The organism is Amycolatopsis sp. cg9 (assembly GCF_041346945.1).
Lineage (GTDB): Bacteria > Actinomycetota > Actinomycetes > Mycobacteriales > Pseudonocardiaceae > Amycolatopsis.
On sequence record NZ_CP166850.1, the window covers coordinates 3,861,557 to 3,917,842 of the forward strand.

The 56,286-nt window shown below is 71.7% G+C and carries 53 protein-coding genes and 1 other RNA gene (2 of these 54 only partly in view); 32 read left to right on the plus strand and 22 right to left on the minus strand.

Translation table 11 applies throughout. The features are described 5' to 3' along the window. Both AB5J73_RS18660 and AB5J73_RS18665 read right to left on the minus strand, forming a co-directional pair. Window positions 1–798 carry the 5' portion of a sensor histidine kinase gene (locus AB5J73_RS18660; RefSeq protein ID WP_370970942.1) on the minus strand. 336 nt of this gene lie to the left of the window's left edge, so 798 of the gene's 1,134 nt are visible here — the first part of the coding sequence; its start codon is at window positions 796–798; the stop codon falls past the left edge of the window. Then, the gene (locus AB5J73_RS18665; protein ID WP_370970943.1) at window positions 795–1,469 is read right to left on the minus strand and encodes a sensor domain-containing protein; all 675 of its coding nucleotides are present in this window, start codon (window positions 1,467–1,469) and stop codon (window positions 795–797) included. Before AB5J73_RS18665 ends, AB5J73_RS18660 begins: the two co-directional genes overlap by 4 nt. A 150-nt stretch (window positions 1,470–1,619) precedes the next feature. Between AB5J73_RS18665 and ssrA the strand changes: the two genes are divergently transcribed. Next, window positions 1,620–1,987, plus strand: a transfer-messenger RNA (tmRNA) gene (gene ssrA / locus AB5J73_RS18670). Between the two features lie 298 nt (window positions 1,988–2,285). On the opposite strand, the gene AB5J73_RS18675 is transcribed toward ssrA, so the two are convergent. From AB5J73_RS18675 to AB5J73_RS18685, 3 genes are all read right to left on the minus strand, one after another. Then, on the minus strand, window positions 2,286–2,873 hold the full coding sequence (locus tag AB5J73_RS18675; RefSeq protein WP_370970944.1) for a hypothetical protein: 588 nt from the start codon (window positions 2,871–2,873) through the stop codon (window positions 2,286–2,288). A 527-nt stretch (window positions 2,874–3,400) separates the two neighbouring features. Further along, on the minus strand, window positions 3,401–4,624 hold the full coding sequence (locus AB5J73_RS18680; protein ID WP_370970945.1) for a diguanylate cyclase: 1,224 nt from the start codon (window positions 4,622–4,624) through the stop codon (window positions 3,401–3,403). Between the two features lie 139 nt (window positions 4,625–4,763). Further along, window positions 4,764–5,981, minus strand: coding sequence for an MFS transporter (locus AB5J73_RS18685; RefSeq protein WP_370970946.1), 1,218 nt, complete (start codon window positions 5,979–5,981; stop codon window positions 4,764–4,766). A gap of 158 nt (window positions 5,982–6,139) precedes the next feature. Here AB5J73_RS18685 and AB5J73_RS18690 point away from each other — a divergent pair, with 158 nt between their 5' ends. After that, window positions 6,140–7,201 (plus strand): type IV toxin-antitoxin system AbiEi family antitoxin, encoded by a 1,062-nt coding sequence (locus tag AB5J73_RS18690; RefSeq protein WP_370970947.1) that lies wholly within the window; start codon window positions 6,140–6,142, stop codon window positions 7,199–7,201. Further along, window positions 7,170–7,970 carry a nucleotidyl transferase AbiEii/AbiGii toxin family protein gene (locus AB5J73_RS18695; RefSeq protein WP_370970948.1) on the plus strand — a complete coding sequence of 267 codons (801 nt, stop codon included), beginning with the start codon at window positions 7,170–7,172 and terminating at the stop codon, window positions 7,968–7,970. Before AB5J73_RS18690 ends, AB5J73_RS18695 begins: the two co-directional genes overlap by 32 nt. Before the next feature lie 3 nt (window positions 7,971–7,973). Here AB5J73_RS18695 and AB5J73_RS18700 read toward each other — a convergent pair whose 3' ends face one another. Continuing rightward, on the minus strand, window positions 7,974–8,756 hold the full coding sequence (locus AB5J73_RS18700) for an IclR family transcriptional regulator (protein WP_370970949.1): 783 nt from the start codon (window positions 8,754–8,756) through the stop codon (window positions 7,974–7,976). A gap of 84 nt (window positions 8,757–8,840) precedes the next feature. Between AB5J73_RS18700 and hutH the strand changes: the two genes are divergently transcribed. The 6 genes from hutH to AB5J73_RS18730 all read left to right on the plus strand — a co-directional run bounded on the left by hutH (window position 8,841) and on the right by AB5J73_RS18730 (window position 16,890). Continuing rightward, window positions 8,841–10,367 carry a histidine ammonia-lyase gene (hutH, locus tag AB5J73_RS18705; protein WP_370970950.1) on the plus strand — a complete coding sequence of 509 codons (1,527 nt, stop codon included), beginning with the start codon at window positions 8,841–8,843 and terminating at the stop codon, window positions 10,365–10,367. After that, a complete protein-coding gene (gene hutU / locus AB5J73_RS18710; RefSeq protein WP_370970951.1) occupies window positions 10,367–12,019 on the plus strand; it encodes a urocanate hydratase in 1,653 nt (550 codons plus the stop codon). Before hutH ends, hutU begins: the two co-directional genes overlap by 1 nt. Beyond that, entirely contained in the window at window positions 12,016–13,212 is a 1,197-nt protein-coding gene (locus AB5J73_RS18715) for an allantoate amidohydrolase (protein WP_370970952.1), read from the plus strand. Before hutU ends, AB5J73_RS18715 begins: the two co-directional genes overlap by 4 nt. Continuing rightward, complete coding sequence (locus AB5J73_RS18720; RefSeq protein ID WP_370970953.1) at window positions 13,209–14,492, plus strand: formimidoylglutamate deiminase; 1,284 nt, start codon at window positions 13,209–13,211, stop codon at window positions 14,490–14,492. Before AB5J73_RS18715 ends, AB5J73_RS18720 begins: the two co-directional genes overlap by 4 nt. Next, window positions 14,480–15,625, plus strand: coding sequence for an imidazolonepropionase (gene hutI, locus AB5J73_RS18725; protein WP_370970954.1), 1,146 nt, complete (start codon window positions 14,480–14,482; stop codon window positions 15,623–15,625). The genes AB5J73_RS18720 and hutI overlap by 13 nt, the downstream gene beginning before the upstream one ends. A gap of 107 nt (window positions 15,626–15,732) precedes the next feature. Continuing rightward, on the plus strand, window positions 15,733–16,890 hold the full coding sequence (locus tag AB5J73_RS18730) for an FAD-dependent oxidoreductase (RefSeq protein WP_370970955.1): 1,158 nt from the start codon (window positions 15,733–15,735) through the stop codon (window positions 16,888–16,890). On the opposite strand, the gene AB5J73_RS18735 is transcribed toward AB5J73_RS18730, so the two are convergent. Then, complete coding sequence (locus tag AB5J73_RS18735; protein ID WP_370970956.1) at window positions 16,874–17,740, minus strand: esterase/lipase family protein; 867 nt, start codon at window positions 17,738–17,740, stop codon at window positions 16,874–16,876. The two genes, AB5J73_RS18730 and AB5J73_RS18735, sit on opposite strands and share 17 nt — an antisense overlap. A 182-nt stretch (window positions 17,741–17,922) precedes the next feature. Here AB5J73_RS18735 and AB5J73_RS18740 point away from each other — a divergent pair, with 182 nt between their 5' ends. After that, the gene (locus AB5J73_RS18740) at window positions 17,923–18,723 is read left to right on the plus strand and encodes an acetylxylan esterase (protein ID WP_370970957.1); all 801 of its coding nucleotides are present in this window, start codon (window positions 17,923–17,925) and stop codon (window positions 18,721–18,723) included. On the opposite strand, the gene AB5J73_RS18745 is transcribed toward AB5J73_RS18740, so the two are convergent. Continuing rightward, window positions 18,694–20,088 (minus strand): acyltransferase, encoded by a 1,395-nt coding sequence (locus tag AB5J73_RS18745; protein ID WP_370970958.1) that lies wholly within the window; start codon window positions 20,086–20,088, stop codon window positions 18,694–18,696. The genes AB5J73_RS18740 and AB5J73_RS18745 overlap by 30 nt on opposite strands. Before the next feature lie 194 nt (window positions 20,089–20,282). Between AB5J73_RS18745 and AB5J73_RS18750 the strand changes: the two genes are divergently transcribed. Together AB5J73_RS18750 and AB5J73_RS18755 are read left to right on the plus strand one after the other, a co-directional pair. Beyond that, the gene (locus AB5J73_RS18750; protein ID WP_370970959.1) at window positions 20,283–21,407 is read left to right on the plus strand and encodes an anion permease; all 1,125 of its coding nucleotides are present in this window, start codon (window positions 20,283–20,285) and stop codon (window positions 21,405–21,407) included. 11 nt (window positions 21,408–21,418) lie between these two features. Then, on the plus strand, window positions 21,419–21,640 hold the full coding sequence (locus AB5J73_RS18755; protein WP_370970960.1) for a hypothetical protein: 222 nt from the start codon (window positions 21,419–21,421) through the stop codon (window positions 21,638–21,640). On the opposite strand, the gene AB5J73_RS18760 is transcribed toward AB5J73_RS18755, so the two are convergent. Both AB5J73_RS18760 and AB5J73_RS18765 read right to left on the minus strand, forming a co-directional pair. Next, entirely contained in the window at window positions 21,622–22,368 is a 747-nt protein-coding gene (locus tag AB5J73_RS18760; RefSeq protein WP_370970961.1) for a hypothetical protein, read from the minus strand. The genes AB5J73_RS18755 and AB5J73_RS18760 overlap by 19 nt on opposite strands. Beyond that, complete coding sequence (locus AB5J73_RS18765) at window positions 22,365–22,574, minus strand: hypothetical protein (protein ID WP_003082038.1); 210 nt, start codon at window positions 22,572–22,574, stop codon at window positions 22,365–22,367. The genes AB5J73_RS18760 and AB5J73_RS18765 overlap by 4 nt, the downstream gene beginning before the upstream one ends. A gap of 26 nt (window positions 22,575–22,600) precedes the next feature. On the opposite strand from AB5J73_RS18765, the gene AB5J73_RS18770 reads away from it, so the two are divergent. From AB5J73_RS18770 to AB5J73_RS18780, 3 genes are read left to right on the plus strand one after another with little or no spacing between them, the layout of a single operon-like run. Continuing rightward, entirely contained in the window at window positions 22,601–23,308 is a 708-nt protein-coding gene (locus AB5J73_RS18770) for a dienelactone hydrolase family protein (RefSeq protein WP_370970962.1), read from the plus strand. A 46-nt stretch (window positions 23,309–23,354) separates the two neighbouring features. Further along, on the plus strand, window positions 23,355–24,923 hold the full coding sequence (locus AB5J73_RS18775) for a sensor histidine kinase (protein WP_370970963.1): 1,569 nt from the start codon (window positions 23,355–23,357) through the stop codon (window positions 24,921–24,923). Continuing rightward, window positions 24,920–25,594, plus strand: coding sequence for a response regulator (locus AB5J73_RS18780; protein ID WP_370970964.1), 675 nt, complete (start codon window positions 24,920–24,922; stop codon window positions 25,592–25,594). The genes AB5J73_RS18775 and AB5J73_RS18780 overlap by 4 nt, the downstream gene beginning before the upstream one ends. Here the strand turns inward: AB5J73_RS18780 and AB5J73_RS18785 are convergent. After that, the gene (locus tag AB5J73_RS18785) at window positions 25,539–26,669 is read right to left on the minus strand and encodes an FAD-dependent monooxygenase (RefSeq protein WP_370970965.1); all 1,131 of its coding nucleotides are present in this window, start codon (window positions 26,667–26,669) and stop codon (window positions 25,539–25,541) included. The two genes, AB5J73_RS18780 and AB5J73_RS18785, sit on opposite strands and share 56 nt — an antisense overlap. A gap of 50 nt (window positions 26,670–26,719) precedes the next feature. On the opposite strand from AB5J73_RS18785, the gene AB5J73_RS18790 reads away from it, so the two are divergent. Further along, window positions 26,720–27,253: a TetR/AcrR family transcriptional regulator gene (locus tag AB5J73_RS18790; RefSeq protein WP_370970966.1), complete on the plus strand. Its 534-nt coding sequence runs from the start codon at window positions 26,720–26,722 to the stop codon at window positions 27,251–27,253. An 80-nt stretch (window positions 27,254–27,333) separates the two neighbouring features. Here the strand turns inward: AB5J73_RS18790 and AB5J73_RS18795 are convergent, their stop codons facing one another. From AB5J73_RS18795 to AB5J73_RS18810, 4 genes are all read right to left on the minus strand, one after another. Further along, a complete protein-coding gene (locus tag AB5J73_RS18795) occupies window positions 27,334–28,101 on the minus strand; it encodes an ABC transporter permease (protein ID WP_370970967.1) in 768 nt (255 codons plus the stop codon). Further along, window positions 28,098–29,012: an ATP-binding cassette domain-containing protein gene (locus AB5J73_RS18800; RefSeq protein ID WP_370970968.1), complete on the minus strand. Its 915-nt coding sequence runs from the start codon at window positions 29,010–29,012 to the stop codon at window positions 28,098–28,100. The genes AB5J73_RS18795 and AB5J73_RS18800 overlap by 4 nt, the downstream gene beginning before the upstream one ends. A gap of 101 nt (window positions 29,013–29,113) precedes the next feature. Beyond that, window positions 29,114–31,498, minus strand: a complete 2,385-nt coding sequence (gene hrpB / locus AB5J73_RS18805; protein WP_370970969.1) for an ATP-dependent helicase HrpB — start codon at window positions 31,496–31,498, stop codon at window positions 29,114–29,116. After that, entirely contained in the window at window positions 31,495–32,325 is an 831-nt protein-coding gene (locus tag AB5J73_RS18810; RefSeq protein WP_370970970.1) for a glutamate ABC transporter substrate-binding protein, read from the minus strand. Before AB5J73_RS18810 ends, hrpB begins: the two co-directional genes overlap by 4 nt. Before the next feature lie 88 nt (window positions 32,326–32,413). Between AB5J73_RS18810 and AB5J73_RS18815 the strand changes: the two genes are divergently transcribed. The 6 genes from AB5J73_RS18815 to AB5J73_RS18840 all read left to right on the plus strand — a co-directional run bounded on the left by AB5J73_RS18815 (window position 32,414) and on the right by AB5J73_RS18840 (window position 36,211). Continuing rightward, window positions 32,414–32,920: a MauE/DoxX family redox-associated membrane protein gene (locus tag AB5J73_RS18815; protein WP_370973227.1), complete on the plus strand. Its 507-nt coding sequence runs from the start codon at window positions 32,414–32,416 to the stop codon at window positions 32,918–32,920. Between the two features lie 72 nt (window positions 32,921–32,992). Beyond that, complete coding sequence (locus tag AB5J73_RS18820; protein WP_370970971.1) at window positions 32,993–33,736, plus strand: DsbA family protein; 744 nt, start codon at window positions 32,993–32,995, stop codon at window positions 33,734–33,736. A 110-nt stretch (window positions 33,737–33,846) separates the two neighbouring features. Then, window positions 33,847–34,197, plus strand: coding sequence for a hypothetical protein (locus AB5J73_RS18825; protein WP_086863949.1), 351 nt, complete (start codon window positions 33,847–33,849; stop codon window positions 34,195–34,197). Next, window positions 34,194–35,324: an NlpC/P60 family protein gene (locus AB5J73_RS18830; protein ID WP_370970972.1), complete on the plus strand. Its 1,131-nt coding sequence runs from the start codon at window positions 34,194–34,196 to the stop codon at window positions 35,322–35,324. The genes AB5J73_RS18825 and AB5J73_RS18830 overlap by 4 nt, the downstream gene beginning before the upstream one ends. Window positions 35,325–35,327: 3 nt before the next feature. Then, entirely contained in the window at window positions 35,328–35,708 is a 381-nt protein-coding gene (locus AB5J73_RS18835) for a YbaB/EbfC family DNA-binding protein (protein WP_370970973.1), read from the plus strand. A 5-nt stretch (window positions 35,709–35,713) separates the two neighbouring features. After that, window positions 35,714–36,211, plus strand: coding sequence for a YbaB/EbfC family nucleoid-associated protein (locus tag AB5J73_RS18840; protein WP_370970974.1), 498 nt, complete (start codon window positions 35,714–35,716; stop codon window positions 36,209–36,211). Here the strand turns inward: AB5J73_RS18840 and AB5J73_RS18845 are convergent. The 3 genes from AB5J73_RS18845 to AB5J73_RS18855 form a co-directional block, all read right to left on the minus strand. Next, entirely contained in the window at window positions 36,208–37,347 is a 1,140-nt protein-coding gene (locus AB5J73_RS18845; protein WP_370970975.1) for a 4-hydroxybenzoate 3-monooxygenase, read from the minus strand. The two genes, AB5J73_RS18840 and AB5J73_RS18845, sit on opposite strands and share 4 nt — an antisense overlap. 72 nt (window positions 37,348–37,419) lie before the next feature. Next, on the minus strand, window positions 37,420–38,217 hold the full coding sequence (locus tag AB5J73_RS18850; protein WP_370970976.1) for a helix-turn-helix domain-containing protein: 798 nt from the start codon (window positions 38,215–38,217) through the stop codon (window positions 37,420–37,422). Between the two features lie 25 nt (window positions 38,218–38,242). Next, window positions 38,243–38,734: a DUF664 domain-containing protein gene (locus tag AB5J73_RS18855; RefSeq protein ID WP_370970977.1), complete on the minus strand. Its 492-nt coding sequence runs from the start codon at window positions 38,732–38,734 to the stop codon at window positions 38,243–38,245. 153 nt (window positions 38,735–38,887) lie between these two features. Between AB5J73_RS18855 and AB5J73_RS18860 the strand changes: the two genes are divergently transcribed. The 8 genes from AB5J73_RS18860 (at window position 38,888) to AB5J73_RS18895 (ending at window position 47,939) form a co-directional block, all read left to right on the plus strand. Beyond that, window positions 38,888–40,717, plus strand: coding sequence for a glycoside hydrolase family 3 protein (locus tag AB5J73_RS18860; RefSeq protein WP_370970978.1), 1,830 nt, complete (start codon window positions 38,888–38,890; stop codon window positions 40,715–40,717). A 29-nt stretch (window positions 40,718–40,746) separates the two neighbouring features. Then, window positions 40,747–42,018 (plus strand): RICIN domain-containing protein, encoded by a 1,272-nt coding sequence (locus AB5J73_RS18865; protein ID WP_370970979.1) that lies wholly within the window; start codon window positions 40,747–40,749, stop codon window positions 42,016–42,018. Window positions 42,019–42,086: 68 nt separating this feature from the next. Continuing rightward, complete coding sequence (locus tag AB5J73_RS18870; RefSeq protein WP_370970980.1) at window positions 42,087–43,400, plus strand: glycoside hydrolase family 1 protein; 1,314 nt, start codon at window positions 42,087–42,089, stop codon at window positions 43,398–43,400. A 70-nt stretch (window positions 43,401–43,470) separates the two neighbouring features. After that, the gene (locus AB5J73_RS18875) at window positions 43,471–44,655 is read left to right on the plus strand and encodes a lipid-transfer protein (RefSeq protein WP_370970981.1); all 1,185 of its coding nucleotides are present in this window, start codon (window positions 43,471–43,473) and stop codon (window positions 44,653–44,655) included. Window positions 44,656–44,663: 8 nt separating this feature from the next. Then, the gene (locus AB5J73_RS18880; protein ID WP_370970982.1) at window positions 44,664–45,095 is read left to right on the plus strand and encodes an SRPBCC family protein; all 432 of its coding nucleotides are present in this window, start codon (window positions 44,664–44,666) and stop codon (window positions 45,093–45,095) included. Then, window positions 45,092–45,925, plus strand: a complete 834-nt coding sequence (locus AB5J73_RS18885) for a MaoC/PaaZ C-terminal domain-containing protein (protein ID WP_370970983.1) — start codon at window positions 45,092–45,094, stop codon at window positions 45,923–45,925. The genes AB5J73_RS18880 and AB5J73_RS18885 overlap by 4 nt, the downstream gene beginning before the upstream one ends. Then, window positions 45,925–46,761: an SDR family oxidoreductase gene (locus AB5J73_RS18890; protein WP_370970984.1), complete on the plus strand. Its 837-nt coding sequence runs from the start codon at window positions 45,925–45,927 to the stop codon at window positions 46,759–46,761. Before AB5J73_RS18885 ends, AB5J73_RS18890 begins: the two co-directional genes overlap by 1 nt. Continuing rightward, window positions 46,758–47,939 carry an acyl-CoA dehydrogenase family protein gene (locus AB5J73_RS18895; protein ID WP_370970985.1) on the plus strand — a complete coding sequence of 394 codons (1,182 nt, stop codon included), beginning with the start codon at window positions 46,758–46,760 and terminating at the stop codon, window positions 47,937–47,939. The genes AB5J73_RS18890 and AB5J73_RS18895 overlap by 4 nt, the downstream gene beginning before the upstream one ends. A gap of 51 nt (window positions 47,940–47,990) precedes the next feature. Here AB5J73_RS18895 and AB5J73_RS18900 read toward each other — a convergent pair whose 3' ends face one another. From AB5J73_RS18900 to AB5J73_RS18910, 3 genes are all read right to left on the minus strand, one after another. Beyond that, complete coding sequence (locus AB5J73_RS18900; RefSeq protein ID WP_370970986.1) at window positions 47,991–50,474, minus strand: DNA topoisomerase (ATP-hydrolyzing) subunit A; 2,484 nt, start codon at window positions 50,472–50,474, stop codon at window positions 47,991–47,993. A gap of 27 nt (window positions 50,475–50,501) precedes the next feature. Continuing rightward, window positions 50,502–52,553: a type IIA DNA topoisomerase subunit B gene (locus AB5J73_RS18905; RefSeq protein ID WP_370970987.1), complete on the minus strand. Its 2,052-nt coding sequence runs from the start codon at window positions 52,551–52,553 to the stop codon at window positions 50,502–50,504. Between the two features lie 134 nt (window positions 52,554–52,687). Further along, a complete protein-coding gene (locus tag AB5J73_RS18910) occupies window positions 52,688–54,112 on the minus strand; it encodes a hypothetical protein (RefSeq protein ID WP_370970988.1) in 1,425 nt (474 codons plus the stop codon). Window positions 54,113–54,219: 107 nt separating this feature from the next. On the opposite strand from AB5J73_RS18910, the gene AB5J73_RS18915 reads away from it, so the two are divergent. Further along, on the plus strand, window positions 54,220–55,308 hold the full coding sequence (locus AB5J73_RS18915) for an LLM class flavin-dependent oxidoreductase (protein WP_370970989.1): 1,089 nt from the start codon (window positions 54,220–54,222) through the stop codon (window positions 55,306–55,308). After that, a complete protein-coding gene (locus AB5J73_RS18920; RefSeq protein WP_370970990.1) occupies window positions 55,305–55,901 on the plus strand; it encodes an FMN reductase in 597 nt (198 codons plus the stop codon). The genes AB5J73_RS18915 and AB5J73_RS18920 overlap by 4 nt, the downstream gene beginning before the upstream one ends. Here AB5J73_RS18920 and AB5J73_RS18925 read toward each other — a convergent pair. Further along, window positions 55,889–56,286: the 3' portion of a dihydrofolate reductase family protein gene (locus AB5J73_RS18925; protein ID WP_370970991.1), read on the minus strand. 202 nt of this gene lie beyond the right edge of the window; the window shows 398 of its 600 coding nt (coding positions 203–600); the start codon falls outside the window, past its right edge; it ends in the stop codon at window positions 55,889–55,891. The two genes, AB5J73_RS18920 and AB5J73_RS18925, sit on opposite strands and share 13 nt — an antisense overlap.

A 56,286-nucleotide genomic window follows, 5' to 3' on the forward strand; every position in this document is an offset into this window, starting at 1 on the left:
CTGCGCCGACAGCGCCGCGTCCAGCCCGCGGTCGCCCAGCACGGCCGGGTAGATGCCACGCGCGAGGTCGCGCAGCTCGGACACGGCCAGCTTGGCGTCCGCGTGGGCCTCGTCGATCAGCTCCCGCACCGACTCCGGGTCCTGGTCGAACTTCGACTTCGCGCGCCCGAGGCTCATCGCGACCGCGACCAGCCGCTGCTGGGCCCCGTCGTGCAGGTCGCGCTCGATGCGCCGCCGCTCGGCTTCGGCCGCGTCGACACCGCGCGCACGCGACGCCTGCAACCGCTCGGCCTTCTGCTCCAGCCGCTTCGTGCGGTCCGGCCCCAGCAGCGCGAGCCCCAGCTCACCGTGCAGCCAGCCCAGCCACGGCGTCACCCAGATCGCCATCGGCAACAACACGATCGACGCCAGCGCGATCCCCAGCTCCACGCACGCCAGCGGGAACGCCGCCATCAAGTACGCCAGGTCACGCCACGTCGTCGGATCGCTCAGCCGCACCACCCAGCGGCGCAGCAGCGGCTGCCCCTCCTCGTACGGGCGCCGCTGCGCCGGCGGCAACGGCACCCGCAGCATCGCGCCCAGCCAGCTCCGCTCCCGATCACCCGACCAGCGGACGAAGCTCGTCGTCGCCAGCAGGATCGGGAACCCGATCCACACCACCGCCGTCGCGATCCCCACCGCCAGCCCCGTGACGACCAGCACGAACTGCAGGATCCGGAAGAAGAAGCTGACGATCATGTACACGATCGTGCGAGCCGGGTGCGGCCGCGGGTGCTCCACGGGCAATGCCTCGGTCATCCCGCCACCAGGTTCTTCTCTTCCGCGTCTTCCCACCAGCGCTCCATCCGACGGCGCTGCGCCACGGTCGGCCCCAGCAGCGCGTTCGCCACCCGGGCGTGCATCCCCGCCAGCGCCTTCGTCAGCGCCACCGACAACGCGATGAACAACACCCCCAGCGCCGCCCACGGTAGCGCTTCCACCGTCGAGTCCACGGTCAGCCACCGCACGTCCTCTGCCGGGAAGTAGTACGCGCCACCCGGCAGCCACCGGAAGTAGACCGGCAGCCCTGCCAGCGCCAGGCTCGTCGACCAGAAGACGGTCACCAGCACGAACTCGACCAGGCCGAGCGGGAAGAGGACGAAGAAGTACGTCAGGTCCCGCCACGTCGACGGATCCTTCAGCCGCGCCTTCCACCGGTCCTTCCGCCCCTCGGCGGGCAACGGCAGGTACGGCAGATCGACGTACCGGTCCAGCAACGCGTAGACCCGGGCCCGCTCCAGCCGCGCGGCCCCCCGGACCGCCAGGACCAGCAACGCGAGCAGACCCACACCCACCCACACCACCGCGGTCCCCACCCCGGCCGCCGTGAACGCCGTCAGCAACGCGAACGCCACCACCCCCAACGGCAGGTTCATCAGCAGGAACACCACCGAACCGCCGAACGGCGGATCCCGCCTCTCCCGCACCATGACCAGCTCCCTTCGTCGCCTCAAGGATCGCCTCCGGACCGGCCGGCCGACATGGTGCGCGCGGGCATCCCCGTGGTGGGGCTGGCCCTACCCACCTGGAACAAAAGAGGTGGCGACACGCGTTATGATGGACAGGTTGTGTCCCACCAAGGGGGTGAACGGTTTCGACTTTGGACGTTGATTCAGGAGAAGCGTGCCGGTGCAGGCGAGAGACCACCGTAAGCGTCATCGCAACCAAATAAGCGCCGACTCCAGTCAGCGCGAGTACGCCCTCGCCGCCTGAGCGAGTGCGTCTCTGTCGGCCCGGGTTCGCCTCCGGCCCGGGTACCGGCATCAGCTAGGAGGCTCAGCGGCAGTCCCGGCCACGGGGAACTGCCGTGAAGCAAACAGTGGCTGGGCTCGTCACCTCGGCTTGTTCGCGTGACCGAGGGGGCCAAGTAGAGACGTAGCGGACTGCGCACGGAGAAGCCCTGTTGATACGCCAGAGGACCCGGGTTCAATTCCCGGCACCTCCACTGCGAGAAGGCCCACGCCCCTTCGGGGCTGGGGCCTTCTCTCGTTCTCGGGTGTTTTTCCGGGGGTCGAACCCCCGGGCCCCCGCCAGGCGGGCTTCGCCCCCTGGACCCCTTCTGGGGCTGCCGCCCCTTGCCCCTGCTGCGGTGCGGGTTGGGTGGGGAGGTGCGGGTGGGGGTTAGGGGGTGGCTTTGATTTGTAGGACTTCTGGGGTGGGGCCTGTTGCCGCGTAGCTGCCGGTTATGTGGGTCAGGCCGGTTGTCGGGTCGAAGGTCTGCTTGGTGTTGGTGACGGGGTTGCCGTTCAAGGTCCAGGTGGCGTGGTTGCTGGGCTGGGTCGCCGGTGCTTGCGGCGGAGGTTGGTGACCGTGGGTTTGTCGTCGGTCCACGTTATTTCGGCTCGGTAGGGAGTTGCCTGAACCGTCAGGGTTTTCGAGGCTTCGTAGGGGACTGTGTATGTGACCGTCATCAGCGCGTAGCCGGCGACGTAGAAGCGGTCGTTGCTCCAGATCGGGCCGTAGGTTCCGTCGGTCGGATTGCCGTGGAGGGCCCAGTGGACGTCGTTGGCCTGGCCGGTGGGGTTGTCGATCTCCTGGGGGCAGTTCGCCGGCTGGAGGACCGGCGTCTGGGCGCACGAGGTGAGGCCGGCCTGGACTGCCGTCAGTACTGCCTCGTTGCTTGAACCTGCTGGTCGGGCTCCGCTTTCGGCGGGGATCGCGTCCGCGTCCTCGGGGCTCGGGAGCAAGGCTGCGCCGGCCAGGATCAGGGCGATGACTCCGACCACCTTGAGGACCTTGATCGGAGTCCACGGCGCCGCCGCCGGTTCTGCTTCGGGCGTTTCGGGTCTGGAGACGCCGTGGAAATGCAGATCGTGCGCGGCGCCGACCTGCACCGTGGTCCCGCTGTTGTCGCCGGAGTAGCTGTTCGCCGTGTACGGCCGGTCCCGGCTCGTCGTCGTACGGATTGCTGCTCATCTGCTGGCCCCTCCCCGCCTGACACCGGCCAGGATCAGACAGTCTTACTGGGTCCGGGTGGGGCGGACCACCTTCTTGGGCCGACCGGTGCGGGCCATTGGGCTGGTTGCTGTCGGTGATGGGGCGTGTGCTAATGGGTGTGATGGGGGCCACTTGTGGGTGAAATTTCTGTGAGTGTCATGCTGAGGGCCCGACCTTGGCTCCGCACCCGTGGGGCTGGAAGTAGGTGGCCAGATGACCTGGGCGCGGCACAGTGGCAGCTCGACTGCCCGTGACGAAGACAGTCGGATGGGGGTCCTGCGGGCCGAGGAGGCGGAACGGCTCGCCGCGGAGCACTGTCGGGCTCTCGTTACCGTTGCCGGGCACTCCTCCGATGCTCGGGAGTGCACCGAACTGCTGGACATGCTCGGGCTCGACGCCGGGTTGTGGCGGGGGCGGTAGGCGTTCACTTCAGGTCCGCTACGTGGACCACCTTGTTCCGCCCCGTCGCCTTCGCGTGGTACAGCGCGGTGTCCGCCGCGTCCAGGAGGCGCTGGAGTGACGTTCCCGCCTGCGGGTAGACCGCCGAGCCGATCGACACCGACTGGCCCGTGATCGACAACTGTCCCACCGGGACGGTCAGGGCGCTGATCGCGCGGCGGATGCGTTCGGCCACCGCGCCGATGTCGGGCTCGGTGATGCCCGGGAGCACGACCACGAACTCCTCGCCGCCGAATCGGCCCACCGCGTCTCCGCGGCCGCGGACCGCCGAGATGATCGCCTGGGCCACCGCGCGCAGTACCGCGTCGCCCGCCAGGTGGCCGTACGTGTCGTTCACCTGCTTGAAGTGGTCCAGGTCCAGCATCAGCAGGCCGAACGTCGAACGCTGGCGGGCCGCGGCCGCCAGGGTGCGCTCGGCCAGTGCGTGCCAGCCGCTCGTGTTGTACAGGCCCGTTTTCTCGTCGCGGTGGGCCGCCACCTCGAGCTGCTTCACCAAAACCGTGCGGTGCAGCAGCAACACCGGCGGCAGCGCCAGCAGGACCAGGCCCGGCAACGTCGCCAGCGCCAACGCGTTCAGCGCGCCCAGGCACAGCGTCGCCACTTCCAGGCCGTTGTCCGACCACGTGCCGAACAGAGCTTCCGGGGACCGGCCGACTTCGTGCCGGGCCGGCAGCACCAGCAGGGCGTTCACCACGAAGAACGTCGCGCCCGCCGCGGCCAGCGCGAACGTGCCGCCCCAGCCGCGGGGCAGCGCCGTCCGGATGTCGGGGACCACCGCCTGGGCCGCGTAGCACGACAGCAGGATGATGGCCGCGTTGCTGACCGTCCGCGACGCCGGCACCCGCTGCAGGCGGTACCAGCTGCGGATCGCCAGGTGCGCGTACAACCCGCCCACCAGCACCGCCACGAGGGGCGGGGGCAGGAGCAGGACACCCGCGAACGTCCAGACCGACGTCATGTTGATGTGCGGCGTTTCCGACACGCGACGGCGGATGCGCTCCACGCGCCGCCCAGCTTCCGACTGGAGGACGCCGAGCACCAGCAACGTCGTCAGGACGAGCAACGTCCGGCGGTCCACCGCGACCGGGTACGGGCGCAGCGTCAGGGCCACCGCGGCCGCCTCGGTCAGCAGGCAGTAGACGACCACGCGGGGGCGTTGGCGCCACAGCGCCCAGTGCCGCGGTGCCACGAGGACGTCACGAAAGCGTGGTCCGGAGCGCGGGATGCCACCGCCGGTCCGCATACTCATGGTGTCCGGCCGGTGACGGAGACGGTTCGGCCCGAGGTGGCGAAGGGAGGCGCGCCATGTGCGGACGCGACAACTGAGGTCATGGTCCCGCCAGCCCGGCCCGGCGCCACGCCCTCGCGATCGGCACGGCCACCGCGGCACCCGCCGCGCCGGCCACCGCGATGGTGTGCGCCGGGCTCAGCACTTCGGCCAGCGCGCCGGCCGCGGCGGCGCCGAGACCCTGCACCGTGATCAAGCCCGCGGAGTTCACGCCCGCGCACTGCGCGCGGTGCGCGTCCGGCACCCGGCGCATGAACGACACCGTGCCCTGGATGTTGTAGCCCGTCGCCAGCAGACCGGACGTCGCCAGCAGCAGCACCGACAGCACCAGCCCCGGCCGGAAGGCGAACAGCACCAGCGGCAGCCCGGCCGCGATCCCGAGCCGCCCGAGCAGCCGCGTCTGGACGTGCTCCGGGACCCACTTGCCGAACACGACGCCGCCGAGCACGCTGCCCGCCGGGTCCGCCGCCATGAGCAGCCCGACCAGCGTCGCGCCCGCGCCGATGCCCGCCGCGTACGGGGCGGCCAGCGCCTCCGGCACGATGTAGAACCCGGCCAGCCAGTTGAGCGCGACCAGCGTCCGCAGCGCCGGATCGCGCCGGATCAGCCGGATCCCGGCGCCGGTCGCCGACAGCCAGGCCGGGCGGGCCGCCGCCGCGGCCGCGGCCAGCCGCCGGACACCCGTGACCAGCAGCGCCGCCGAAAGCAGGAACGTCACCGCGTCCAGCGCCAGTGCCGTGGCCGGCGTCAGCGCCGCGATCAAGACCCCGCCGCCGGCGAACCCGGCCAGCTGCGCGCCCTGGATCGTGACGTTCCGCAGCGCCATCCCGACCAGGTACCGCTCGCCTTCGAGCACCGACGGCAGCAGCGCCTGCTGCGCCGCCTTGAACGGCCCGCCCAGCGCCGTCAGCACCGCGACCAGCGTGCACAGCACCCACAGCGGGACGCCGGGGACCGCGATGACGGCGACCAGCGCGGCCCGGGCCAGGTCCGCCGCGACCATCACGTCCCGGCGCGGCCAGCGGTCGCCCGCGCCGGCCAGCAGAACGCCGCCGAGCAGCGATGGCACGTACGTCAGGGCGTAGGTCAGGCCGGTCAGCGCCGCCGAGCCGGTGCGCTGGAAGACGAGGACCGCGAGCGCGACGCGGGCGAGCTGGTCGCCGCAGATGGACAGCAGCTCGGCGCTCCACATCGCGCGGAACTCGGCGACGGCGAGCACGGCGCCGAAGCCCACCTTCGTCACGCGTGCGTCGTCCATCGGTGGCGCCCCTCGAAACCCCTGTTCAGCCAAGGTAATCACCGAACGGAGTGGAATCGAGCCGTTCGGTGACAGTTACCCTGTTCGCAGCAGCGCGTCAGCCCGGGTGGCCGCCGATGCGGGTTGCGTGAAGAGCGGGTCTTGTTCAGAATGAGAGCATGTTCAATTCAAATGAACATGCTCTCTCGTTGAACGCGGAGAGCTTTCCGAGTCTGCTGCGCGACCTGCTGGGCGAGCTCGGGCTTCGCAGCGAGTTGCTCGCCGCGGATGACGCCGAGCGGGAGGGAAACGGGCGAGGAGACGCTGTGCTGCGTCTCGCGACGAGGGCCGGCGCTACCCGGACCTACCTCGTCGAGGTCAGACACCGGTTGACGCCCGAGCTGGCCACCAGTATCAGCGTGCCCGCACGACTCCCGGCGTTACTGGTCGCCAGCTATGTCAGCGAGCCGGTCGCCGAACGGCTGCGCGCCAGGGGGATCGACTACGTGGACACGGCGGGCAATGCCCACCTCGCGTGGGACGACGTTCTCGTCGACATCCGCGGGCGCCGCAAACCGGCCGTTCCACGGTCGAGAACGTCGCCAAGCGGGTCCGGCGCCTTCGGCCGGGCGGGTCTCCGCGTCCTGTTCGTCCTGCTCAGCTGGCCGGAAATGGCAGCCCGGCCCTATCGGGTCCTGGCCGAAGCGAGCGGGGTCTCGCTGGGCACCGTCAAGACGGTGATCGACGAGCTCACCGCAGCCGGCTACCTCTACCAGGGCGCGGAAGACCGCCGTCTCGCTCGCGGCGGCGAGTTGCTCGACCGCTGGTCGGAGGCGTACTCGATCACCCTGCACGGCTCGCTCGCCCTGGGCGAGTTCTCCGTCGACGACCTTTCGTGGTGGCCGGATTCGGAATCCGAGATGCGCTCGCTGGGGATCCAGGTGGGGGGCGAGGCCGGAGCCGGTCTCATCGACCCGCACCTGAGGCCTGCCTCGCTGACGCTCTACGCCGGACAGCTCCCCGCCCGGCTGATCGGCCGGCATCGCATGGCCCAGGTCGAAGGCAGGGGGAACGTCCACATCCGGAAACGGTTCTGGCACGTGCCCGGTGCCGAGTCCTGGCTGGTGCCCTCCCCGTTGATCTACGCTGACCTGCTGGCCTCGGGGGACCCCCGCCAGCGCGAACACGGAGATCGGATCAGGACGATTGATGATCGACTTGTCCGCCTCGGCGGATCCTGAAATCCTCCTCGCCGCCAGGACGCTCGCCCGAGTCGACGTGGCGGCGCGCACGGCCGGACTGGACTACCTGGTGGTCGGCGCGACAGCGCGCACGATCCTGTCGATCGGGCTCGTCGGACGGCCACCCGAGCGAGCCACCCGCGACGTCGACATCGCCGTCAGGGTGTGCACCTGGGGTGACTTCGAACGGCTCGTCGGCGAGCTCGACAGGCAGGGCACCAGCGTGCACTCGTTCCTCGTCGAGGGAGTCGAGGTGGACGTACTGCCCTACGGCGGCATCGAACGGGAAGACCGCACCATCCTCTGGCCCGACGACCATCGGATGAACGTCCGCGGCTTGAGCGAGGCGGTGGCATCGGCCGAGACCGTCCTGCTGCCCGGAGGGCTCGCCGTCCGAGTCCCTTCGGTGCCCGCGCTGGCTTTGCTCAAACTGCTGACCTGGTGGGATCGGCACGTGACCGACTCACGTGACGCGATCGACCTCGCCACGATGATCTCCTGGTACTCGACCGGGCCCTACCTGGATCGGCTGTACGAAGAGGAACTGGAACTGCTCGGCCGGTACGACTACGACCCGGCTCTCGCCGGTGCTTGGCTCCTGGGCTCGCAGGTGCCCGGGCTCCTCGACGACGAGGGGAAGGACGCGCTGCTCCGGATCGTCGAAGACGGTGACGCGCTGGCCAGGCTGGCCAACGACGCGCGGGCACCTCGGGCTCCGGAACTGATGCGGGCGTTGGGGGCCGGTATTCGCGACGCGGCCCGGTCCTGACCGTCAGCCCGGGTGGCCGCCGATGCGGGTGGTCAGCTCGGCCGCCGTGGCCGCCACTTCCGTGGCCAGGTCCGGCCACGTCTCCTCGCACGGGTCCGTCTCGCAGTGGTGGCGGACCGTCACGCTGATCGCCGCCAGTGGGCGGGCGCCGTGGTCGAAGACCGGGGTGGCCACCGAGGCGAAACCCGCTGTGACGTGGCCGTCTTCGACCGACCAGCCGAGGCGGCGCTCCGCGGTGAGCGTGCGGCGCAGGTCGGCCAGTGTGGCGGGGCCGCGGCCCGTGCGGAGGACGAACGCCGCCGCCGAGGGGAACAGCGCGCGGACGTGCGGGGCGGGGAGGTGGCGGAGGATCGCCCGGCCGGAGGCCGTCAGCTGGCCCGGCAGCCGGACGCCGACCTCCGTCACCAGCGTTTCCGGGCGGAGCGGGCGCTCCTTGATCAGGTACAGCGACTCATTGCCGTGCAGCACGCCCAGGTGCGCGGTGTGCCCGACGCGGTCGACGAGCTTGCGCAGCAACGGCCCGGCCAGGCGTTCGAGGGGGTCGTGACGCAGGTACGCCGAGCCGAGCTCGAAGGCCGCGATGCCCAGGCCGTACCGGCGTTCGGCGGGCAGGTGCACGACGAAACCGGCGGCTTCGAGCTCGTTGAGCAGGTGGTACGTCGTCGAGCGGGGGAGGCCCGCTTCGCGCGCGATCGCCGCCGCCGTCACCGGGCCGGGGCGCGTCGAGAGCAGGCGCAGCACCGCCAGCCCGCGGCGCAGCGCCGGGACCTCGCTGCTGTCGCCCACGGCCCGAGCCTAGCGTCTGGGATACCAGACACAACCACTCCGTGGGGCATCCCACCAGCGGGAAGGACGATGTCCAATGGGCCCATGCCGGAAACAGTGCTCCTGGGCCTCGAACCCCTCACCGCCGCCCAGGTCGTCGACGTCGTCCGCGGTCACGCGCCGGTCGGGCTCGGGGACGCGGCCGAGAAGACCCTCGCCGCGACCCGCCAGCACATCGAGAACCTCGCCCACGCCGTCACTCCCACCTACGGCGTTTCGACCGGCTTCGGCGCGCTCGCCACCCGGCACATCCCGGTGGAGAGCCGGACCGCGCTGCAGCGCAGCCTGATCCGCTCGCACGCCGCCGGCGCCGGGCCCGCCGTCGAGCCCGAGGTCGTCCGCGCGCTCATGCTGCTGCGGCTGCGGACCCTCGCCAGCGGCTACACCGGCGTCCGGCCAGGCACGGCGCAAACGCTTGCGGCGCTGCTCAACGCCGACATCACCCCGGTCGTCCACGAGTACGGCTCGCTCGGCTGCTCCGGTGACCTCGCGCCGCTGGCCGCCGTCGCGCTCGCGCTCATGGGCGAGGGCGAAGTGATCCACGCCGGGCAGCTGAAGCCCGCCGCGGAGGCATTGCAGCAGGCCGGGATCGAGCCGGTCGTGCTCGCCGAGAAGGAGGGGCTCGCCCTCACCAACGGCACCGACGGCATGCTCGGCATGCTCCTGCTCGCCGCCGCCGACCTGCACAAGCTCTTCGACATCGCCGACCTCACCGCCGCGATGAGCGTCGAGGCTCTGCTGGGCACTGATCGCGCCTTCGCCGCCGACCTCCAGGCGCTGCGCCCGCACCCCGGGCAAGCGAGGTCCGCCGCCCGGATGTGGCACGCGTTGCAGGGGTCGAAGATCGTCGAAAGCCACCGCGGCCCGGACTGCAACCGCGTCCAGGACGCCTATTCGCTGCGCTGCGCCCCGCAGGTGCACGGCGCCGCGCGCGACAGCCTCGCGCACGCCGAACTCGTCGGCGGACGCGAGCTCGTGTCCGCTGTGGACAACCCCGTCGTGCTCGCCGACGGCCGGGTCGAGTCCAACGGCAACTTCCACGGCGCGCCCGTCGCGTACGTGCTGGACTTCCTGGCCATCCCGATCGCGGACGTCGCCAGCATCGCCGAGCGCCGCACCGACCGGATGCTCGACAAGGCGCGTTCGCACGGCCTGCCGCCGTTCCTCGCGCACGACCCCGGCGTCGACTCCGGCCACATGATCGCCCAGTACACGCAGGCCGCGATCGTCAGCGAGCTCAAGCGCCTCGCGGTGCCCGCGTCCGTCGACTCGATCCCGAGCAGCGCCATGCAGGAGGACCACGTCTCCATGGGCTGGTCGGCCGCGCGGAAGCTGCGCAAGGCCGTGGACGGCCTGACCACCGTGCTGGCCATCGAGCTGCTGACCGCGGCCCGGGCCCTCGACTTCCGGGCACCGCTCGAGCCGTCGCCGGTCACCGGCCGCGTCCGGGATCTCCTGCGCACCAGGGTGAACGGCCCCGGTCCGGACCGCCACCTGGCGCCCGAGATCGCGGCCGCCGAAGAACTCGTCCGCTCCGGCGCCGTCCTCGACGCCGCCCGTTTGGAGGTCTGATGTCCCGCGTAGTCCGTGCCGCCCGCGGCACCCAGCTCACCGCCAAGTCGTGGCAGACCGAAGCCGCGCTGCGGATGTTCCACAACAACCTCGACCCCGACGTCGCCGAGCGGCCCGAGGACCTGGTCGTCTACGGCGGCACCGGCAAGGCCGCCCGCAACTGGGCCAGCTTCGACGCGATCACCCGCGAACTGACCACTTTGGACGTCGACGAGACGCTGCTCGTGCAGTCCGGCAAGCCGGTCGGCGTGTTCCGCACGCACGAGTGGGCACCGCGCGTGCTGATCGCCAACTCCAACCTCGTCGGGGACTGGGCGACCTGGCCCGAATTCCGCCGGCTCGAGGCGCAGGGCCTGACGATGTACGGGCAGATGACCGCGGGCTCGTGGATCTACATCGGCACCCAGGGCATCCTCCAGGGCACGTACGAAACGTTCGCCGCCGTCGCGAAGAAGAAGTTCGGCGGCTCGCTCCGCGGGACCTTGACGGTGACCGCCGGCCTCGGCGGCATGGGCGGCGCGCAGCCGCTCGCCGTCACCATGAACGACGGCGTCGCGCTCGTCATCGAGTGCGACCCGCAGCGCGCGCACCGCCGCGTAGAGACGCGCTACCTCGACGAGGTCGCCGACGACCTCGACGACGCGATCGCCCGCGTCACCAAGGCCAAGCGGGAGCAGCGGCCGCTGTCCGTCGGCGTCGTCGGGAACGCGGCCGAGGTGCTGCCGGAACTGCTGCGCCGCGACGTCGAGGTCGACATCGTCACCGACCAGACGTCCGCGCACGACCCGCTTTCCTACCTGCCCAAGGGGATCGGCGTCGAGGACTGGCACGACTACGCGGCCAAGAAGCCGGACGAGTTCACCGACCGCTCGCGCGAGTCGATGGCCGACCACGTCGACGCCATGCTCGGCTTCCTGGACCGCGGCGCGGAGGTCTTCGACTACGGCAACTCCCTGCGCGGCGAGGCCAAGCTCGGCGGTTGCGAGCGCGCGTTCGACTTCCCCGGGTTCGTGCCCGCCTACATCCGCCCGCTGTTCTGCGAGGGCAACGGCCCGTTCCGCTGGGCCGCGCTGTCCGGCGACCCCGAGGACATCGCCGCGACCGACCGCGCGATGCTGGACCTGTTCCCGGAGAACGAATCCCTCGCGCGCTGGATCCGGCTCGCCGGCGAGCGCGTGGCCTTCCAGGGGCTGCCGGCCCGCATCTGCTGGCTCGGCTACGGCGAGCGCCACCTGGCCGGCCTGCGGTTCAACGAGATGGTGGCCAGCGGCGAGCTGAAGGCACCGGTCGTCATCGGCCGCGACCACCTCGACTCCGGCAGCGTCGCTTCGCCGTACCGCGAGACCGAAGGCATGGCCGACGGCTCGGACGCGATCGCCGACTGGCCGCTGCTGAACGCGCTGGTCAACACCTCGTCCGGCGCCAGCTGGGTGTCGATCCACCACGGCGGCGGCGTCGGCATGGGCCGGTCCATCCACGCCGGCCAGGTCAGCGTCGCCGACGGGACCGAGCTGGCCGCGCGGAAGCTCGAGCGGGTGCTGACCAACGATCCGGGCATGGGCGTCATCCGGCACGTCGACGCCGGTTACGACCGCGCGAACGACGTCGCCGGCGAACGCGGCGTGCGCGTTCCGATGCGGGAGGGTGCGTGACCGCCTCCGGGCTGCTCGCCGAGATCGGTGACGTCGGGCGCGACCCGAAGCGCGGCGGCTATTCCCGGCACGCGTTCGACGGGCCGGAGAACGACCTGCGGGCCTGGTTCGGGGAGCGCGCGCTGGGGCTCGGGCTGGACGTCGACACCGACCACAACGGCAACATCTGGGCCTGGTGGGGGCCGCCGGGGCCGGACGCCGTCGTCACCGGCAGCCACCTCGACTCGGTGCCCGGCGGCGGCGCGTTCGACGGCCCGCTCGGCGTCGTCAGTGCGCTGGCCGCGGTGGAAGCCCTGCAGGCGAGCGGTTTCCAGCCGCGCAAGCCGTTCGCCGTCGTCGTGTTCACCGAGGAGGAGGGCGGCCGGTTCGGCGTCCCCTGCCTCGGCTCGCGGCTGCTCACCGGCACGATCGACGCGGACAAGGCGCGCGGGCTGCGGGACGCCGACGGCGTGACGTTCGCCGAGGCCGCGGCGAAGTCCGGTTTCGACCCGGCGCTGGTGGGGCCCGACCCGGAGCGGCTCGGGCTGGTCGGGCGGTTCCTCGAGCTGCACGTCGAGCAGGGCCGCGGGCTGATCGACCTCGGCGCTCCGGTCGCGGTCGGCACCACGGTGATCGCGCACGGGCGCTGGCGGTTTTCCTTCGCGGGGCAGGGGAACCACGCCGGGGCGACGCTGCTGGCCGACCGGGCCGACCCGATGCTGCCCGCCGCCGCGACGGTCACCGCCGTCCGGCGGCTGGCCCGCGCGGTGCCGGACGCGCGGGCGACCGTCGGCCGCCTCGTGCCGACGCCGGGCGGCACCAACGTCATCGCGTCCACCGTGGACCTGTGGCTCGACGCGCGGGTGCCGGGGACCCTGACCCCGGCGCTGGTCGAGGACATCGCGCGCGCGGCGGAGGCCGCGGCCGCCGAGGAGGGCTGCCGGGTCACCGTGCACCGGGAGTCCTATTCGGACGACGTCGTGTTCGACGACGCCCTCCGCCGGGACTTGAGCGACGGGCTCGGCGGGCCGCCCGAGCTGCCCACCGGGGCCGGGCACGACGCCGCGATCCTCGCCGGGTTCGTGCCCGCGGGGATGCTCTACGTGCGCAACCCGACCGGGATCAGCCACTCGCCGGAGGAGTTCGCCGAGGCCGCCGACGTCGAAGCCGGGGCCGAAGCGCTCACCGGCGTCCTGGAGCGGCTGGCGCGATGACCTACTGGTGCGAACAGGCGTGGCTGCCCGGGGGGATCGCCTCCGCGGTGCGGATCGACGTCGGCGGCGGGCGGATCACCGGGGTGACCCCGGGGGCGCCGCGGGCCGGCGTCGTGCTCGAAGGCCTGACGCTGCCCGGTTTCGCGAACGGGCACTCGCACGCCTTCCACCGGGCGCTGCGGGGCCGGACGCACCACGAACGCGGCACGTTCTGGACGTGGCGCGAGCGGATGTACGCGCTCGCGTCCCGGCTCGACCCCGACACCTACTACCGGCTGGCGCGCGGGGTCTACGCCGAGATGGTCCTGGGCGGCTACACGAGCGTGGGGGAGTTCCACTACCTGCACCACGCGCCCGGCGGGAAGCCGTACGCGGACCCGAACGCGATGGGGGCGGCGCTGCGGCAGGCCGCCGCAGACGCCGGGATCCGGCTGACCCTGCTGGACACCTGCTACCTGGCGGGCGGCATCGGCGTCGAACCGGACGAGGTCCAGCGGCGGTTCTCCGACGGCTCGGCCGCGGCGTGGGCGTCGCGGGTGGGGTCGTTGCGGGAAGGCGAACTGTTCCGGGTCGGGGCCGCGATCCACTCGGTGCGGGCGGTGCCGGCCGACGAACTGCCGCTTGTGGACAGTCCGCGGGTGGTGCACGTCCACCTTTCGGAGCAGCGGACCGAGAACGAGCAGTGCCTGGCCGCGTACGGCCGGACCCCCACCGAGCTGCTGGACGACCGCGGGGTGCTGACCGACCGGCTGGTCGCGGTGCACGCCACCCACCTCACCGCATCGGACATCGAGCGGCTGAGCGGGGCGCGCGCGTGCTTCTGCCCGACCACCGAACGCGACCTCGGCGACGGCATCGGCCCGGCCCGCGCCCTGCGGGACGCCGGGGTGCGGCTGAGCGTCGGCAGCGACAGCAACGCCGTCGTCGACGCCTTCGAAGAAACCCGCGCGCTGGAGCTGGACGACCGGCTGGCCAGCGAGGAACGCGGCCGGTTCACCGCCGAGGAACTCCTCGAAGCGGCTACCGACCACGGCTCGGTCGGGTGGGACGAGGTCGGCGCGCTCGCCGAGGGGGCGGGCGCGGACCTCGTCACCGTCGGCCTGGATTCGGTGCGGACGGCCGGGATCGAACCGTCGGGCGTGGTGTTCGCCGCGTCCGGGGCCGACGTCCGGCACGTCGTCGTGGCCGGCCGCGAGGTGGTGCGCGAGGGCGCGCACCACCTCATCGAACGACCGGAAACCGTCCTGGCGAAGGAGATCGAGGCACTGTGGCAGTCCTGATCACGGGCATCGGCGAGCTCACCACGAACGACGCCGAGCTGGGCCGGTTGTCCGACGCGGCCCTCGTCGTCGAAGGCGCCGAGATCGCGTGGGTGGGTGCGGCGAAGCAAGCGCCGGACGCCGACGAGCGCGTCGACGTCGAGGGTCGCGCGGTGCTGCCGGGCTGGGTCGACAGCCACACGCACCTCGTCTTCGCCGGCGACCGGACCGCCGAGTTCGAAGCGCGGATGGCGGGAAAGCCCTACACCGCCGGGGGAATCGCGATCACTGTCGGCGCGACGCGGGAGGCGTCCGACGAACAGCTCGCCGCCAACCTCCGCCGCCACGTCGACGAAGCGGCCCAGCAGGGGACGACGTGCCTGGAGACGAAGACGGGCTACGGCCTGACCGTCGAGGACGAAGCGCGTTCCGCGCGGATCGCCGGCGAGGTGGCCGACGAGGTCACGTTCCTCGGTGCGCACCTGGTGCCGCCGGGCGCCGACGCGGAGTCCTATGTGGACCTCGTGTGCGGTGAAATGCTCGACGCCGTCGTGGGCAGCGTGCGCTGGGCGGACGTGTTCTGCGAGACCGGCGCGTTCGACGAAGCCCAGTCGGCGCGGGTACTGAAGGCCGCGGCCGGGCGCGGGCTCGGCTTGCGCGTGCACGGCAACCAGCTCGGCGAGGGCCCCGGCGTGCGGCTCGCGGTGGAGCTCGGCGCGGCGAGCGTCGACCACTGCACGTACTTGAGCGACGCGGACGTCGAGGCGCTGGCCGCCTCGGAAACCGTGGCGACCCTGCTGCCCGCGTGCGACCTGTCGACCCGGCAGGCGATGGCGCCGGCCCGGCGGCTGCTCGACGCGGGCGCGACGGTCGCGCTGGCCAGCAACGCCAACCCGGGCAGCTCGTACACGACGTCGATGGCGTTCTGCGTCGCGACGGCGGTGCTGCAGCTGCGGATGACGATCGAGGAGGCCGTCTGGGCCGCCACGGCGGGCGGCGCGCGGGCGTTGCGCCGCGACGACGTCGGCGTCCTGCGGCCCGGCGCGCGGGCCGACGTCCACGTGCTCGACGCCCCGTCGGTGACGCACCTGGCGTACCGGCCGGGGGTGCCGCTGACGAATTCGGTGTGGCGCGCCGGAGAGCGCGTGCGCTAACGTCGGGAGCGAGGACGCGCGAAGACACAGTCCGGTATGGGTTAGTCCGGGCGGCATCGGCAGGCTTACCTGTGCGTCCCTTCCTCGGAAGCGACGAAGGGACAGCTGTGTCCGTGATCATCATCGGGGCCGGTCTGGGCGGGTTGAGCCTGGCGAACGGGCTGAGCCGGGCCGGGATCCCGTGCCGGATCTACGAGCGCGACGAGTCGGCGGGCGCGCGGAAGCAGGGTTACCGGCTGCACATCGGCGACGTCGGCGACTCGGCGTTGCGCGAGGTGCTGCGCCCGGAGCTGCACGAACTCTTCCGCGCCACCGCCGGGCGCGCGCTGCCGCACACGAACGTCTACGACGAGCGGCTGGAGCTGGTCACGCGCTTGGCGGACGAGGGAACCCACCTCAACGTCAACCGCTTCACCCTGCGCCAGATCCTGCTGCACGGCCGGGAAGTCTGCTACGGCAAGCGGTTCACGCACTACGAAACCGACGAAGACGGGGTGACCGCGTATTTCGCCGACGGCACTTCCGCCCGCGGCGGCCTGCTGGTCGGTGCCGACGGGATCAACTCCCCGGTGCGGCGGCAGTACCTGCCGCACGCCGAGGTCGTCGACGCCGGGCTCGTCCACCTCTACGGCCGGATCCCGCTCACCCCGGAGACTCGCGCGCTGTTCGAGCCGGAGATGTTCGCGGTCTTCACCATGATGCTCGGACCGCACCGGACGATGGCCGGGTTCGCGCCGGTGGACTACGCCGAGCCCGTCGCCGACGCCTGCGCGCGGCTGGTGCCGGACCTGCGGTTGCGCGACACCGACCCGTACCTGACGTGTTCGATCGGCGCGCGGTGGGAGGTCGTCGGCCACGACGAGGCCGGGCTCGCCGCGATGACACCCGGCGACCTGCAGAAGGTGGCGCTCGGGCTGGTCGACGGCTGGCACCCGCTGGCCCGCGCGATGGTCGAGCGCTGGGACGTCCCGGCGACGTTCCCGCAGCCGATCCGCACGAGCGTCCCGATCGCGCGGTGGGCTCCTTCGCGCGTGACGCTCGTCGGCGACGCGATCCACGCCATGAGCCCGGCCGGCGGCGCGGGCGCCAACACCGCGTTGCGCGATGGTGCGGTGCTGGCGGCCGCGCTGGCCGGGGCTCCGGTCCTCGACGCCGTGGAGGCCTACGAAACGGCGATGGTGGACTACGGGTTCGCCGCCGTGCGGGAGTCCGCCGAGAACGGGCGGCGCTACCTCGGGCAGGACGCGCTCACAGCGGAAGCGTGAACGGCGTGCACGCCGGGGTGTAGCTCGCGTCGAGCGCGTGCAGGATCAGGCCGGTGACGTTCGGGTCGATCGCCTGGCTCAGGTGGCCCGACGCGTCGGCGGCGCAGAAGTCCTGCAGCACGACGTCCTTCGCGCCCGGCTCGTTCAGGATGCCGCTCGTGTACGGCGTCACGACCTCGTCGTACTTGCTGACGATGCTCGTGTACGCCGGTCCGCTGACGTGCACGCCGCCGCGGGCGAGGTCGTCCAGGAAGGCCGACGGGGCCAGGTATTCGGTGCACGCGCCGCACGCCGTCGTCAAGACCGCGCCCAGGCCGGGCACCGTGGTCAGCAGGCCCTTGGCGAGGGCGTCGAGGCCGCCGAGCGTGGTGCCGCGGTAGTTCGCGCCGAAGCCGACGAAGTTCGCGACCTTCGCCGCGCCGCCGCCGTACTTCAGGTAGTACGCGGGCATCGTGCTGCCTTCGGAGTGGCCGACGATGTCGACCTTCGCCGCGCCGGTCGACGCGCGGACCTGGTCGACGAACCGGCCGAGCTGGGCGGCGCTGGTGCGCATGGACGCCAGCCCGCCGACGCCGGGCCCGAGGATCCCGGTGCCGTAGGTCAGGGAGAAGACGCAGTAGCCCTGTGCGGCGATCTTCGGCGCGTGGAAGAACCAGTTGACGGTGTCGTTCGCGCCGAGGCCGTGCACCAGGACGACGGGCTGGGGGTGCGCGGCCGTCGGGCGGCAGCCCCAGTCGTTCCAGCCGCTGCCCGGCGCCGCTTCGGCGACCGCAGGCGCGGCGACGCCGAAGGTGACCGCCGCCAGGACCGCGGTGAGGATTCGCTTGGCACCGCCGTTGGTGACCCGCATTTCACTGCCTCCAGTTACCCGTCAGTACGTGACGCAGCTCATGATCGGTCACAGAACAGGGGAGGCCACCTGGGACAACGCTCAGACTTGGCCGGCGTTTGTTGTGACAAGTGACAACCAAGGGAACGGCGTTCGCGACCGATGGTGATGGTGACTGTTCCAACGGCGAAACAGGAGGAGCCGTGCGACGTCTCTGGCTCGTGGCCATCTTGACCGCCCTTTTCGTGGTTCCCCAGCCGGCGCTGGCGGAGCCGGTGCACTGGGACCAGCCGGGTCCCTTCGCTGTCGTCACCGAAGCCCTCGACGGCGGCCACACCGTCTTCCGGCCCGCCGACCTCGGCGGTGACCGGCACCCGGTCATCGTGTGGGGCAACGGAACCGGCGCGACCCCCGGGATCTACGCGCCGCTGCTGCGCCACCTCGCCTCGTACGGGTTCGTCGTCGCGGCCGCCGACACGCCGAACTCGGGGACCGGCGCGGAAATGCTGGCCGGCGCCCGGACGCTCGTGGCGGAAAACGCCCGGCCCGGCAGCCGGTACTTCGGCCGGATCGACACCGCGCACATCGGCGCGACCGGACACTCCCAGGGCGGCGGCGGCGCGATCGCCGCGGGCGCGGATCCGGTGATCACCACCACGGTCCCGCTCGAGCCGGGTCCGCTCGGTTCCGTGCCTGCCTTGCACGGTCCGGTGTTCTTCCTCGGCGGCCAGTTCGACGTGATCGTCGTGCCGGGACTGCTGGTCATCCCGCGCTACTACGCCGCGTCGCACGTCCCCGCGGTCTACGGCGAACTGGCCGGAGCCACGCACTTCACCGCGGTGGGCGACGGCGGCGGCTTCCGCGGCGCGATCACCGCGTGGTTCCGGTACTGGCTGGCGGGTGACACACGGGCCAAGGGCGTCTTCTTCGGGCCGGGCTGCGCGCTGTGCGCCGATCCGGCGTGGTCGAAGGTGCTACGCAACGGGAAGGCGCTCGACGTGTGACCGGCGGGCGGCGGCCGCGATCCCGGCCGCCGCGAGCAGGCCGCAGAGCCAGGCGAACCAGTCGCCGAAGCGGGCGTACGGCGTCTTTCCCGCGCCGGCCGGCACGTCCGCGACGACCACCGAGAACGGGCTGCCGCCGGTGCGGGTTTCGGCCAGGACGCGGCCCTGGGCGTCGGCGAGCATCGGCGTGCCGCGGGCCGCGCTCCAGCCCACCGAGAAGCCGTTCTCGACGCCGCGGATCAGCGCGGTGCGGCTGTGCGCCCAGCCGTCGACGTCTTCGTCGGACGCCGGGACGAGGACCAGGCCGGTGCCCGCCGCGCCGTAGCCGCGGCCCGGGTCGGCGAAGTTGACGTCCATGCACACCATCAGGCCCATCCCGGCGAAGCGGGTGAGCTCGGTGCCGGAGCGGAGGTTCGGCGAATCCCCGTTGTGCCACTTGCGGTATTCGACGGGCGCCCCGGACGGCACCACGGCGAGAGCGGCGTTGAAGCGGCCGTCCGGGGTGGTGTCGAGGACGCCGGTGACGACGTCCAGGTCCTTCGCCCCGGCCACCTCGGTGAGGGCCGCGACGAGGCTCGCGCGGCTGGTCTGGTCCACCGCGAAGGTGGCTTCGGGGAGCACGACGGCCCGCACGCCGCCCGGGAGCCGGCCGATCTGGTCCACATAGGACTGGACGAGCGCCTGGCCGTCGCGGGTGGCGACGTCGACCGCCCAGCGGTGCTGCGCCGGTGCGATCAAGGCGACCTTCGTCGACGGCCCGGTCGAAGCCGGTGGACTCCAGAACGCGAGCCCGGCCGCGATCACGGCCAGCGCGACGACGGGGACGAGCCGCGTCCGGCCGCGCAGGCCGGGCGCGAGCGCGGCGGCGACGGCGGCCGGGACGAACAGCACCAGGAACTCCACGCCCCAGCCCCCGGCGACCGCGGCGATCCGCACGATCGGCGGCCGGTCGGCCTGCGTCGTCATGAAGGTGCCCATCAGGCCGGTGGGGTTGAGCAGCGAAACGACGTAGAGCGCGACGGTCCACAACGCGGGCGCGGCGAGCGCGGCCAGGACGCCGTGACCGCGCCGGACCAGCAGGCCGAAGAGGCCGGCGGACAGCGCGAACAGCACGGCGCTCCCGCCCAGGATCGCGAGCGCGGCGGGCCGGGGGATCGACTGGGAATGCCAGAAGTAGCTCCAGCTGCCCGTGCTGCCCGCGAGGTAGGCGGTGAAAGCGCTTGCGAGCACGATCCCGCCGTGGACGCGCGGTGCCAGCAGCAGGATCGGCAGCGGCGCGAGCCAGGCCAGTTCGGGCAGCGGGTCCAAGCCCGTGCCGAAGAAGAACAGCACGGCCGACGCGACGGTCGCCAGGATCGCTTTCATCGGTGCCCCTTTCGCCCGGTTCCACGGTTTCAGGCGAGGTGGGGGAAGGCACTGGGCTGGACCACCGGGCTCGTGGTGGGGTTTGCCCCACCCCGGTTCATCGAGAGTTCAGGGAGCCGTCACGCGACAGGGATCGGCTGCTGCCCCGTCGATCAGTAGCGTTGCTAACGAACAGCTACGGAAGAGAGCCGAGCATGGACTTCTCGCTGATCGTGCTGGTGGTGATCGTCGCCGCGCTGGCCTTCGACTTCACCAACGGCTTCCACGACACCGCCAACGCCATGGCCACCTCCATCGCCACCGGGGCGCTCAAGCCGCGGGTCGCCGTCGGTGTGTCCGCGGTGCTGAACCTCGTCGGCGCGTTCCTCTCGGTCGAGGTCGCGAAGACGATCTCCGGGGGGATCGTCGACGACACCAAGGTGACGCCGGTGATCATCTTCGCCGGGCTCGTCGGTGCCATCGTGTGGAACCTGCTGACCTGGCTGATCGGGCTGCCGTCGAGCTCGTCGCACGCCCTGTTCGGCGGGCTCATCGGCGCCACCTGGATCGCCTCGGGCTCCGACGCCGTCCACTTCGGGAAGGTCGTCGAGAAGGTCCTCATCCCCGCGCTCGCTTCGCCGGTCGTCGCCGGGATCGTCGCGACGCTCGGCACCTTCCTCGTCTACCGGATCACCGCGCGGGCGAAGCAGGACACGGTGGGCCGGACGTTCAAGGCCGGCCAGATCGCCTCGGCCTCGCTGGTGTCGCTCGCGCACGGCACGAACGACGCGCAGAAGACCATGGGCGTCATCACGCTGACGCTGATCGCGTCCGGTTCGCTGGCGCCGGACTCGGGACCGCCGCTCTGGGTGATCCTGACGGCCGGCACGGCGATCGCGCTCGGCACCTACCTCGGCGGCTGGCGGATCATCCAGACGATGGGCAAGAAGCTCACGGAAATCCAGACGCCGCAAGGCTTCGCGGCCGAGACGAGCGCCGCCGCGGTCATCCTCACCTCGGCGCACCTCGGGTTCGCGCTGTCCACCACGCACGTCTGCTCGGGCGGCATCATCGGCTCCGGGCTCGGCCGCAAGCTCGCGGAGGTGCGCTGGGGCGTCGCGGGCAAGATGGTGCTCGCCTGGGCGCTGACGCTGCCCGCCGCCGCGATCGTCGGCGCGCTCGCCGCCGAGGTCTCGACGCTCGGCACCTGGGGCACCGTGCTCATCGGCCTGGCCGGGGTCGTCGTCGCGGTGGGCATCTACCTCGTGTCGAAGCGGAACCCGGTCAACGCGAACTCCGTCACCGAACCCGAGCCCGGCGTCCAGCCGGTCAACGCCTGAGGAGCGCCGCCGTGCACATCGATTGGGGTTCCCTCGGACTCGTCTTCGTCGTCGCGCTGGCGTCGGTCGTCGTGCTGACGAGCCTCTTCTCGTTCGGCGTGGTGGGGCTTTCCCAGCGCGACTCGGCGCGCGAGGCCGGCGGCTCGGGCAGCGGTCCGCTGGCCGGCGCGGTCATCTGCTTCGCGCTCTGCGCGGCGATCGTCGGCTACGGGATCTACTTGATCGTCGCCTGAGCGCGTTCCCGCAGTCCGTCGGGCAGGCCGCCGAGCATCGGGGCCAGGGTGGCGCGCCGCGCGTCGGACAGGTGGCTCAGCAGGTCCAGCGCCGGGTCCCAGAGGTCCTCGTCGGTGCCCGCCGCGGTGATCAGCCGGCCGAGCCGGTGCGCGGGCAGCAGGCCGACGACGTGGTCGATGCGGTGCTTCTCGTCGAGCACGAACGCGATCCGCAGCAGGCCCGGGTCGTCGACGTGCTCGAGCGCCCGCCGCACGGTCCCGTCGGGCAGGTGCCCGACGAACCGGCCGAGGGTGATCCAGTCCTCGCGGCGCGCCAGCTCGGCGGCGACCGCGAGGACGGTGTCCAGCGGGATGCGCGAGATGATCGCGCTCGCCCGCCGCGGGTCGAGGTCCGCCGCGACCTCGGCGAGGAACCGCGGGTGCAGCCGCTTGGCGACGTCGACGCCGCGGGAGACGTCGACCAGCCCGGCGATCCGGGCGCACAGCAGCGGGCCGAACACCTTCTCGGCGATCTTGGCGAGCACCGCGCCGGGCAGCAGCCGCGCGGCCAGCGCCATCCGCTGCAGCACGGCGCTGTTCGCGTCGAACAACGTGTCGGTGACCTGCTCGCGGAAGGCCTTGAGGTCGTCGGGGGCGACGCGGGCGAGGTACGCCAGCCGCTCGTGCTCGACGTCGAGGACGCGGGCCAGCTTCAGGATCTCCGCGCGCGAGGCGTAGTCGGCGGTCACAGGCCCACCGCCTTCCGGACCGCGCCGCGCAGCAGCGCCGGGACGTACCGGAGACCCTCTTCGCCGGCTTCGGCGAGCGCTTTCGCCTGCCGGCGGCGCGCGTCGCGCAGGGCGTCGGCGAGGTCCTGTCGCTCGTGCTCTTCGAGGGCCTCGATGCCTTCGGGGAGGTAGCCGCCCAACTGATCGGCGAGTGTGCGCTCGGCCATGGTGGATCATCATGCATCATGCGGACATGACCTTCGAGACGTCCACGGTCCGTGTCGGCGAACTCTCCGCGTACCTGGCCCGGCCGTCCGGCGGGTCGGCGGCCGGGATGCTGCTGCTGCCGATGATCACCGGGATCGGCGAGCAGGTCCGGGCCTGGGCCGACGAGCTCGCCGGCCGCGGGATCACCGCGCTGACCTGGGACGTCTTCCACGGCGCGAGCACCGACAACACCTCACGCGAGGACCTCGGCGCGAAGCTCGGCGAACTGCGCGACGAAGCCGCGCTGGCTGAGCAGGCCGCGCTGCTCGACCACCTGCTCGGCGAGCTGGGCTGCACGTCGGCCGGGGTCATGGGCTGGTGCCTCGGCGGCCGCTTCGCGCTCCTGCTCGCGGCGCGCGACCCGCGCTTGTCCGGCGTCGTGGCCTACCACCCGACGGTCCGCGACCCGGCGCCGCCGAACCACGACCTCGACGCGGTCGCTTTGTCGACATCGATCACCGCGCCGGTGCTCGTCGCCTACCCGGAGGCCGACGCCGTCGTCTCGCACCAGACGTTCGCCCGGCTGCAGGCGGCGCTGCAGTCACGGCCGCGGGGCGCGACGTTCAGCCAGCACTTCCCGGGCGCCGAACACGGCTTCAGCGACTCCGCGCGCCACGGCACGACGGTGAACGCCGACGCGTTCGCGCTGTCCTGGCCGCAGACGCTGGCCTTCCTGGACACGCTGAAAGGTTGACTTTCGGCAGTGGTCGGCCGCGGTCACGCCTTGTAGCTTCGGACCTGTGCGAGAAGTGACGAAGCGCAGGTGGCGGGTGGTGCTCGACGTCGCCCTCGGCCTGTTCCTCGCCTTCGTCGTCGCCGCGGGCACGATCGAAACCCGGTCGTACTGGGAGCTGGCCGGCGGGCTCGCCGTCGTGGCCGGCTCGGTGGCGACTTCTCGGCGGTACCCCGTCGTCTCGCTCGGCATCGCACTGGCCGGGGCGCTCGCCGTGCCGTTCCCGTACGGCGACCGCGTGGCCGTCTGGGTCGTGTTCGTGCTGGTGGCGATGAGCTACCTCGCCGGGCTGCGGATGGACCGGGCCCGGCCGGGCGTGCTGATCGGCGTGACCGTCGTGGTGCTCGGCCTGCCGCTGTCCCTGTTCGCCGGGCCCGACGGGATCGGGGACTGGGCGGCGATGGTCGCGATCCTGGTGTTCGCCGGGCTGTCGCCGTGGCTGCTGGGCCGGTACGTCCGGGTGCGCGGCGAGCTCGCGCGCACCGGCTGGCGCCGGGCCGAGGAAATGGAGAGCCGGCAGCGGCTCGTCGCCGACCAGGCGCGCCTGCGCGAGCGCGCCCGGATCGCCAGCGACATGCACGACTCGCTCGGGCACGAGCTGAGCCTGATCGCCGTCCGCGCCGCCGCCCTCGAGGTCGCGCCCGGGCTCGACGGCGCCCAGCGCGACGCGGCCACGCAGCTGCGGACCAGCGCCGCGGCGGCGACCGAGCGGCTGCGCGAAATCATCGGCGTGCTGCGCGAAGACGCCGCGCCGGTCGAACCGGTGCAGGGCGACCTCGGCGAGCTGATCGCGCGGGCGCGGGCGTCGGGGCTGCTGATCGACTCGGCCGTCGACAGCGCGCAGGCGCCGCCGATGGTCGGCCGCGCCGCCCACCGCGTGGTGCAGGAAGCGCTGACGAACGTGGCGAAGCACGCGCCGGGTGCCGCGGCGGTGGTCCGGGTGACGAGCTCCGGCGCCGTGACGGAGGTGAGCGTCGTCAACGCGCCGCCGCCCGCCGGGCCGCTGCCGGGCGCGGCGTCCGGGCGCCGCGGGCTGATCGGCCTGCGCGAGCGCGTCCGGCTGGTCGGTGGCACGCTGCGGGCGGGGCCGCACGAGGGCGGGTTCGCCGTCACCGCGACGCTGCCGCACGACGCCGCGCCGGTCGAGGAGACGCCGGAGCTGCGCGAGGCCGCCGACGACGAGGTCGGGCAGTCGACGTCGGCCCGGGCGCTGGAGCTGGCCCGCCGCGACGTGCGCCGCAGCCTGGTCCAGGCGGTCGTCGTGCCGCTCGCGCTGTTCGGGGTGGTGCTGGCGGTCGGCGGGATCGCGTTCCTCTACCAGTGGAACTCCTCGGAGCTGCCCGGCGGCGCCTACGAGCGGCTGCGGCTCGGGCAGTCGCGGGCCGAGCTGACGCTGCCCGAGCGCCAGCGCGCGGCGCGGCCCACCCGGGGCGAGCCGCCGTCGGTTCCCAGTGCCGCGTGCGAGTACTACGGCGCCGGGCGGTCGTGGCTGAACAACGACTATGCGGCGTACCGGCTGTGCTTCGCCGATGGGAAGCTGGTTTCCAAGGACTGGTTCGCCGAGGGGGCACCGTGATCAGGGTCGTGCTGGCCGACGACGAAGCGCTGATGCGGGCGGGGGTGGCGGCGATCCTCGGCGCGGACCCGGACATCGAGGTCGTCGCCGAGGCCGCCGACGGGCGCGCGGCGGTCTCGCAGGCGCTCGCCACGCACCCGGACGTCGTGCTGCTCGACATCCGGATGCCGGGACTGGACGGCCTCGGCGCGGCCGCCGAGATCCGGCGGCTGCTGCCCTCGACCGGCGTGATCATGCTGACGACGTTCGGCGAAGACGAGTACATCGAACGCGCTTTGGGCCTCGGCGCGGGCGGGTTCCTGCTGAAGTCGGGCGACCCGCGCGAGCTGCTGGCCGGGATCCACGCCGTCGCCGGCGGGGCCGCGTTCCTCTCGCCGAAGGTCGCCCAGCGGGTCATCGCGCGGCTGTCCGGCGGTCAGCTGACGCGTGCCGCCGCCGCCCGGGAGCGGATCAGCGGGCTGACGCCCCGCGAGCGGGAAGTGCTGACACTGCTCGGTTCCGGACTGTCCAATGCGGACATCGCGGCGAAGATGTTCGTCGTCGAGGGCACGGTGAAGGCGCACGTGAGCACCATCCTGACCCGGCTCGGGGTGAAGAACCGGGTGCAGGCGGCGATCACGGCGTACGAGGCGGGACTGGTCGGGGGAGGCGCGGCGGCCGCCACCCCGTGATGCCCGCGCCGATGCGGACAGCGGCTTTCGCCGGGAGCACCCTCGCCGCGGCGGTGCGCAGCTTCGTCGCGACGGGATTGGTCAGCTGGGGTCCCAGCTTGCCCGCCCGGACGGATTCCTTCGCGACTTTCTGGCTGCGCGGACGTCGTTCCGCGTCGTACCGGCGGAGCGCGGCTTCGACGGTGTCCGTCGTGGACACCGCGTGCGCGAGCACGACGGCGTCTTCGAGCGCCTGGCAGCCGCCCTGGCCGAGGAACGGCGGCATCGCGTGCGCGGCGTCGCCGAGCAGCGCGATCCGGCCGCGGGTGTAGCTCGGCAGCGGCGTCCCGAGGTGGTGGAGGTCGTGGTGCAGCAGGGCTTCCGGCGGGGTCGCGTCGATCAGCGCCGGGACGGGGTCGTGCCAGGTGCCGAAGTCCGGCTTGCCCGGGTGCCCGCCCGGCGCGGTGACGTAACAGATCCACCAGTAGACGTCGTCGCCGGTGAGGGGCAGGACGCCGACTTCGACGCCGCGGTCGAAGCTCGTGCTGAGCCGGGTGCCGGGCAGGCGTGCGACGCCGCGGAAGGCCGCGCTGCCGGAGTACACCGGCCCGGGGTGCCGCGGGAAGAGCGCGCGGCGGACCCGGCTGCGGATCCCGTCGGCGGCGACGACCAGGTCGGCTTCCACCTCGCCGCCGGTGAAGCGGACGAGCCCGTCTTCGCGGACTTCGGTGACTTCGCTGCCGATCCGGAGGCTTTCGGCGGGGACGGCCTCCGTGAGCGCTTTGACGAGGTCCCGCCGGTGGATGGCGCCGAGCGGACGGCCGTGGCGGCGTTCGAAGGCGGCCGAGTCCCAGCGGGTGATCCGGCGGCCGCGGCGGTCGCGGAACCCGCCGTCGCGCTGCGGGGCGAGGCTCTCGCCGAGGTAGACCCCGAGTTCGTCGAGGCAGCGCAGGGCGTTCGGCCAGAGCGAGATGCCGGCGCCGACGTCGCCGAATTCTTCGGCTTGCTCGAGCACGGTGACCCGCCAGCCGACCCGGTGCAGTCCGGCTGCCGCGCCGAGTCCCCCGATACCGCCCCCGACGACCACTGCGTGCATGACGCCCTCCTCTACAGGTGTAGAGGACTCTACACCTGTAGAGTGAGGTGGTGGAACGTCTCGAGGTGATCGCCGACACGGCCATCGAGGTGATCGCGGCCGACGGCATGCGCGGCCTGACCCACCGGGCGGTCGACCGCGCGGCCGGGCTGCCCGTGGGTTCGACGTCGTACTACGCGCGCACGCGGGCGGCGTTGCTGTCGTTGACGTTCGCGCGGATCGTCGAGCTGGACCAGGTTTCGGCGTCGTCGGGCGACCTGGCGGAGCTCATCGCGGGGTACGCGTTCGAGGCGAGCACCGCGGGCCGGACCCGGATGCTGGCGCGGTACGAGTTCGCACTGGAGGCGACGCGGCGGCCGGAACTGCGCGCGGAGTACGACTCGGGCGGGGAGTCGATCCGGCGCCGGGCGGCGGAAGTCCTGGCGGCGGCGGGCTCTTCGGACCCGGTGCGGCACGCGGGCGTGGTGGTGGACTGGATGGAGGGGACGATCTTCGGCGCCATCGCCGGGGCTTCGGCGCCGGCCTCCCGGGAGTCACTGGTGAAGAGCGCGCGGGAGATCCTGGCGGGCATCGGGGTGGGCTGAGCCCGGCGCAAGCGTCTTGAATGAGTCATTCAGGGCCTGGGAGGTCCTGAATGACTCATTCAAGACTTTTGCCGCGCGGGTCAGGCGTCGCGGCGGCGCAGGACCGCCGTCCCCACCGCCAGTGCCGCCGCGGCCCATGCCGCGCACACCACCAGTCCCACCCAAGGTGCGTACGGGGCCGGTGCCATCGTGATCGGGTTGGGGTGGCCCGCCTCCACCATCGCGTTCACCCCGGCGATCCCCGGGAAGTACGACACCAGCTCCGGCAGCCCCAGGGAGGCCACGATCAGCGGCAGCGGCACCAGCAGCACGATCACCGTCACCAGCGTCCCCGCCGCGCTGCGCAGGGCCCAGCCGACGCCCGTGGACAGCAGACCCAGCAGGGCGAAGTAGCCGCCCATGCCCGACGCCGTCGTGAACGCTCCTTCGAACGACGTCGGCAGGCCGTAGACGTCCTTCACCGTGCCGGCCACAGCCATTCCCGCGCACGCCAGCAGGACGCCGAACGCGGCCAGCACCGGTACCAGGACCGCCGCCTTCGCCACGACCACCCGGGGGCGGACCGGGGTCCACAGCAGGGTCGACCGGATGCCGCCGCCGGCGTATTCGCTCGTCACGAACAGCGTGGCCAGCGCGATCACCGCGAACTGCGTCAGGTAGAACCCGCCGCCGAGGGCGATCGTGTCGGCGCCGAGAGCGTCGTCGTTGTAGCGCTGGGCGATCCCCGAGAGCGTGGCGTAGCCCAGCATCAGGGCGGTCGCCGTCACCAGGCACCACCACGTGGCCCGGACCGACCAGAACTTCGTCCACTCCGAAGCCACCGCGCCGCGCACCGCCGTCGTCGTCATGCCGACACCCCGTACTCCACCGAAGAAGCGGTCAGTTCCATGTACGCCTGTTCGAGCGACGCCGTCCGTTCGGCGAGGCCGTGCAGGCGGATCCCCAGTTCGTGCGCCAGGTCGCCGACGCGGGTGACGTCGACGCCGTCCACCACCAGCTCGCCCGGTTCGCCGGGGTGGGTCAGCCCGCCCTCGGCGCGCACCCGCGCGGCCAAAGTGGAGAGTTCGGCCGCCGCCGGGACGCGCACCGAGACCGTCGTGCGGGAGTTGCCCGCGATGAACTCCGCGACCGGCGCGTCGGCCAGCAGCTTGCCCTTGCCGATCACCACCAGGTGGTCCGCGGTCAGCTGCATCTCGCTCATCAGGTGGCTGGAGACGAACACCGTCCGCCCCTCGGCCGCCAGCGAGCGCATCAGCCGGCGGACCCAGCGGACGCCGTCCGGGTCGAGGCCGTTGACCGGCTCGTCGAACATCAGCACGCCGGGATCGCCGAGCAGCGCGCCCGCGATGCCGAGCCGCTGCCCCATGCCGAGCGAGAACTGGCCGGCCCGCTTGCCGGCGACGTCGGAAAGCCCGACGGTCGCCAGGACCTCTTCGACGCGCGCCGCCGGGATTCCGTTGCTGCGCGCCATGGCCAGCAGGTGCTTCCCGGCACTGCGGCCCGGGTGCAGCGCCTTGGCGTCGAGCAGCGCGCCGACCTCGCGCAGCGGGTGCCGCAGCTCGGCGTAGCGCCGCCCGCCGACGAGGGCCTCGCCCTGCTGCGGGTGGTCGAGGCCGACGGTCATCCGCATGGTCGTCGACTTCCCGGCGCCGTTGGGGCCGAGGAACCCCGTCACCCGCCCCGGTCCGACGTCGCACGTGAGCGCGTCGACGACCGTCTTCTCCCCGTAGCGCTTCGTGAGTGCGCGAAGCGTGATCATGGTTCCTCCCGGTGTGTTCGCCTGTACCGGGAGTCTGGGGTTTCGAGGGTGCCGGGAGCATCGGACGTCGGTCGCGGGCGGCCCCCGACTTTCGGCAGGGGTCAGCCGCGGCGGCGGGACGTGTGCCGGGTCGGGACGGCGGTGGCCGGGTCCTCCGGCCACGGGTGCTTCGGGTAACGGCCGCGCAGGTCGGCGCGGACGGCCGGGTAGCCGGTGGTCCAGAAGCCCGCCAGGTCGGCGGTGATGGCGGCCGGGCGGCCGGCGGGGGAGAGCAGGTGCAGGACCACCGGGACGCCGGCGATCGTGGGGGTTTCGGTCCAGCCGAACGTCTCCTGCAGCTTGACCGCGAGGACCGGCCGGTCCTCGCGGTAGTCGACGCGGATGTGGGAACCCGACGGGACGGCCAGCCGGTCCGGGGCGAGGTCGTCGAGCTTGGCCGCTTCGGGCCAGGGGAGGAGGGCCTTGAGGGCGGTGCCGGCGTCGAGGGCCGCGAGGTCCGCTTTCCGCCGGGCGCCGGACAGGTCCAGCCAGCTGTCCACATCGGACAGCAGGGCGGCGTCGTCCACCGCGGGCCACGGTGGCCCGAGGACGTGGTGCAGGAACGCGAGCCGCTCGCGCAGGCGGGTGGCGTCCGGGCGCCACTTGAGGAGTCCCAGTCCTTCGGCGCGGAGGCCGGCGACGAGGGCGTCGTGGACGTCGGCGTCCTCGAGCGGTTTCTCGGAGAGGGTGATCGCGCCGAGCTTGCGGACGCGCCGGGCGACGACGTCGCCGTCCCAGGTGACCTCGTCCACTTCGGACACCGAGCCGGCGCGGACGGCGAGGCGTTCGTCGGCGGCCGCGGCGAGGCGGATGGTGCCGTGGACGCGGCCGGGGTCCCGCGTCGCTTCGGCGACGGCCAGCCACTCGGCGTCGAGTCCGCTGCCCGGCGGGAGTTCGGCCGCGGTGCCGCCGGCCATCAGGTACACGGGCGCGCCGCCGGGCCGTCGCTTCGCGAGCCGCTCGGGGTGCGCGAGCGCGACGACCAACGCCGGATCCGGCTTCCCTTCACCACGAACGAGTTTCGCGAGGCGCTGCACCTCGCGCTTCCAGCGGCGGGAAGTGTCGTCACCGGCCGAGCGCAGCCGCCGGAGTTCGGCTTCGACGTCGGTCAGCGTGCCGCCGGCGTCCAGCAGGGCCACCACTTCCGCCGCGTTCCGGGCGCCGACTTCCGCGGCCCCGTCCAGCAGGGCCCGCGCCAGCCGCGGGTGCAGGCCCAGCTCCGCCATCCGCCGCCCGCGCGCGGTCACCACGCCGCCGGAAGTCGCGCCGAGCGTCTCCAGCAGCGCGCGGCCCGCCGCCAGCGCGCCCTCGCCCGGCGGGTCCCACCAGGCCAGCCCGCTGCCGTCCGGCGTCGACCAGCACGCCAGTTCCAGCGCGAGCCGCGCGAGCTCGGCCGTGCGGATCTCCGGCTCCGGGTACGCGGGCAGCAGCGACTGCTCGTTCTCCGCCCAGCAGCGGTACGCCCGCCCGGGCCCCTCCCGGCCCGCACGGCCCGACCGCTGTGTCGCGACCGCCGCCGACACCCGGACCGTCGCCAGCCCGGGCAGCCCGCGCCGGTGGTCGACCCGCGGGACGCGCGCGAGGCCCGAGTCCACCACCGCGCGCACCCCCGGCACTGTCAGGCTCGACTCCGCCACCGCCGTCGCCAGCACCACCCGCCGCCGCCCGCGCGGCCGCAGCGCGTCGTCCTGGTGGGCCGCCGACAACCGGCCGTGCAGCGGGAGGACGTCCACAGTGTCCGATTCGGACAGTCGGAGCAGGTTCGACGTCCGCGCGATTTCCCCCGCGCCGGGGAGAAACGCGAGCACGTCGCCTTCTCCCGACGACAACGCCGTCCGCACCGCGCGGGCGACGCACGCCTCGACGCGTTCGCCCCGCGCCGGTGGCAGGTACGAGTACGAGACCGGGTACGTCCGCGCTTCGGCCGTGACCACCGGCGCGTCCCCGAGCAGCGTCGCCAGCCGCCCGGCCGCGACCGTCGCCGACGTCGCCAGCAGGCGCAGGTCGTCGCGCAGCCCGGCGCGGACGTCCAGGAGCAGCGCCAGCAGCAGGTCCGCGTCCAGGTGCCGCTCGTGGCACTCGTCGAGCAGCACCGTCGACACGCCCGGCAGCTCCGGATCACCCTGCACCCGGCGCACGAGCAGCCCCGACGTCACGACCTCGACGCGCGTGCGCGCGGACACCTTCCGGTCGCCGCGCACGGCGTAGCCGACGGTCTCGCCGACCGGTTCGCCCAGCAGCGCGGCCATCCGCGTCGCCGCGGCCCGGGCCGCCAGCCGGCGGGGCTCGGCGACCACGACGCGCCCGCCGTCCGAAGCCAGGGCGAGGGGCACCAGCGTCGTCTTCCCCGTGCCGGGCGGCGCGACGAGGACCGCGGTGCCGTGGGCGTCCAGCGCGGACAGCACGTCGGGCAGCACCGCGCGGACCGGCAGGTCGGGCAGTTTCACTTCGGGGTGACCTCGGGGGGCGGGGGCAGCTGGTAACCGGACGGCCCGATGTTCGCGTTGAGGGAGCGGAGCCATTCGCCGGAGGAGATCATCTTCCGGATCGCGTCGTCCACCGCGTTGACGCCCTGCGTGTCGCCCTTGCGCAGGCCGACGCCGTAGTTCTCCGCCGAGAACGGCTTCCCGACGATCTTCAGCAGCTCCGGGTCGCGCGCCACGTAGCCGGCGAGGATCACCGCGTCCGTGGTGACCGCGTCGATCTGGCCGGCCAGCAGCGCCGTCACGCAGTCGGAGTACCGCGGGTACTCGACCAGCTGGACGGCCTGGGCGAACCTGTCCTTCACCTGCTGCGCCGGCGTCGAGCCGGTGACCGAGCACAGTCGCCGCCCGTTCAGCGCCTCCGGGCCGGTGATGTCGGCCGACGTCCGGCGCACCAGCAGGTCCTGGCCGGTGGTGAAGTACGGCCCGGCGAACGAGACGACCTGCTTGCGCTTGTCGGTGATCGAATAGGTGGCCACGACCAGGTCGACCGCGCCGGACGTGAGGTCCGTTTCCCGCGTCGCCGACGTCGTCTCGCGCCAGGTGATGTCCTTCGCCGCGACACCGAGTTCCGACGCGACGAAAGTCGCGACGTCGACGTCGAACCCGACGAACCGGCCGTCCACGGTGTGCTCGGAAAGCCCGGGCGCGTCGAACCGGATGCCGATGGTCAGGTGATCCGTGGCACTCGCCCGGGTGACCAGCGAGTCGGACGGCGAGACGCTCTTCGGACCGCACGCGGACGCCGTGACCAGCAACAACGCCGAAGCGAGGAGCGTGCGCCACCGCATCCAGCCGCTCCCTCCGCCGCTGTCCTGCCCTCACGTGGTTCTCAGGTCCTCCCGTTAGCCTAAGTGCGTGGTGCGACCGTCCCAACCCGTGCTGGACGCCGTCGGCACGCTCGCCCGGCTCGGGCTGGCTGCCGTCTGGCTCGTTTCCGGTGCGCTGAAACTGGCGGATCCGGGGCAGACCTTGATCGCCGTGCAGGCGTACGACGTGCTCCCGGACGCACTCGAAAACGTGGTGGCCATCGCGCTGCCGCTCGTCGAACTCGTGCTCGGGCTGTTCCTGCTCGCGGGCCTGGCGACCCGGTGGGCCGCGGGCGCCGCGCTGGTGCTGCTCGTCGTGCTCATCGCCGGCATCGCCCAGTCGTGGGCGCGCGGGCTGAGCATCGACTGCGGGTGCTTCGGCGGCGGCGGCCAGGTGGCGGCGGGGCAGACCGAGTACCCGCAGGAGATCCTCCGCGACACCGGGTTCGCGCTGCTCGCCGTCTGGTTGCTGGCGCGGCCGCGCACGTGGCTGTCGGTGGACGGCTGGCTGGCGCGGGGTCGCGGGAACTCCACCGAGCCCGAGGCCGACTACTCGGGTATCGCGGAAGGGAATTGATACACAGTGGGTGGAGCTGAGCGGACCGCTCGGAAGCGTCGTCAGGCCGCGCAGGCCGGGGGAGCCAAGGCGGTGGCCCAGGCCAGGGGCGCGTCCGGGGACAAGCGGAAGTGGATCATCGGGATCGCCGCGGTGGTCGTCGTGGCCGCGCTCGTGATCGGCGGCGTGATCTGGACGATTTCGGACCGGAACAAGACCGAAGGCAAGGTCATCAGCGCCGGCGAGACGACCAGTTCGCTCGCCGGCGATGTCACCCAAAAGCGTGACGGTGTGGTCGTCACCGTGGGCAAGCCGGGCGCCAAGGCCTCGATCGACGTCTACGCCGACTTCCTCTGCCCGATCTGCGGCGAGTTCGAGAAGCAGTACAAGGGCCAGATCGAGCAGGCGGTCAACGACGGCAAGCTGCAGGTCCGCTACCACATGGTGCCGCTGCTGAACCAGCGCTCGAGCCCGCCCGGCTACTCTCTCGACTCGGCGAACGCGGCGCTCGCCGCGGCCGATGCCGGCAAGTTCGTCCACTTCCACGACGCGCTGTTCGCGAACCAGCCCGAGGAAGGCAAGCGCGGCTACGACAAGGCGCAGCTGATCGAGCTGGGCAAGAACGTCGGGATCACCGACCCGGCGTTCGCGCAGACGGTCAACGCGGGCACCTACGACGAGCAGCTCAACACCGCGTTCCAGCAGATCGAGAACGACCCGAAGCTGGCGCAGGACTTCGGCGGCGGGCAGAGCGGTTTCGGCACGCCGACGGTCACCGCGAACGGCGCGATCGTGTCCTGGCAGGACCCCGACTGGCTCAAGAAGGTCACCGGCTGACTCCGGGCAATTCGCCCACCCGGGTACGGACCGTGGTCTAGGCTGAATCCCGCAGCAGGGGAACCGGGGGTCGCGCGCGCACGTCGCACCCCCGGTGACAGGGAGGGCCAGTGGACGGTTCGCATTCGGGGTTTCACGTCGACGACGGCGCGTACACGCGGTACGCGCGCGAAGTCGACCCGCTCGGGGATGACGTCAAGGGTGCCGCCGACAAGCACGTCGGCCCGCACGTGACGCTCGGCGGCCACGGCTTCTCGGAAATGGGCGGCGAATCCGGGTTCTCCGGGGCCTACAGCGGCCGGATGCGCGCGCTGCAGGAGAAGATGCACCGCGTCGGCGGCGGCTGGCGCCAGGTCGGCGAGGCCGCCCGGCAGACCGACCGCAACTACGCGGCGGTCGAGGCCGAGCACGGCGACGTCGTGCGCCGGCTCGGGACCGACCTCGGGCCGGGTCGCGCGTGACCGAGCACCACGCCGACCAGCTCGTCCGGCACGGCCTGGACACCACGAACCAGTTCGCCGACAAGGTGCGCCACGACCCGGCCGCGATCGGCGGCGCCCGGGACGCGCACTACGCCCTGCAGACGTCGGTGGGCCGCACCCGCGACGTCGCCTCCGAACAGCGCGTCAACCTGACGTCGGCCAGCTCGGGCTCGACGACCGACCGCGCCACCGCGACGTCGCAGAGCCTGGAGAAGGAGGTCCAGGACCTCCTCGACGAGAGTGCCGAGATCGAGAAGGCCGTCACCGAGGCCGCCGAGGCGCTGCACGTCGGCGAGATCAAGAACGACCAGGTCCGCGACCAGATCATCAAGGAGATCTCGGCGTCGATGAAGGCGCTGGCGGCGGTGAAGTCGATCCAGCCGCCGGAAAGCCGCGCCGCCGCGTCGCGCGACATCCTGATGAAGCTGCAGACGAAGATCAGCCAGCTCACCGGCCAGGCCGCGACCTTCAGCGAGCAGACGATCAACCGGCTCACCGACATCGGTACGCGGCTGGGCGGCGGCGAGCAGACGACGTCGTCGAGCAGCGCGTCTTCGACGAAGGTCGGCTCCTCGTTCAACAGCAACAGCGGCTACTCCGGCGGCGGCTCGGACGGCGGGGGCGGCGGCGGTGGGGGAGGCGGCGGCGGTGGCGGCGGCGCCGTGCACAAGCCCCGGCTGCCGGTCGCGATCCCGCCGCAGCCCGGCTCCGGCGTCGCGATCAACCTGCCCGGCGGCAAGCAGGTCATGGCGCCGAACGAAACCGCGGCGAAGGCCGTGCGCAACGCGCTCTCGCAGCTCGGCGTGCCGTACGTTTGGGGCGGCACCGCGCGGGGCCAGGGCCTCGACTGCAGCGGGCTGACCATGACGTCGTACCAGGACGCGGGCCTGCAGCTGCCGCGGACGGCGGCGCAGCAGACGGTCGGCGCGGAGGTCCCCTCGATCGACCAGCTCCTGCCCGGCGACCTCGTCGTGTGGTCCGGCCACGTGGCGATGGTGATCGGCGACGGCCAGATGGTCGAGGCCGGCGACCCGGTGCAGATCAGCAAGATCCGCACCACGAACGCGGGGCAGTCGTTCATCGGTTTCTACCGGCCTACGGGGTGAGTGGTGGCTGACTTCGACATCGAGCTGGCTTCGGCGCGGATCGCCGAGCAGGCGGACCGCGCGGAGGCCGACGCTTCGGCGCGGTTCGCCCGCTCGGGCCCGGTGGTGGGCAAGGCGTCGTCCCCGGACGGCACCATCGAGGTCCAGGTGGCCCCCGGCGGGTTGCTGACGGGGCTGACGATCCACCGCTCGACGCTGCGGCACGGGTCCGCGGTGCTCGCCGACCAGATCCTCGAGCTGGCCCAGCGCGCGACCCGCCGGGCGGGCGACAAGATGTACCACGCGCTGGCGCCGGTCGTGGACGCGTCGCAGCTGGAAGTCCTGGGGTACGAGCCGATCCCGGACGACGACCCGGACGCCGAGACCTACACCTACGGGAGGTGACCGAGGTGATCACGACCCGCCAGCTGATCGAGCAGGCCCGGGCCCGCGAAGCCGCTATGTCCAAAGTGGACGAACTGATGGCCGCGGCTTCCGGGACCGCCCACGACGTCGACGGTCAGGTCGAGGCGACCGTCGACGCCCGCGGAAAGCTCTTGCGCCTGTGGCTGGCCCCGTCGGCGGTCAACCTCGGCGAGCAGCTGGGGCCGCGGGTGGTGGAGGTCGCCCAGGCCGCGATGCGCGAAGCGACGCAGGACGCCTACAACAAGGTCGCGTTGCTGCTCGGCGAGGACATGACGGCCATGATCGAGCAGATGACGGGGATGCCCGCGCCGGCCAGGGCCGAGGACGACGACCCGGGCATGACGGTCGAGGAGTTCCAGCGGCTGCGGGCCGAGCGGCTGGGTGCGGCGTCTTCGGAAGCGGCGCCGGCTGCTTCGAGTGCCGAGGACGAGGACGCGTACTGGGAGTCCTTCGATCCGGCTTCGCTGCGCTCGGATCGCTAGTTCACCCCGGCGACGAGTTCGCCGAACAGGCGGCTCGCGGCGGGTGAAGTGAACTGGCGCGTCAGTTCCGCGCGGGCGATCCGCTTGCGGAACTCGCCCGCGTAGGAGGCGTCACCGGCGTCGTGCATGACGTCGGTGATCCACGACGCGAAAGCCTGGTAGTTCCAGACGTGGTCCAGGCAGGTTTCCGAATATTCGTCGAGCAGGCTCGGATCGTCTTCCTTCGCCTGCCGGATGACGGCGCGCGCGAAGGTCTCGGCGTCGAAGAGCGCCAGGTGGATTCCCTTGGCGCTCATCGGCGGGACGATGTGGGCCGCGTCGCCGAGCAGGTACAGCCGGCCGTGGTGCATCGGGCTGTGGACCACGTTTCGCAGGGGTACCAACCGTTTTTCGGCGATCCGGCCGGGTGTGACCGGGCGGCCGAACCGGGCTTCCAGTTCACTCCAGACACGCTCGTCCGGCCAGTGCGCGAGTTCGTCGTCGAGGGAGCACTGGAGGTAGACGCGGCTGGCGTGCGCGCCGCGCGGGATCATCCCCGCCAGGCCGCGGGAATGGATCGCCATGCCGGACGGGTTCGCGGGCACCTCGGCCAGGACGCTCAGCCAGGCGTAGCCGTACTCGCGGGAGTACCGGGTGAGGGCGCCGGCGGGCACGGCCGTCCGGCTGACCCCGCGGTCGCCGTCGCAGCCGGCGACGAAGTCGCAGTGGATGGCGACGTCGGCGTACCGCACGACGGGATTTTCGAGGTCCGCCAAGGTGATGTCGTCGGCGTCGAAGCGGAGATCCCCGCCGGCGCGCAGGAAGACGTCCGTGAGGTTGCGGACGAGGACCTGCTGGGGGCAGAAGACGCTTTCGTCGTCGTCGGCGAAGTCGATCGGCAGTTCCTCGCCGTCGAGGAAGAAGCCGCCCTCGACGTCCGGCAGGGCGTCGTTCGCGAACACCTCCTCGAGTCCCCACTCGCGGAACATGCGCACGCCGCGGGTGTCGATGGTTCCCGCCCGTTGCCGCTGTTCGACGTACGCCCGGCTCCGCTTCTCCAGGACGACGCAGTCGATTCCGCCGCGCTGCAACAGGTTCGCGAGGGTGAGCCCGGCGACCCCGGCTCCGATGACGACGACGGTGGTGTGTTCGGTCATGGGTCCACTGTGGTCCCGGCGACGGCCGCCACCAACCGGTGCCGGGACACCGGATACCGGAAACCCGCCAATTCACCGCCGCCGGGTGCGCCCGGCCTGGTACCGGCCCGGCGTCTGGCCGACGACGTCGGTGAAGGCGTCGATGAAGCTCGACGGGTTGGACCACCCGCACGCCATCGCGGTGTCGGTGACCGAGTGGCCTTCGGTCAGGTGGGCCAGCGCGTGGTGGACGCGCAGGATGGTGCGCCAGCGGTGGAAGCCCATGCCGAGCTCGGCCTGGAACAGCCGGCTGAGGGTGCGTTCGCTCGCCCCGGCCGCGCGGCCCAGCTCGGCCAGCGTCGTGGTCCGCGCCGGGTCGGCGTGCAGGAGGCCGGTGACGGCGCGCAGCCGGTCGTCCCGCGGTTCGGGCAGGTGCAAGGCTTCTTCGGGCGGTCCGGCAAGCTCGTCGAGCACGACGTCGCGCAGCCGCCGATGGGCGCCGGGGCGGCTCTCGCGCTGGTCGGTGAGCGCCAGGAGGACCTCGCGCAGGAGCGGGCTCACCGCGAACACGCCCGGGTAGGCCACGAGCTCGCCGCACAGGCCGGCCGGGATGACGACGAGCCGGAAGTCGGTCCGGCCGTAGCTGCGGTGCGAGTGGTCGAACCCGGGCGGCGTCCAGGCGACCCGGTCGGCCGGGGCGACCCAGGTCCCGCGCTCGGTCGTCGTGGCGAAGGCGCCGGCCGCCGCGTAGACCAGCTGGCCGTCGGCGTGGCGGTGGGTGCCGAGGTGGAAGCCGTGCGGCAGCCGGCCCTTCCCTTCAGGCGTGCGGCCTTCGGGTGTGCGGCTTTCGGGCTTGCGTCCTTCGGGCGTGGGGTGGCGGGTTTCCGGCATCGGCCGCCAGCCTACGCCCGAACCGTCACGCGAGCTGGGCCGTGGAGTTCGCGCCGTCCAGCGCCTCCCGGAGGATGTCGGCGTGGCCCGCGTGCTGGGCCGTCTCGTGGATCAGGTGCAGGATGATCCGCCGCGCGGACCAGAACTGGGGCTCGGGCGGGGACCACGGCGTCGTCGGCAGCCGCACCTCGACGTCCAGTGAGGGCAGGGAAGCCACGTACGCGTCGGTCGCGGCGGCGGCCGCCGAGTACTCGGCCAGCCAGTGGTCCAGCGTCTCGCTCATCGAGTACTGCTCGGTGTCGAGCATGCCCTCCGGCAGGGTGCCGTCGCCCTTGCGCAGGATCTCGAGCCACCGCCGCTCACCTGTCGCCAGGTGCCGGATCAAGCCGCCCAGGGTCAGTTCGCTGACCGTCGTGCGGCGGGCCGCGTCGGCGTCGGAGAGGTCGCGGGCCGGGATCAGCAAGCGCTTGCGGACCTCGGCGAGGAGGGAGAGCAGGTCGTCGGTTTCGCGAGTCATGAAGGCACCGTAGAACCGAATTAGGTCAGATCCCGGCCGCAACGGACAATCCCGCTCAGCGGCACCCGAGTTCGCTGAGAGGTCTGGACCAACCTCCGGCACTGTGTATTAATTCAAGGCGTGAATTTTGGTCTCTCGACGAGGAGGACCCGAATGGGCCTCGGACGCAGGCTGGGGATCGGCGCGCTCGCCGTCGGGCTGCTGCTGGCTTCGGAAACCACCGCCCTCGCCGGGAACGCTCCGGCCTACCAGGATTCCTGGCGACCGGTGAAGGTCCGCGTCGCCGACCTGATGTCCCGGATGACCCTCGACGACAAGCTCGGCCAGATGATGCAGGCTGAGCGGCTCGGCGTCGCGAGCCCGGCCGACGTCACCACCGGACGCCTCGGTTCGCTGCTTTCCGGCGGCAGTTCGCAGCCGACCCCGAACACGCCGGTCAGCTGGGCCGACATGTACGACGGCTTCCAGAAAGCCGCGCTGGCCACGCCGCTGGGGATCCCGCTCATCTACGGTGTCGACGCCGTGCACGGGCACAACGGCCTCTACGGCGCCACCGTCTTCCCGCACAACATCGGCCTCGGCGCCACGCGCGATCCGCGGCTGGTCGAGCGGATCGGCCGCGCCACCGCGGAAGAGGTCTCGGGCACCGGCATCGACTGGGACTTCGCGCCCTGCCTGTGCGTCGCCCGCAACGACCGCTGGGGCCGCACCTACGAGTCCTTCGGCGAGGTCCCGCAGCTGGCCACCGAGATGACGTCGATCATCACCGGCCTGCAGGGACGGCGGCTGGACCAGCCGGGCTCGGTGCTGGCCACCGCCAAGCACTACGTCGGCGACGGCGGCACCACCGGCGGCGTCAACGAAGGCAACACCGAGATGAGCGAGCAGGAGCTGCGCGCGATCCACCTGCCGCCGTTCAAGGCCGCGATCCAGCGCGGGGTCGGCTCGGTGATGATCTCCTACAGCAGCTGGAACAGCGTGAAGATGCACGCCGGTTCGTACCTGGTCAACGACGTCCTCAAGAAGGAGCTCGGCTTCACCGGGATCGTCGTTTCGGACTACAACGGCGTCGACAAGATCGACGGCAAGAGCGGGTTCACCCCCGAAGAGGTCGAGGCGTCGATCAACGCCGGCATCGACATGGTGATGGTGCCCTTCGAGTGGCGGAAGTTCATCGACACGCTGCGCACCCTGGTTCAGGACGGCCGTGTGCCGATGTCGCGGATCGACGACGCGAACCGGCGCATCCTCACCAAGAAGTTCGAGCTCGGCCTGTTCGAGCACCCGCTGACCGACCGGCGCTTCCTGGGCACGATCGGCAGCGAGCAGCACCGGGACCTCGCCCGCCAGGCCGTCCGGGAATCCCAGGTGCTGCTGAAGAACGAGGGCGGCGTGCTGCCGCTGGCCAAGCGGCGCGAAAAGATCTTCGTGGCCGGCAAGAGCGCCGACGACATCGGGAACCAGTCCGGCGGCTGGACGGTCGGCTGGCAGGGGACCAGCGGCCCGGTCATCCCCGGCACCACCATCCTGCGGGGGATCGAGAGCAAGTCTTCGTCGGTGACCTACGCCGAGGACGGCACGGGGATCGACCCGAGCTACGACGTCGCCGTCGCGGTCATCGGCGAAACGCCCTACGCCGAAGGCAAGGGCGACCGTCCACAAGGGATGGGACTGGACGCCGCCGACCTTGCCACGCTGCAGAAGCTGAAGGACTCCGGCGTGCCGACGGTGGTCGTGCTCGTGTCCGGGCGGCCACTGGACATCGCGGCGCAGCTGCCGGACTGGGCCGGCCTGGTCGAGTCGTGGCTGCCCGGCAGCGAGGGGCAAGGCGTCGCCGACGTCCTCTTCGGCGACTACAACCCGACCGGAAAGCTGCCGGTGACGTGGATGCGCAGCGCCGACCAGCAGCCCATCAACGCCGGCGACGGCAAGCCCGCGCTGTTCCCGTTCGGCTTCGGCCTGCACTACTCGCGCCACTGGTGATCCCCGTCCCCCACCGGAAAGGTTCACGCATGTCCCGCCGTCCCCTGGTCAGAATCCTGGCCTTCTTCGCCGCCTGTCTGGGCTTGAGCCTGGGCGCACCGGCCGTGCAGGCCGCGACCCCCTTCAAGGTGCTCGCGTTCTACAGCGGCACCTACGACGCCGCGCACATCAGCTTCGAGAAGGAGGCCAACGTCTGGTTCGCCCAGCAGGCGGTGGCCAACGGCTACACCTACTCCTCGACGACCGACTGGAACCGGCTCACCAGCCTGACCAAGGCCACGGCCGACGTCGTGCTGTTCCTCGACGACCAGCCCCAGTCGGCCGCGCAGTTCCAGGGCTTCCAGACCTACATGCAGAACGGTGGCGGCTTCTTCGGCTTCCACGTCACCGCGTACAACGACAGCTCGACGCCGTCGTACGCCAACTGGTTCCACAACGACTTCCTCGGCACCGGCCGGTTCACGTCGAACACGTGGGGCCCGACGCCGGAGACGCTGAAGATCGAGAACCGCACCCACCCCTCGACGGTGAACCTGCCGGCGACGATCAAGTCGTCGACGTCGGAGTGGTACGCCTGGCAGAACGACCTGCGCCAGAACGGCAACATCACCATCCTGGCGTCGATGGACCAGTCCACCTTCCCGATCGGCACGGACCCGAACCAGACCTGGTACAGCGGCTACTACCCGATCGCGTGGACGAACAAGAACTACAAGATGCTCTACGCCAACTTCGGCCACAACGCGATGAACTACGAGACGAACACCGCGCTGTCGTCGACGTTCGAGAGCGCCGACCAGAACCGGTTCGTGCTCGACGGCCTGAAGTGGCTCGGCGGCGGTGGCACGACCACCCCGCCGCCGGACGGCACGATCGACCCGTCGGCCTGGTACGCCGTTTCGAACAAGGCGAGCGGCAAGTGCGTCGACGCCCGCGCCGCGGCCAGCGCGAACGGCACCGTGATCCAGCAGTACACCTGCAACGGCACCACGGCGCAGCAGTACCAGTTCGCCGCGACCAGCGGCGGCTACGACCGGATCACCAACCGGACGAACCCCGCCCAGGTCATCGACGTGACCGGGGTGTCCACGGCCGACAACGCCGGCCTGCAGCTGTGGGCGTACGGCGGTGGGACCAACCAGCAGTGGCAGCCGGTGTCCGAGGGCAGCGGCTACTACCACTTCGTCGCCCGCCACAGCGGCAAGTGCCTGACCGTGCCGGGCGCTTCCACCGCGGACAGCGTCCAGCTGGTCCAGGCGACCTGCACCGGCAGCGCCGCTCAGTCGTTCAAGGTCGCCTGATCAGCCGGTGCGCCGCGGCGCCCCCTCGGCTAACATGAACGACCTTCACGTTGGCTGAGGAGGGTGCCGTGGTGCGCCGGAACCGAGCTGTCTTCGTCATCTTGGCCCTGCTGGCGGGCGCGCTCGCCGGCGTGACCCCCGCGGTCGCCGTCACCCAGCCGTTCTTCTGGGGCGTCGCGACGTCGGGCTACCAGTCGGAGGGCTCGGCGCCCGACAGCAACTGGCGCCGCTACGAGCAGGCGAAGACGTCGTCGATCAAGGAGCCCTACCGCGACGCCGTCGACTTCCGCCACCGCTACGCCGAAGACATCGACCGCGCGAAGCAGCTCGGCGTCAACGTCTTCCGCTTCAGCGTCGAATGGGCGCGCATCGAACCCCGGCCCGGCCAGGTGGACCAGGCCGAACTCGCGTACTACGACGACGTCGTCCGGCGCGTCGTCGCCGCGGGCATGCGGCCGATGATCACCCTCGACCACTGGGTCTACCCCGGCTGGGTCGCCGACCAGGGCGGCTGGGACTCCGATCGCACGGTCGACGCCTGGCTGGTCAACGCCCGCCGCGTCGTCGACCGGTACAAGGGGCTCGGCGCGCTCTGGATCACGATCAACGAGCCGACCGTCTACCTGCAGAACGAGACCACCAACGGCGGGCTCGCCGGCTGGCAGCTGCCGTGGGCGCAGGCCCGGCTGGTGACGGCGCACCGCGCGGCCTACGACCTGATCCACCAGCTGGACCCCGGTGCGCTCGTGTCGAGCAACACCGCGTACATCCCGGCCGTGCAGGGCGTGCTCGACGCGGCCTTCCTCGACCGGGTGCGCGACAAGCTCGACTTCGCCGGCGTCGACTACTACTACGGCGCGAGCCTCGACAACCTCAGCGCCGTCCACGCCGCGAGCGGCGAGTTCTGGAAGGTGACCCCGCAGCCGGACGGGATCTACTACGCCCTGCGCTACTACGCGCGGAAGTTCCCGGCTCTGCCGCTGTACGTCGTCGAGAACGGGATGCCGACCGACAACGGCGCCGCGCGGCCCGACGGCTACACGCGGTCCGATCACCTGCGCGACCACGTCTACTGGGTGCAGCGCGCGAAGGCCGACGGCATGAACGTCATCGGCTACAACTACTGGAGCCTCACCGACAACTACGAGTGGGGCAGCTACCAGCCGCGGTTCGGGCTGTACACAGTGGACGCCCGCTCGGACGCCACGCTGACGCGGCGGCCGACCGACGCCGTCGCGGCGTACCGGGACCTGATCGCGGGCCACGGCGTCCCGGCCGGGTACACGCCGGTGCGGCCGCCGGGCTTCTGCTCGGTCGTCGACGGGCTCGGCAGCTGCCTCGACCCCGCCCGCTACCCGGGTCCGGTCGCTCCGCTGGGCTGATTTTCCGCCGTCGACCTGCGGGTCCGCGGTCCGGTCTTGATAAATACATGCCGGTCTGTATGTTTGTTGCATGGCGAACAGGGTGTACGTCGTCGGCGTCGGGATGACGAAGTTCGAGAAACCCGGGCGGCGCGAAGGCTGGGACTACCCGCAGATGGCCCGGGAGGCCGGGACCAAGGCGCTGGAGGACGCCGGGGTTGCGTTCGACGCCGTCCGGCAGGCCTACGTCGGCTACGTCTACGGCGAGTCGACGTCCGGCCAGCGCGCGGTCTACGAGCTGGGGATGACCGGGATCCCCGTGGTCAACGTCAACAACAACTGCTCCACCGGCTCGACCGCGCTGTACCTGGCCGCGGAGGCGATCCGCGGCGGCCGCGCGGACTGCGTGCTCGCGCTGGGGTTCGAAAAGATGCAGCCGGGCTCGCTCGCGTCGACCTACGACGACCGCGAACAGCCGCTGGGCAACCACCTCCAGGCGCTCGCCGAGATCTCCGAGGTGCTGTTCCCGCCGGCGCCGTGGATGTTCGGCGCCGCCGGCCGGGAGCACATGGAGAAGTACGGCACCACCGCCGAGCACTTCGCGAAGATCGGCGAGAAGAACCACCGGCACTCGGTGCACAACCCGTACGCGCAGTTCCAGGACGTCTATTCCCCCGACGACATCCTCGCGTCGCGGATGATCTACGACCCGCTGACCAAGCTGCAGTGTTCGCCGACTTCGGACGGCTCCGGCGCGGCGATCCTGGCCAGTGAGTCCTTCGTGGCGGAGCACGACCTCGCGGACCGGGCGGTCGAGATCGTCGGGCAGGCGCTGACCACCGACTTCCGCAGCACCTTCGACGGCAGCGCGAAGAACATCGTCGGCTACGACATGACCCGCCAGGCCGCGCTCAGCGTCTACGACCAGGCCGGGCTCGGGCCCGCGGACTTCCAGGTCGTCGAGCTGCACGACTGCTTCTCCGCCAACGAACTGCTGACCTACGAAGCACTCGGGCTCTGCGAAGAGGGCGAGGGCGGGCACCTGGTCGACGCCGGCGACACGACGTACGGCGGCCGCTGGGTCGTCAACCCGTCCGGCGGCCTGATCTCGAAGGGGCACCCGCTCGGCGCCACCGGGCTCGCCCAGTGCGCCGAACTCACCTGGCAGCTGCGCGGCGACGCGGACCGGCGCCAGGTGCCCGACGTGCGAGCCGCTCTGCAGCACAACATCGGACTCGGTGGCGCCGCCGTCGTCACCGCCTACCAGCGAGCTTAGGAGACACCATGGGCCGGATCAGCGCCACCGTCGAACTGCCCGCCGCGCCGGGCGCGGTGTGGGCGGAGTTCTCGAACCCGAACAACTTCGAGAAGTGGCTGACCATCCACACCAAGTGGAAGGGGGACGTCCCCGCCGAGTTCACGCAGGGCTCGCAAGTGTCCGAAGTGGTCACCATGCTCGGCATGGCGAACACGATCACCTGGACCGTCGACACCTACGACGCCCCGAACCGCCTCGTCATCTCCGGCACCGGCATGGCCGGGGTGAAGATCAGCTTCTCGCTTTCGGTCACGGCGGCAGGCTCCGGCTCGGCGGCGACCATCGACGCCGAGTTCACCGGCCAGATGATCGTCGGCGCGCTCGGCAAGGCCGTGGAGAAGGACGGCAAGAAGAACCTCGACGAATCCCTCGAGAAGTTCAAGGCGCTGGTCGCGTGAAGTTCGATCCGGCCGGGCTCGACAAGTGGACGGAGCCGGCGCGGTTCGACGTCACGCGCGAGCGGCTCGCCGAGTACGCGGCGGCGACCAACGACCCGATCCCGGCCCACCGCGCGGGCGACGTCGCCAGTCCCGTGTTCGCGATCGTGCCGGTGTTCCGGTCGCTGCTGGAACCGGCGCTGGAGGTCGTGCCGCCGTCGCTGTTCGGGCGGGTGCTGCACGGCGAGCAGGACTTCCGCTTCCACCGCCCGATCCGGCCCGGCGATTCGCTGGTGTCGCGCGCCAGGATGACCGGGTACGAGGGACTGCCGAAGGGCACGCGGGCGACCGTCCACCTCGAATGCCGGTCCGCCGCCGGTGAGCTGGTCAACGAGCAGTACGTGACGTTCTTCGTGCGCGGCTTCGACACCGGTGAGCAGCGCGGCACGCTCGGGCCCTCGCACCGCTTCAACGACGCACTGCGCTCGTCGGCTCCGGTCGCGAAGGTGGTGCAGCACGTCGACGACGACCAGACGTACCGCTACGGCCCGGCGGCCGGCGACCCGATGCCGATCCACCTCGACGAGGAGGTCGCGAAGGCGGCCGGGCTGCCGGGGATCATCGCGCACGGCCTGTGCACGATGGCGTTCACGTCGTGGGCCGTGCTGACCGAGGTGGTCCCGGCGGGCCGGCTGCGCCGCCTCGCCGTCCGGTTCGCCGCCCCGGTGCTGCCGGGCCGGGACCTGACGACGTCGATCTGGGCGGCGGGCCCCGGTTCGTACGCCTTCGAAACCACCATGGGGGACACCCTGGTGATCAAGGACGGCCTCGCCGAGATCGGAGAGAACTGATGGGCGCACTGGACGGGCGCGTCGCGCTGATCACCGGCGCGGGCCGCGGGATCGGGCGGGAGCACGCGCTGTTGTTCGCCCGCGAGGGCGCTTCGGTGGTCGTCAACGACGTCGAGCCGGACCCCGCGGTGGTCTCGGAGATCCGCGACCGGGGTGGTTCGGCGGTGGCGAACACCGCGGACGTGGCGTCGTGGGCGGGCGCGGCGGAGCTGGTCGACCAGGCGGTGTCCGAGTTCGGCCGGCTGGACGTGGTGGTGAACAACGCGGGCATCCTGCGGGACAGCTTCGTCGCGGGCCTCACCGAGCAGCAGTGGGACGAGGTGATCGCGGTCCACCTCAAGGGCCACGCGGCGGTCCTGCACCACGCGGCGGCGTACTGGAAGTCGCTGGCCAAGGCGGGTTCCGCCCCGGCGGCCTCGGTGATCAACACGGCATCGGCGTCGGGGACGACGGTGCCGAACCCGGGCCAGCTCAACTACGGCGCGGCGAAGGCGGGCATCGCGGCGATGACCCTGGTGGCGGCAGCGGAACTGGAGCGCTACGGGGTGCGGGTCAACGCGATCGCCCCGATCGCCCGCACGCGGCTGACGCTGGCGACCCCGGGGATGGGAGCGATCTTCGCCGCCGAGGTCCCGCCGGGGGAGTTCGACGCGTTCTCCCCGGCGAACATCTCGCCGCTGGTGGCCTACCTGGCTTCGGAGAAGTGCGCGTTGACGGGCAAGGTGTTCGCGGTCCAGGGCGGCGCGATCTCGGAACTGGCGGGCTGGCACGACGTCAAGGTGATCGAGACGGACGGCCCGTGGCAGATCGACGACATCGCGGCGAGGCTGCCGTGATCGAGTGGTCGGAGACGGACCTGCTGGTCCGCGACTCGATCCGGGACTTCATCGCCAAGGAGATCCGGCCGCACCTGGACGAGCTGGAGAGCGGTGCGCTGCCGCCGTACGACATCATCCGGAAGCTGTACGCGGCGTTCGGGCTGGACGTCATGGCGGCGGAGGCGGTTTCTCGCCTGCTGGCTCCCTCGTCTTCGTCCGGTTCCTCGCCTTCGCTGGGCGGGCAGGAGACCCTGGCGCTGATCGCGATCAGCGAGCTGGCCGGGGTGAGCCTCGGGATCGTGGCGTCGCTGGGGGTTTCGCTGGGCCTGGCCGCGGCGACCATCCTGGCCAAGGGGTCCCAGGAGCAGAAGGAACGCTGGCTGCCGGGCCTGGCGACGTTCGAGAAGATCGGCGCGTGGGCGATCACGGAACCGGACTCGGGCTCCGACGCGTTCGGCGGCATGCAGACCACGGTCCGCCGAGACGGCGACGAGTACGTGCTGAACGGGCGGAAGACGTTCATCACGAACGGGCCGTTCGCGGACACGGTGGTGGTGTACGCGAAGCTGGACGACGGTTCGCCGGTCCGGGACCGGCCGGTGCTGACGTTCGTGCTGGACCGCGGGCTGCCGGGCTTCGTGCAGGGCAAGCCGTTCAAGAAGATGGGGATGATGTCGTCCCCGACGGGCGAGCTGTTCTTCGACGACGTACGGCTGGGCGCCGACCGGCTGCTTTCGTCGTCGGGTGCCGAGAGCGCCCGGGAGAGCTTCGTGGCCGAGCGGGTCGGCGTGGCGGCGTTGTCGCTCGGGATCATCAACGAGTGCCTGCGGCTGTGCGTCGAGTACGCGAAGAGTCGTCGTTTGTGGGGGCAGGAGATCGGGCGGTTCCAGCTGATCCAGCTGAAGCTGGCGAAGATGGAGGTGGCGCGGGTCAACGTCCAGAACATGGTGTTCCAGACGGTGGCCAAGACCCGGGCGGGAAAGCGGCCTTCGCTGGCGGAGGCATCGGCGATGAAGCTGTATTCCTCGGAGGCGGCGACCGAGGTGGCGATGGAGGCGGTGCAGTTGTTCGGGGGCAACGGGTACATGGCCGAGTACCGGGTGGAGCAGCTCGCGCGGGACGCGAAGTCGTTGATGATCTACGCGGGGAGCAACGAGATCCAGGTGACCCACATCGCGAAGGCCCTGCTCGCCTAAGAGCTCGTGAGTGTGAAACAGGGTTCTGACCCTGTTTCACACTCACGAGCGTCAGCCGCGTTCGATGAGGTGGCCCACTACGTCCGGGCCGGGGTGGGCGTGGCCGGAGCCGTCGCGGCGGACGTCGATCTCCGGGAGTTCCACCGGGTCGCCGTTCTTGGCCGAACCCGCCGGGCGCGGGCCGATCCAAGCCACCTGAAGGGCCGTTTCGCCCTTCAGGAAGCGCTGGGCCCGGACGCCGCCGGTCGCCCGGCCCTTCGCCGGGTACTCGCTGAACGGCGTCACCTTCACGCTTTGCCCGGTGGCCGTGATCACCAGGGGTTCACCGTGTTCGTCGTCGTCCGTGCGGACCGCGCCGAAGAACACCACCGAGCCCGAACCCACGTTGATGCCCGCCATGCCGCCGCCCTTCAGGCCTTGCGGGCGGACCAGGGAGGCCGCGTACTTCAGCAGCGAGGCCTCCGAAGACACGAACGCCAGCGTCTCCGTGCCGTCCGTCAGCCACGTCGCTCCGACGACCTCGTCGCCGTCCTTCAGGGAGATCACTTCGAACTCGTCCGAGCGGACCGGCCACTCCGGCGAGCAGATCTTCACCACGCCGGCCCGGGTGCCCAGCGCGAGGCCGGGGGAGCCCGCCGCCTGCTCGCCGAGGGGGGCGATGCCGACGACCGTCTCGCCCTTCTCCAGCGGGACCAGTTCGCGGGCCGCCATGCCGCCGCGCAGGGAGACCGTGCCCGCCTGCTCCGGGAGCACCGGCAGCGGCAGGACGTCCGTCTTGAACGCGCGGCCGCGGCTGGTCACCAGCAGGACCTGGCCGCGGGCCGTGGTGTGGACCACCGCCGAGACCGCGTCGTGCTTCACGCGGCCGTTGCGGCGCCGCGTCTCCGTCGCTTCCTCGGACTCGGCCGCCGTGCGGGCCACCAGGCCCGTCGCCGACAGGATGACCTGGCACGGGTCGTCCGCGACTTCCAGCGGGCCCGAAGGCTTCGACGCCGCCAGGACCTCCTTCAGGTCGCCGTCGATCAGGGCCGTGCGGCGCTCGGTCGGGAAGTCCTTCGCGATCTTCGCCAGCTCCGCCGAGACGAGCTTCTTCAGCACCGACTCGTCGTCGAGGATCTTGCTCAGCTCCGCGATCTCCTCGCGCAGCCGGTCCTGCTCCGCCTCCAGCTCGAGCCGGTCGTACTTCGTGAGCCGGCGCAGCGGCGTGTCGAGGATGTAGGTCGCCTGGATCTCCGACAGCTTGAAGCGCGTCATCAAGCCGTCCTTCGCGGCCTGCGCGTTCTCGCTTTCGCGGATGAGCTTGATGACCTTGTCGATGTTCAGCAGCGCGACCAGCAGGCCGTCGACCAGGTGCAGCCGCTCTTCGCGCTTGCGGCGCCGGTACTTCGTGCGCCGCGTGACGACCTCGTAGCGGTGCCGGAGGAAGACCTCCAGCAGCTCCTTCAAGCCCAGCGTCTGCGGCTGGCCGTCCACGAGCACCAGGTTGTTGATGCCGAACGACTGCTCCAGCGGCGTCAGCCGGTACAGGTCCGCCAGCAGGGCCTGCGGGTTGACGCCGACCTTGCACTCGATGACCAGCCGCGTGCCGTTCTCGCGGTCGGTGAGGTCCTTGACGTCGGCGATGCCGGTGAGCCGCTTGGACTTGTTGACCTCGTCGGTGATCTTCTCGATCACCTTCTCCGGGCCGACGCCGTAGGGCAGTTCGGTGACGGTGATCGCCTGCCGTCCGCGGCTGCCTTCCAGGGGCCCGGTTTCGCAGTTCGCGCGCATCCGGACCACGCCGCGGCCGGTCTCGTACGCGCGGCGGACCTCGTCGAGGCCGAGCAGGCTGCCGCCGGTCGGGAGGTCCGGGCCCGGTACGAACTCCATCAGCTTGTCGAGCGTCGCGGCCGGGTGCGTGATCAGCCAGCGCGCCGCCGCGATGACCTCGCCGAGGTTGTGCGGGATCATGTTGGTCGCCATCCCGACCGCGATCCCGGACGTGCCGTTGACCAGCAGGTTCGGGAACGCCGCGGGCAGCACCGACGGTTCCTGCAGCGAACCGTCGTAGTTGGGCCGGAAGTCGACGGTCTCCTCGCCCAGCTCACCGACCAGCTGCATCGCTTCGGGTGACATCCGGGCTTCGGTGTACCGCGAGGCGGCCGGGCCGTCGTCGGGGGAGCCGAAGTTGCCGTGGCCGTCGATCAGCGGGACGTTCAGCGAGAAGTCCTGCGCCAGCCGGACCATCGCGTCGTAGATCGCGACGTCACCGTGCGGGTGGTACTTGCCCATCACGTCGCCGACCACGCGCGACGACTTCACGTACGCGTGCGTCGGGCGGTAGCCGTTCTCGTTCATCGAGTACAGGATCCGGCGGTGCACCGGCTTCAACCCGTCCCGCGCGTCCGGCAGGGCGCGCGAGTGGATGACCGAATACGCGTACTCCAGGTACGAGTCCTCGATCTCCGTCTTCAGCGAGTTGTCGAAGACGTTCGCGCCGGCGGAGTCGAACGCGCTGGGATCGACCTTGGTGCTGGTGCCTTTGCGGCGTGCCACGGCAGAACTCCTTGGTAGCTACGAAACTTAAGCGTCGATGGCGTCGCGGTCGATCCGGTCCGAGGAGGCGACCAGCCAGTTCCGCCGGGGCTCGACCTTCTCGCCCATCAGCAGTTCGAGCGCGCCCTCGGCGGCCTCGGCGTCGTCCATGGTGATGCGGCGGACCGAGCGGGTGGCCGGGTTCATCGTGGTCTCCCACAGCTCGTCGGCGTCCATCTCGCCGAGGCCCTTGAACCGCGGCACCGGCGTGACGATGTTCTTGCCCGCCTTCTCCAGCTCCGCGAACTTCGTCTCCATCTCCTGCTGGGTGAAGGTGAAGTGCGTCTCCGGGTTGCGGCCCTTCGTGACGAGCTTGTGCAGCGGCGGCATCGCCGCGTACAGCCGGCCGTCTTCGATCACCGGGCGCATGTACTTCGCGAACAGCGTGATCAGCAGCGTCCGGATGTGCGAGCCGTCGACGTCCGCGTCCGCCATCAGGATCACGCGGCCGTAGCGCATGGTCGTCAGGTCGAACGTGCGGCCGGTGCCCGCGCCCAGCACCTGCACGATCGACGCGATCTCGGCGTTCTTCAGCGTGTCGCCCAGCGACGCCTTCTGCACGTTGAGGATCTTGCCCCGCAGCGGCAGCAGCGCCTGGTACTCCGACACGCGCGCCATCCGCGCCGACCCGAGCGCGCTGTCGCCCTCGACCAGGAACAGCTCGCTGCGGGAGACGCCGGTGGTGCGGCAGTCGACCAGCTTGGGCGGCATGGCCGCGCCTTCGAGTGCGGTCTTGCGCCGGGCCGCGTCCTTCTGCTGCTTCTGGGTCAGCCGGACGCGGGAGGCGTCGACCACCTTCTGCAGCACGACCTTGGCCTCGGACTTGGTCTTGCGGTCCTCGGTCCACGCCTTGACGTGCTTGTCGACGATGCCCTGCAGGACCCGGGTGATGCCGGCGGTGGACAGCTCGTCCTTCGTCTGCGAGGTGAACTGCGGCTCCGGCAGCCGGACGTGCACCACGGCCGTCATGCCCTCGAGGACGTCCTCGATCGTCGGCATGTCCTCCTTGGGCTTGAGCAGCCCGCGGGTCTTGGAGATGGCCTCCTGCAACGCCTTCGCCACCGCGCGGTCGAACCCGCGGCGGTGGGTGCCGCCGTGGACGTTGCGGATCGTGTTGGTGAAGCACTCGACCGTGCGCTCGTAGCCGGTGCCCCAGCGCAGCGCGACCTCGACCTCGGCGTGGCGCTCCACATTGGACTGCATGACGCCCGCCGCGTCGGCCGCGTTCTCCTTGTACGTGCCTTCGCCGGTGATCAGCAGCGTGCCGCAGACCGGCTTCTCGCCCGACGGCGTCAGGAAGTCGACCATGTCGACCAGGCCGTGCGGGAAGTGGAACGTCTCTTCGTTGATCGTGTCTTCGATCGCCGTGCGCAGCACGTACGTGACGCCCGGGACGAGGAACGCGGTGTTGCGCAGCTTCGCGCGGACGCCTTCGACGTCCAGCGCCGCGCCGGACTCGAAGTAGCGCGCGTCGTACCAGTAGCGGATCGACGTGCCGGAGCGCTCGCCGCGCTTCATCTTGCCGACGAGGTTCAGCCCGGACCGGCGGGTGAACTTCGCCTTCGGGCCGGGCGCGTCGAAGGTGCCGGGGACGCCGTGCTTGAACGACATCTGGTGGACCTTGCCGTCCTGCTTCACCGTGACGTCGAAGCGGTGCGACAGCGCGTTGACCGCCGAAGCGCCGACGCCGTGGAGGCCGCCGGAGGTCTTGTAGCCGGATCCGCCGAACTTGCCGCCGGCGTGCAGCCGGGTCAGCACCAGCTCGACGCCGGACAAACCGGACTTCGCGTGGGTGCCGGTCGGGATGCCGCGGCCGTCGTCGTCGACCTGGACGCTGCCGTCGGCGTGCAGCGTGACGACGATCTTCGTCGCGTGGCCGGCGACACCTTCGTCCGTCGAGTTGTCCACCACCTCGGAGAAGAGATGGTTGATGCCCCGGCTGTCGGTGGAGCCGATGTACATCCCGGGTCGTTTGCGGACGGCCTCGAGACCCTCGAGATGGGTCAGGTCATCGGCCCCGTACAAGGTCTCGGCAGTCACAGGGTCGTTCTCCCGGATCGTGGCTCGCGAAAGTGCTAGTGGTGGTGCGGACTCGCCTGCACCGTAGTGCAGGATATCCGCCCACCCCGACAACTTCCGCGCGCTCCCGCTCCCGGAGTGGCGGGCGGTACCGGCTAGCGGGGGTCGTAGCCCAGGTCGGGCCACAGGCCGAGCAGCGCTTCGATCTTCCGCGGGACCTGGAAGCTGTTGCGGAAATTCGGCTTCTCGCCGATCGTGGCGAGGCCCTTGCGGAGGTCGCCGAACGCCGGCCGCGCCGACGACTCCCGGGTCAGGATGTAGCAGTACGTGCGCCGGGGGTAGGCGAACTCGTCGGCGTAGGCGTGCAGGACCAGGCCGGGGGCCTCGATCCGCGACCCGACCAGCGCGCGGCCCTGCTTCTGGCTGTAGACGCGGATCACGTGCACGCCGGCGCGGAGGGTGCGCGGCGGGTCCTGGCCCTGGCCGTCGTCGGCCCAGAACAGCTCGACGCGGAAGGGTGATTCGCCGTTCTCGCCGGGGTGCGTGTAGTCGCGGGCGAGTTCTTCCAGGCGGTACTCGGCTTCGGCGGACGGTTCGCCGCCTTCGACGAGGCTGACCAGGTAGAGCTCGGCCGGGCGGGGCCACGCGGGCCGGGGGACGTCGGTGGGTTCGGCCGGCTCGGTTTCGGCCGGTGCCGCAACCGGTTCCGCGCCGGCGGTGGCCACGGGGGTCTCCGCCGGGGAGGTGGTGGGCTCGGTGGCCGGGGTACCGGCCTCGGCCGCGGACGGCGTCGAAGCGGCGGGCTGCGAGCCGGTGGCCGCGGCCGGGTCACCGGGCTGCGAGCCGGTGTCCGGGGTGCCGGGCCGCACCGGCGAAGCGGGTGGTGCCGGGCGCACCGGCGACGGCGGGGGCGTCTGGGCCGCGGGCCGGACCGGGGAAGCCGGTTGCGCCGGGCGGACCGGCGACGGGGGCGGCGCCGCGGGCCGGACCGGCGTCGCGGGGCGGCTCGTCACCACCGGGCGGGCGGGCGCGGTGCGGGCGGGCGTCGCGGGGCGCGCCGTGACCGGCTTGCCGGCGCCGTACTGCTCCAGCAGCGGCTCCAGGTCGCCCGCCGTGAGCGCCGGCCCCGCGAGGTCGCACCAGTCGAGCCAGGCCTCCTGGGCCTCCTCGACGGTGTGCTTCTCGTGCGAGACCGTGACCGCCTCGAACAGCTGCCGGGGGCCGGCCGCGGTGACGTCGGCCGAGCCGACCACCACGAACGACGGGTCGTCCTCCGCGATCACCAGCTTGGCGTTCAGCCCGCGCAGCGAGTGCACGATCACGCCCGCCTTGACCCAGTGCAGCAGCGCGTGCGGGCTCGTCGCGCCGGACAGCACCGTGTCCAGGCTCGCGTCCGTGATCAGCGTGTCGCCGGGTTCCAGCGGCAGCAGCGCGGCCGCGCCGGGCCCGACGTGGCCGAAGGCGGCCACCAGGTTCCGGCGAGGCGCGAGCAGTGGGGTGATCGAGCCCCAGATGTCGCGGCCCGTGAGAAGTCGTACCGAACGTTCTGCCAGACCCAGCCGACCGAGCTCCGCGTCCATGTCCCTGACCTTACTTGGTGCCCCCTACGGCATTGACGGGCGGAATATGTCTTGCTTGGAAGTAGTTGAACGCGCATGTAAGATGGTGCTCGCGAAGGGAGCAGGTCATGCAGTTCGGAATCTTCACGGTGGGCGACGTCACGACCGATCCCACGAACGGCAGCACGCCGACGGAACACGAGCGGATCAAGGCGATGGTCCGGATCGCGCTCAAGGCGGAGGAGGTCGGGCTCGACGTCTTCGCGACCGGCGAGCACCACAACCCGCCGTTCGTGCCGTCGTCGCCCACGACGATGCTGGGCCACATCGCGGCGCAGACGTCCAAGATCGTCCTGTCGACGTCGACGACGCTGATCACCACGAACGACCCGGTGAAGATCGCCGAGGACTTCGCGATGCTGCAGCACCTCGCCGACGGCCGCGTCGACCTCATGATGGGCCGCGGCAACACCGGCCCGGTCTACCCGTGGTTCGGCCAGGACATCCGCCAGGGCATCCCGCTGGCCATCGAGAACTACGCGCTGCTGCGCAAGCTCTGGCGCGAGGACGTCGTGGACTGGCAGGGCAAGTTCCGCACCCCGCTGCAGGGCTTCACCTCGACGCCGCGCCCGCTCGACGACGTCCCGCCGTTCGTCTGGCACGGTTCGATCCGCAGCCCGGAGATCGCCGAGCAGGCGGCCTACTACGGCGACGGCTTCTTCGCCAACCACATCTTCTGGCCGAAGGAGCACTTCCAGCAGCTGATCGCCTTCTACCGGCAGCGCTTCGAGCACTACGGGCACGGCCAGGCCGACCAGGCCATCGTCGGGCTCGGCGGCCAGGCGTTCATCCGGCCGAAGTCGCAGGACGCCTGGAACGAGTTCCGGCCGTACTTCGACAACGCGCCGGTGTACGGGCACGGCCCGTCGCTGGAGGAGTTCACCGACCAGACGCCGCTGACCGTCGGCAGCCCGCAGGAGGTCATCGACAAGACGCTGACCTTCCGCGAGCACTTCGGCGACTACCAGCGCCAGCTGTTCCTGATGGACCACGCCGGCCTGCCGCTGAAGACCGTGCTGGAGCAGCTCGACCTGCTCGGCGAGCACGTCGTCCCGGTGCTGCGCAAGGAACTCGACGCGCTGCGCCCGGCCCACGTCCCGGACGCCCCGACCCACGAGTCCCTGAAGGCCGCGGCGCTGGTCGGGAGCGAGGCATGAAGCTCGCGGTGGTGACGGCGGGGCTGTCGGTGCCCTCGTCGACCCGGCTGCTGGCCGACCGGCTGGCCGCGGCGACCGTCGCCGCGGCCGGGGAGCCGGTCTCCGTGACCGTCGTCGAACTGCGCGACATCGCGCTCGACGTCACGAAGAACCTGCTCACCGGCTTCCCGAGCCCGGAGCTGCGCGCGGCGATCGACGCGGTGACCGGCGCCGACGCGCTGATCGCGGTGACCCCGGTGTTCACGGCGGGCTACAGCGGCCTGTTCAAGTCGTTCTTCGACGTGCTCGACGCGGATTCGCTGGTGGGCAAGCCGGTGCTGCTCGGCGCGACCGGGGGCACCGAGCGGCACTCGCTGGTGCTCGACTACCAGCTGCGCCCGCTCTTCGGCTACCTGAAGGCGGACCCGGTCGCGACGGGCGTGTACGCGGCTTCGTCCGACTGGGGCGGCGGCGAAGGCGCGCTGCAGCGGCGGGTCGAGAAGGCCGGCGCGGAGCTGGCTTCGCTGGCCGCGGGGCGCCCCGCGGCCGTCGCCGAACCGGACTTCGTGCCCTTCGATCAGCTCTTGGCGGAAGTGTCCACTCAGGACGGGTAGTGCACCCGGTACCGCAGGTGGGTGACGCCGTCGCCGGCGACGACCTCGACGCGTTCGAGTTCGGCGCCGGTGTCGCCGAGGTCGTCGAAGTAGCGCACGCCCTCGCCGAGGAACACCGGGACGAGGTCGATCCGCACCTCGTCCAGCAGGCCCAGGCGCAGGCACTGCCGGGCGATGTCCGGCCCCGAGACCCCGACGTCGCCGTTCCCGGCCGCCTTCGCGCGCTCGATCGCGGTGCCGACGTCGCCGACGAACGTGAACGGCGCCAGGTTCTCCGCGGACCAGTCCGGCGGTGGCGGCCGGTGCGTGACGACGAACGCCTTCCCGCCGCCGGGCGGGTTCCCGCCCCAGCCGTGGGTGTGCTCGAACACCCGGCGGCCGCAGA

Coding starts and splice junctions, on each gene's coding strand:
- AB5J73_RS18880 (WP_370970982.1), top strand. CDS start 44,664: ATGGGCCGGATCAGCGCCACCGTCGAACTGCCCGCCGCGCCGGGCGCG.
- AB5J73_RS18735 (WP_370970956.1), bottom strand. CDS start 17,740: ATGCGGGTCACCAACGGCGGTGCCAAGCGAATCCTCACCGCGGTCCTG.
- AB5J73_RS18860 (WP_370970978.1), top strand. CDS start 38,888: ATGGGCCTCGGACGCAGGCTGGGGATCGGCGCGCTCGCCGTCGGGCTG.
- hutU (WP_370970951.1), top strand. CDS start 10,367: ATGTCCCGCGTAGTCCGTGCCGCCCGCGGCACCCAGCTCACCGCCAAG.
- AB5J73_RS18795 (WP_370970967.1), bottom strand. CDS start 28,101: ATGACGACGACGGCGGTGCGCGGCGCGGTGGCTTCGGAGTGGACGAAG.
- AB5J73_RS18800 (WP_370970968.1), bottom strand. CDS start 29,012: ATGATCACGCTTCGCGCACTCACGAAGCGCTACGGGGAGAAGACGGTC.
- AB5J73_RS18765 (WP_003082038.1), bottom strand. CDS start 22,574: ATGGCCGAGCGCACACTCGCCGATCAGTTGGGCGGCTACCTCCCCGAA.
- AB5J73_RS18785 (WP_370970965.1), bottom strand. CDS start 26,669: ATGCACGCAGTGGTCGTCGGGGGCGGTATCGGGGGACTCGGCGCGGCA.
- AB5J73_RS18920 (WP_370970990.1), top strand. CDS start 55,305: ATGAAGCTCGCGGTGGTGACGGCGGGGCTGTCGGTGCCCTCGTCGACC.
- AB5J73_RS18810 (WP_370970970.1), bottom strand. CDS start 32,325: ATGCGGTGGCGCACGCTCCTCGCTTCGGCGTTGTTGCTGGTCACGGCG.
- hutH (WP_370970950.1), top strand. CDS start 8,841: ATGCCGGAAACAGTGCTCCTGGGCCTCGAACCCCTCACCGCCGCCCAG.
- AB5J73_RS18915 (WP_370970989.1), top strand. CDS start 54,220: ATGCAGTTCGGAATCTTCACGGTGGGCGACGTCACGACCGATCCCACG.
- AB5J73_RS18855 (WP_370970977.1), bottom strand. CDS start 38,734: ATGACTCGCGAAACCGACGACCTGCTCTCCCTCCTCGCCGAGGTCCGC.
- AB5J73_RS18665 (WP_370970943.1), bottom strand. CDS start 1,469: ATGGTGCGGGAGAGGCGGGATCCGCCGTTCGGCGGTTCGGTGGTGTTC.
- AB5J73_RS18875 (WP_370970981.1), top strand. CDS start 43,471: ATGGCGAACAGGGTGTACGTCGTCGGCGTCGGGATGACGAAGTTCGAG.
- AB5J73_RS18890 (WP_370970984.1), top strand. CDS start 45,925: ATGGGCGCACTGGACGGGCGCGTCGCGCTGATCACCGGCGCGGGCCGC.
- AB5J73_RS18750 (WP_370970959.1), top strand. CDS start 20,283: ATGGACTTCTCGCTGATCGTGCTGGTGGTGATCGTCGCCGCGCTGGCC.
- AB5J73_RS18770 (WP_370970962.1), top strand. CDS start 22,601: ATGACCTTCGAGACGTCCACGGTCCGTGTCGGCGAACTCTCCGCGTAC.
- AB5J73_RS18850 (WP_370970976.1), bottom strand. CDS start 38,217: ATGCCGGAAACCCGCCACCCCACGCCCGAAGGACGCAAGCCCGAAAGC.
- AB5J73_RS18745 (WP_370970958.1), bottom strand. CDS start 20,088: ATGAAAGCGATCCTGGCGACCGTCGCGTCGGCCGTGCTGTTCTTCTTC.
- AB5J73_RS18690 (WP_370970947.1), top strand. CDS start 6,140: ATGTTCAATTCAAATGAACATGCTCTCTCGTTGAACGCGGAGAGCTTT.
- AB5J73_RS18685 (WP_370970946.1), bottom strand. CDS start 5,981: ATGGACGACGCACGCGTGACGAAGGTGGGCTTCGGCGCCGTGCTCGCC.
- AB5J73_RS18845 (WP_370970975.1), bottom strand. CDS start 37,347: ATGACCGAACACACCACCGTCGTCGTCATCGGAGCCGGGGTCGCCGGG.
- AB5J73_RS18865 (WP_370970979.1), top strand. CDS start 40,747: ATGTCCCGCCGTCCCCTGGTCAGAATCCTGGCCTTCTTCGCCGCCTGT.
- AB5J73_RS18695 (WP_370970948.1), top strand. CDS start 7,170: ATGATCGACTTGTCCGCCTCGGCGGATCCTGAAATCCTCCTCGCCGCC.
- AB5J73_RS18720 (WP_370970953.1), top strand. CDS start 13,209: ATGACCTACTGGTGCGAACAGGCGTGGCTGCCCGGGGGGATCGCCTCC.
- AB5J73_RS18910 (WP_370970988.1), bottom strand. CDS start 54,112: ATGGACGCGGAGCTCGGTCGGCTGGGTCTGGCAGAACGTTCGGTACGA.